At 56.6% G+C, this 55,902-nt stretch carries 57 protein-coding genes (2 of these 57 running past the window's edge); 31 read left to right on the top strand and 26 right to left on the bottom strand.

The features are described from left to right. The 8 genes from metG to sanA form a co-directional block, all read left to right on the top strand. Window positions 1-163, top strand: the 3' end of a protein-coding gene (gene metG / locus ACOWVD_RS18940; RefSeq protein ID WP_004938929.1) for a methionine--tRNA ligase. Its footprint begins 1,865 nt before the window's first position; the window shows 163 of its 2,028 coding nt (coding positions 1,866-2,028); its start codon lies beyond the left edge, outside the window; its stop codon occupies window positions 161-163. Window positions 164-387: 224 nt separating this feature from the next. Next, the gene (locus tag ACOWVD_RS18935; protein ID WP_075685111.1) at window positions 388-1,455 is read left to right on the top strand and encodes a sugar ABC transporter substrate-binding protein; all 1,068 of its coding nucleotides are present in this window, start codon (window positions 388-390) and stop codon (window positions 1,453-1,455) included. A gap of 131 nt (window positions 1,456-1,586) precedes the next feature. After that, window positions 1,587-2,801 (top strand): MFS transporter, encoded by a 1,215-nt coding sequence (locus tag ACOWVD_RS18930; RefSeq protein WP_004938935.1) that lies wholly within the window; start codon window positions 1,587-1,589, stop codon window positions 2,799-2,801. Window positions 2,802-2,939: 138 nt separating this feature from the next. Further along, the gene (locus ACOWVD_RS18925) at window positions 2,940-3,347 is read left to right on the top strand and encodes a CidA/LrgA family protein (RefSeq protein WP_004938939.1); all 408 of its coding nucleotides are present in this window, start codon (window positions 2,940-2,942) and stop codon (window positions 3,345-3,347) included. Continuing rightward, entirely contained in the window at window positions 3,344-4,039 is a 696-nt protein-coding gene (locus ACOWVD_RS18920) for a CidB/LrgB family autolysis modulator (RefSeq protein WP_004938941.1), read from the top strand. The genes ACOWVD_RS18925 and ACOWVD_RS18920 overlap by 4 nt, the downstream gene beginning before the upstream one ends. 137 nt (window positions 4,040-4,176) lie before the next feature. Then, window positions 4,177-5,061, top strand: coding sequence for a cytidine deaminase (gene cdd, locus ACOWVD_RS18915; protein WP_044031601.1), 885 nt, complete (start codon window positions 4,177-4,179; stop codon window positions 5,059-5,061). Between the two features lie 221 nt (window positions 5,062-5,282). Next, a complete protein-coding gene (locus tag ACOWVD_RS18910) occupies window positions 5,283-6,980 on the top strand; it encodes an NAD-dependent malic enzyme (protein ID WP_004938945.1) in 1,698 nt (565 codons plus the stop codon). A 169-nt stretch (window positions 6,981-7,149) separates the two neighbouring features. Beyond that, the gene (gene sanA, locus ACOWVD_RS18905) at window positions 7,150-7,893 is read left to right on the top strand and encodes an outer membrane permeability protein SanA (RefSeq protein ID WP_004938948.1); all 744 of its coding nucleotides are present in this window, start codon (window positions 7,150-7,152) and stop codon (window positions 7,891-7,893) included. Window positions 7,894-7,959: 66 nt separating this feature from the next. Here sanA and mglC read toward each other — a convergent pair whose 3' ends face one another. From mglC to ACOWVD_RS18870, 7 genes are all read right to left on the bottom strand, one after another. After that, the gene (mglC, locus tag ACOWVD_RS18900; RefSeq protein WP_004938953.1) at window positions 7,960-8,970 is read right to left on the bottom strand and encodes a galactose/methyl galactoside ABC transporter permease MglC; all 1,011 of its coding nucleotides are present in this window, start codon (window positions 8,968-8,970) and stop codon (window positions 7,960-7,962) included. Window positions 8,971-8,981: 11 nt separating this feature from the next. Further along, window positions 8,982-10,490, bottom strand: a complete 1,509-nt coding sequence (gene mglA, locus ACOWVD_RS18895) for a galactose/methyl galactoside ABC transporter ATP-binding protein MglA (RefSeq protein ID WP_004938959.1) — start codon at window positions 10,488-10,490, stop codon at window positions 8,982-8,984. Window positions 10,491-10,589: 99 nt separating this feature from the next. After that, a complete protein-coding gene (gene mglB, locus ACOWVD_RS18890; protein ID WP_004938962.1) occupies window positions 10,590-11,582 on the bottom strand; it encodes a galactose/glucose ABC transporter substrate-binding protein MglB in 993 nt (330 codons plus the stop codon). A 264-nt stretch (window positions 11,583-11,846) separates the two neighbouring features. Then, complete coding sequence (gene galS / locus ACOWVD_RS18885) at window positions 11,847-12,884, bottom strand: HTH-type transcriptional regulator GalS (RefSeq protein WP_004938964.1); 1,038 nt, start codon at window positions 12,882-12,884, stop codon at window positions 11,847-11,849. A gap of 127 nt (window positions 12,885-13,011) precedes the next feature. After that, window positions 13,012-14,184 (bottom strand): DUF418 domain-containing protein YeiB, encoded by a 1,173-nt coding sequence (yeiB, locus tag ACOWVD_RS18880; RefSeq protein WP_049241284.1) that lies wholly within the window; start codon window positions 14,182-14,184, stop codon window positions 13,012-13,014. Window positions 14,185-14,263: 79 nt separating this feature from the next. After that, on the bottom strand, window positions 14,264-14,929 hold the full coding sequence (folE, locus tag ACOWVD_RS18875) for a GTP cyclohydrolase I FolE (protein ID WP_004938969.1): 666 nt from the start codon (window positions 14,927-14,929) through the stop codon (window positions 14,264-14,266). A 244-nt stretch (window positions 14,930-15,173) separates the two neighbouring features. After that, window positions 15,174-16,331 (bottom strand): YbfB/YjiJ family MFS transporter, encoded by a 1,158-nt coding sequence (locus ACOWVD_RS18870; protein WP_031299819.1) that lies wholly within the window; start codon window positions 16,329-16,331, stop codon window positions 15,174-15,176. Window positions 16,332-16,436: 105 nt separating this feature from the next. On the opposite strand from ACOWVD_RS18870, the gene ptrR reads away from it, so the two are divergent. The 3 genes from ptrR to fghA are packed head-to-tail and all read left to right on the top strand — an operon-like array spanning window position 16,437 to window position 19,368. Beyond that, window positions 16,437-17,357 carry a putrescine utilization regulator PtrR gene (gene ptrR, locus ACOWVD_RS18865; protein ID WP_004938975.1) on the top strand — a complete coding sequence of 307 codons (921 nt, stop codon included), beginning with the start codon at window positions 16,437-16,439 and terminating at the stop codon, window positions 17,355-17,357. A gap of 29 nt (window positions 17,358-17,386) precedes the next feature. Then, window positions 17,387-18,511, top strand: coding sequence for an S-(hydroxymethyl)glutathione dehydrogenase/class III alcohol dehydrogenase (locus ACOWVD_RS18860; protein WP_015377215.1), 1,125 nt, complete (start codon window positions 17,387-17,389; stop codon window positions 18,509-18,511). Between the two features lie 14 nt (window positions 18,512-18,525). Then, complete coding sequence (gene fghA, locus ACOWVD_RS18855) at window positions 18,526-19,368, top strand: S-formylglutathione hydrolase (RefSeq protein WP_015377214.1); 843 nt, start codon at window positions 18,526-18,528, stop codon at window positions 19,366-19,368. 36 nt (window positions 19,369-19,404) lie between these two features. Here the strand turns inward: fghA and ACOWVD_RS18850 are convergent, their stop codons facing one another. The 8 genes from ACOWVD_RS18850 to ACOWVD_RS18815 form a co-directional block, all read right to left on the bottom strand. Then, complete coding sequence (locus ACOWVD_RS18850) at window positions 19,405-19,713, bottom strand: CcdB family protein (protein ID WP_073528876.1); 309 nt, start codon at window positions 19,711-19,713, stop codon at window positions 19,405-19,407. A 2-nt stretch (window positions 19,714-19,715) separates the two neighbouring features. Beyond that, a complete protein-coding gene (locus ACOWVD_RS18845; protein ID WP_049278845.1) occupies window positions 19,716-19,958 on the bottom strand; it encodes a type II toxin-antitoxin system CcdA family antitoxin in 243 nt (80 codons plus the stop codon). Window positions 19,959-20,039: 81 nt separating this feature from the next. After that, entirely contained in the window at window positions 20,040-20,948 is a 909-nt protein-coding gene (gene gsiD, locus ACOWVD_RS18840) for a glutathione ABC transporter permease GsiD (RefSeq protein ID WP_019454428.1), read from the bottom strand. Between the two features lie 9 nt (window positions 20,949-20,957). After that, on the bottom strand, window positions 20,958-21,878 hold the full coding sequence (gene gsiC / locus ACOWVD_RS18835) for a glutathione ABC transporter permease GsiC (protein ID WP_049241281.1): 921 nt from the start codon (window positions 21,876-21,878) through the stop codon (window positions 20,958-20,960). Window positions 21,879-21,930: 52 nt separating this feature from the next. After that, on the bottom strand, window positions 21,931-23,466 hold the full coding sequence (gene gsiB / locus ACOWVD_RS18830) for a glutathione ABC transporter substrate-binding protein GsiB (protein WP_421105735.1): 1,536 nt from the start codon (window positions 23,464-23,466) through the stop codon (window positions 21,931-21,933). 23 nt (window positions 23,467-23,489) lie between these two features. Further along, on the bottom strand, window positions 23,490-25,364 hold the full coding sequence (locus ACOWVD_RS18825) for a dipeptide ABC transporter ATP-binding protein (RefSeq protein ID WP_049241277.1): 1,875 nt from the start codon (window positions 25,362-25,364) through the stop codon (window positions 23,490-23,492). A 19-nt stretch (window positions 25,365-25,383) separates the two neighbouring features. Then, the gene (locus ACOWVD_RS18820) at window positions 25,384-26,340 is read right to left on the bottom strand and encodes an isoaspartyl peptidase/L-asparaginase family protein (protein WP_015377209.1); all 957 of its coding nucleotides are present in this window, start codon (window positions 26,338-26,340) and stop codon (window positions 25,384-25,386) included. 358 nt (window positions 26,341-26,698) lie between these two features. Then, entirely contained in the window at window positions 26,699-27,235 is a 537-nt protein-coding gene (locus ACOWVD_RS18815) for a DUF924 family protein (RefSeq protein ID WP_421105741.1), read from the bottom strand. Between the two features lie 157 nt (window positions 27,236-27,392). Between ACOWVD_RS18815 and moeA the strand changes: the two genes are divergently transcribed. Both moeA and moeB read left to right on the top strand, forming a co-directional pair. Then, window positions 27,393-28,631 carry a molybdopterin molybdotransferase MoeA gene (gene moeA / locus ACOWVD_RS18810; RefSeq protein WP_421105734.1) on the top strand — a complete coding sequence of 413 codons (1,239 nt, stop codon included), beginning with the start codon at window positions 27,393-27,395 and terminating at the stop codon, window positions 28,629-28,631. Between the two features lie 2 nt (window positions 28,632-28,633). Then, entirely contained in the window at window positions 28,634-29,389 is a 756-nt protein-coding gene (moeB, locus tag ACOWVD_RS18805; RefSeq protein ID WP_053091212.1) for a molybdopterin-synthase adenylyltransferase MoeB, read from the top strand. A gap of 51 nt (window positions 29,390-29,440) precedes the next feature. Here the strand turns inward: moeB and ACOWVD_RS18800 are convergent, their stop codons facing one another. Then, window positions 29,441-31,033, bottom strand: a complete 1,593-nt coding sequence (locus ACOWVD_RS18800; RefSeq protein WP_421105733.1) for an ABC-F family ATPase — start codon at window positions 31,031-31,033, stop codon at window positions 29,441-29,443. A 38-nt stretch (window positions 31,034-31,071) separates the two neighbouring features. On the opposite strand from ACOWVD_RS18800, the gene ACOWVD_RS18795 reads away from it, so the two are divergent. Both ACOWVD_RS18795 and ACOWVD_RS18790 read left to right on the top strand, forming a co-directional pair. Beyond that, window positions 31,072-32,583 carry a recombinase family protein gene (locus ACOWVD_RS18795; protein WP_421105732.1) on the top strand — a complete coding sequence of 504 codons (1,512 nt, stop codon included), beginning with the start codon at window positions 31,072-31,074 and terminating at the stop codon, window positions 32,581-32,583. A 62-nt stretch (window positions 32,584-32,645) separates the two neighbouring features. After that, the gene (locus ACOWVD_RS18790) at window positions 32,646-33,287 is read left to right on the top strand and encodes a recombinase family protein (RefSeq protein ID WP_060429783.1); all 642 of its coding nucleotides are present in this window, start codon (window positions 32,646-32,648) and stop codon (window positions 33,285-33,287) included. Between the two features lie 359 nt (window positions 33,288-33,646). On the opposite strand, the gene ACOWVD_RS18785 is transcribed toward ACOWVD_RS18790, so the two are convergent. The 3 genes from ACOWVD_RS18785 to ACOWVD_RS18775 form a co-directional block, all read right to left on the bottom strand. Continuing rightward, a complete protein-coding gene (locus tag ACOWVD_RS18785; RefSeq protein ID WP_421105731.1) occupies window positions 33,647-34,366 on the bottom strand; it encodes a lysozyme inhibitor LprI family protein in 720 nt (239 codons plus the stop codon). Between the two features lie 58 nt (window positions 34,367-34,424). Beyond that, a complete protein-coding gene (locus ACOWVD_RS18780; protein WP_421105730.1) occupies window positions 34,425-34,661 on the bottom strand; it encodes a hypothetical protein in 237 nt (78 codons plus the stop codon). A gap of 74 nt (window positions 34,662-34,735) precedes the next feature. Then, the gene (locus ACOWVD_RS18775) at window positions 34,736-35,224 is read right to left on the bottom strand and encodes a hypothetical protein (RefSeq protein ID WP_421105729.1); all 489 of its coding nucleotides are present in this window, start codon (window positions 35,222-35,224) and stop codon (window positions 34,736-34,738) included. A gap of 153 nt (window positions 35,225-35,377) precedes the next feature. On the opposite strand from ACOWVD_RS18775, the gene ACOWVD_RS18770 reads away from it, so the two are divergent. The 4 genes from ACOWVD_RS18770 (at window position 35,378) to ACOWVD_RS18755 (ending at window position 39,215) form a co-directional block, all read left to right on the top strand. After that, window positions 35,378-35,605 (top strand): helix-turn-helix domain-containing protein, encoded by a 228-nt coding sequence (locus ACOWVD_RS18770; RefSeq protein ID WP_421105728.1) that lies wholly within the window; start codon window positions 35,378-35,380, stop codon window positions 35,603-35,605. 108 nt (window positions 35,606-35,713) lie between these two features. Beyond that, the gene (locus ACOWVD_RS18765; RefSeq protein ID WP_421105727.1) at window positions 35,714-36,823 is read left to right on the top strand and encodes a hypothetical protein; all 1,110 of its coding nucleotides are present in this window, start codon (window positions 35,714-35,716) and stop codon (window positions 36,821-36,823) included. Further along, window positions 36,820-37,293 (top strand): three component ABC system middle component, encoded by a 474-nt coding sequence (locus tag ACOWVD_RS18760; protein WP_421105726.1) that lies wholly within the window; start codon window positions 36,820-36,822, stop codon window positions 37,291-37,293. Before ACOWVD_RS18765 ends, ACOWVD_RS18760 begins: the two co-directional genes overlap by 4 nt. Next, window positions 37,293-39,215: a DUF3732 domain-containing protein gene (locus tag ACOWVD_RS18755; RefSeq protein WP_421105725.1), complete on the top strand. Its 1,923-nt coding sequence runs from the start codon at window positions 37,293-37,295 to the stop codon at window positions 39,213-39,215. Before ACOWVD_RS18760 ends, ACOWVD_RS18755 begins: the two co-directional genes overlap by 1 nt. Before the next feature lie 251 nt (window positions 39,216-39,466). On the opposite strand, the gene ACOWVD_RS18750 is transcribed toward ACOWVD_RS18755, so the two are convergent. Then, window positions 39,467-41,008, bottom strand: a complete 1,542-nt coding sequence (locus ACOWVD_RS18750; protein WP_421105724.1) for a reverse transcriptase domain-containing protein — start codon at window positions 41,006-41,008, stop codon at window positions 39,467-39,469. A 458-nt stretch (window positions 41,009-41,466) separates the two neighbouring features. Further along, a complete protein-coding gene (locus ACOWVD_RS18745) occupies window positions 41,467-41,694 on the bottom strand; it encodes a tautomerase family protein (protein ID WP_015377198.1) in 228 nt (75 codons plus the stop codon). 63 nt (window positions 41,695-41,757) lie between these two features. Here ACOWVD_RS18745 and ACOWVD_RS18740 point away from each other — a divergent pair, with 63 nt between their 5' ends. Then, the gene (locus ACOWVD_RS18740; protein ID WP_049241272.1) at window positions 41,758-42,225 is read left to right on the top strand and encodes a winged helix-turn-helix transcriptional regulator; all 468 of its coding nucleotides are present in this window, start codon (window positions 41,758-41,760) and stop codon (window positions 42,223-42,225) included. Window positions 42,226-42,283: 58 nt separating this feature from the next. Then, window positions 42,284-42,715, top strand: a complete 432-nt coding sequence (locus ACOWVD_RS18735) for a hypothetical protein (RefSeq protein WP_164095323.1) — start codon at window positions 42,284-42,286, stop codon at window positions 42,713-42,715. Here ACOWVD_RS18735 and cynR read toward each other — a convergent pair. Then, window positions 42,639-43,589, bottom strand: coding sequence for a transcriptional regulator CynR (gene cynR, locus ACOWVD_RS18730; RefSeq protein ID WP_164095322.1), 951 nt, complete (start codon window positions 43,587-43,589; stop codon window positions 42,639-42,641). The two genes, ACOWVD_RS18735 and cynR, sit on opposite strands and share 77 nt — an antisense overlap. 111 nt (window positions 43,590-43,700) lie before the next feature. On the opposite strand from cynR, the gene ACOWVD_RS18725 reads away from it, so the two are divergent. The 4 genes from ACOWVD_RS18725 (at window position 43,701) to ACOWVD_RS18710 (ending at window position 45,904) form a co-directional block, all read left to right on the top strand. Further along, window positions 43,701-44,354 carry a carbonic anhydrase gene (locus ACOWVD_RS18725; RefSeq protein WP_004939026.1) on the top strand — a complete coding sequence of 218 codons (654 nt, stop codon included), beginning with the start codon at window positions 43,701-43,703 and terminating at the stop codon, window positions 44,352-44,354. Window positions 44,355-44,373: 19 nt separating this feature from the next. Beyond that, window positions 44,374-44,844 (top strand): cyanase, encoded by a 471-nt coding sequence (gene cynS / locus ACOWVD_RS18720; RefSeq protein WP_004939029.1) that lies wholly within the window; start codon window positions 44,374-44,376, stop codon window positions 44,842-44,844. 233 nt (window positions 44,845-45,077) lie between these two features. Continuing rightward, window positions 45,078-45,335: a YjhX family toxin gene (locus ACOWVD_RS18715; protein ID WP_004939031.1), complete on the top strand. Its 258-nt coding sequence runs from the start codon at window positions 45,078-45,080 to the stop codon at window positions 45,333-45,335. 62 nt (window positions 45,336-45,397) lie between these two features. Beyond that, on the top strand, window positions 45,398-45,904 hold the full coding sequence (locus ACOWVD_RS18710) for a GNAT family N-acetyltransferase (RefSeq protein WP_164095321.1): 507 nt from the start codon (window positions 45,398-45,400) through the stop codon (window positions 45,902-45,904). 323 nt (window positions 45,905-46,227) lie between these two features. On the opposite strand, the gene ACOWVD_RS18705 is transcribed toward ACOWVD_RS18710, so the two are convergent. Then, window positions 46,228-47,124 (bottom strand): LysR family transcriptional regulator, encoded by an 897-nt coding sequence (locus ACOWVD_RS18705; RefSeq protein WP_306377287.1) that lies wholly within the window; start codon window positions 47,122-47,124, stop codon window positions 46,228-46,230. Between the two features lie 132 nt (window positions 47,125-47,256). Here ACOWVD_RS18705 and ACOWVD_RS18700 point away from each other — a divergent pair, with 132 nt between their 5' ends. Further along, window positions 47,257-47,988 (top strand): isochorismatase family protein, encoded by a 732-nt coding sequence (locus tag ACOWVD_RS18700; RefSeq protein ID WP_015377190.1) that lies wholly within the window; start codon window positions 47,257-47,259, stop codon window positions 47,986-47,988. A 32-nt stretch (window positions 47,989-48,020) separates the two neighbouring features. On the opposite strand, the gene ACOWVD_RS18695 is transcribed toward ACOWVD_RS18700, so the two are convergent. After that, on the bottom strand, window positions 48,021-48,368 hold the full coding sequence (locus ACOWVD_RS18695) for an antibiotic biosynthesis monooxygenase family protein (protein ID WP_197763637.1): 348 nt from the start codon (window positions 48,366-48,368) through the stop codon (window positions 48,021-48,023). Between the two features lie 175 nt (window positions 48,369-48,543). Here ACOWVD_RS18695 and ACOWVD_RS18690 point away from each other — a divergent pair, with 175 nt between their 5' ends. The 5 genes from ACOWVD_RS18690 (at window position 48,544) to ACOWVD_RS18670 (ending at window position 54,273) form a co-directional block, all read left to right on the top strand. Then, a complete protein-coding gene (locus ACOWVD_RS18690; protein ID WP_033633731.1) occupies window positions 48,544-49,227 on the top strand; it encodes an ArsR/SmtB family transcription factor in 684 nt (227 codons plus the stop codon). Window positions 49,228-49,301: 74 nt separating this feature from the next. Continuing rightward, window positions 49,302-50,009, top strand: coding sequence for a glutathione S-transferase N-terminal domain-containing protein (locus ACOWVD_RS18685; protein WP_004939065.1), 708 nt, complete (start codon window positions 49,302-49,304; stop codon window positions 50,007-50,009). Between the two features lie 131 nt (window positions 50,010-50,140). Beyond that, complete coding sequence (phoA, locus tag ACOWVD_RS18680; protein ID WP_049241263.1) at window positions 50,141-51,568, top strand: alkaline phosphatase; 1,428 nt, start codon at window positions 50,141-50,143, stop codon at window positions 51,566-51,568. A gap of 460 nt (window positions 51,569-52,028) precedes the next feature. Beyond that, window positions 52,029-53,609, top strand: coding sequence for a malate dehydrogenase (quinone) (gene mqo / locus ACOWVD_RS18675; RefSeq protein WP_049241261.1), 1,581 nt, complete (start codon window positions 52,029-52,031; stop codon window positions 53,607-53,609). A 205-nt stretch (window positions 53,610-53,814) separates the two neighbouring features. Further along, window positions 53,815-54,273, top strand: a complete 459-nt coding sequence (locus ACOWVD_RS18670) for a helix-turn-helix domain-containing protein (protein ID WP_049241259.1) — start codon at window positions 53,815-53,817, stop codon at window positions 54,271-54,273. Between the two features lie 75 nt (window positions 54,274-54,348). On the opposite strand, the gene ACOWVD_RS18665 is transcribed toward ACOWVD_RS18670, so the two are convergent. Both ACOWVD_RS18665 and ACOWVD_RS18660 read right to left on the bottom strand, forming a co-directional pair. Further along, window positions 54,349-55,416, bottom strand: a complete 1,068-nt coding sequence (locus ACOWVD_RS18665) for a fimbrial protein (RefSeq protein ID WP_370531143.1) — start codon at window positions 55,414-55,416, stop codon at window positions 54,349-54,351. A 14-nt stretch (window positions 55,417-55,430) separates the two neighbouring features. Further along, on the bottom strand, window positions 55,431-55,902 hold the 3' end of the coding sequence (locus ACOWVD_RS18660) for a fimbria/pilus outer membrane usher protein (RefSeq protein WP_049241256.1). Its footprint extends 2,123 nt past the window's final position; the window shows 472 of its 2,595 coding nt (coding positions 2,124-2,595); the start codon falls outside the window, past its right edge; its stop codon occupies window positions 55,431-55,433.

Genomic DNA, 55,902 nt, shown 5'->3' with positions numbered 1-55,902 from the left:
AGCGCTGGAAGGCCGTCTGACCATCATGGTCGCCAACCTGGCGCCGCGTAAAATGCGCTTCGGCGTGTCAGAAGGCATGGTGATGGCGGCGGGCCCCGGCGGGAAAGAGATCTTCCTGCTGAGCCCGGACAGCGGCGCGCAGCCTGGCATGCAGGTCAAGTAATCGCGCAGATGCGTGGCATAGGGAGGGTCGAGCTTGCTCGGCCCTTTTTTTATGCCCCAATCCCCACGTTATAAGCATGAAGAAAAAGTCATAACCGCCCTGATTCCCCTGCCCGCCGCATCCGGCTATGATGCTCCGAAACCCAAAATAGACGTCCAGACAGAAAGACTGCTATAACAGACCTTCACCGGGATCGTTTCCCTGCTTTTTTGGAGCCTATAATAATGAAAAACCTCAAGACTTCGCTGCTCGCCCTCAGTCTGCTGACTGCCCTGCCGCTGCAGGCGGCGGAAAACGCCGCCGTGCCGGCCGCCATCGCTCAACATCAGGGGCCGGTGCGCATCGCGGTGATCCGCAACCTCGGATCCGACGACAACACCACGCAATTTTTGGCGGGCGCCATTCAGGAAGGACGCAAGCTGGGCTTCAAGGTGGACACCTTCCTCAGCAACGGCGACGACGCGCGTTTTCAGGACTTCGTCAACCAGGCTATCAGCCAGAAATATGACGGCATCATTCTCTCGCAGGGACGAGCCCCCTATTCCACCGACCTGGTCAAGCGCATCGCGGCGGCCGGCATCGCCGTCGCGGCTTTCGATACCGACGTCAGCGGCCGCGTTCCCGGCGTCACCGTCTCGCAGCAGGACGACGCTTCGCTGGCCAACGCCTCGTTCGGCCAGTTGGTGAAGGATTTCAACGGCCAGGCCAACATCATCAAACTCTGGGTGGCAGGCTTCCCGCCGATGGAGCGCCGCCAGGCCGCTTACCAGCAGTTGCTGAAACAGCATCCGGGCATTCATGAGCTGGAATCGATTGGCGCGGTTTCATCCGACGTGCAGGGAGATACCGCCAATAAAGTGGGTGCGGTGCTGGCGAAATACCCGAAAGGCAAGATTGACGCCATCTGGGGCACCTGGGACGCTTTCACCCAGGGCGCTTACAAGGCGTTGAAAGAGAACGGCCGCACCGAAATCAAACTGTACAGCATCGATATCTCCAACCAGGATTTGCAGCTGATGCGCGAGGCCGGCAGCCCATGGCAGGTCAGCGTGGCGGTGGATCCGAAGCTGATCGGCGCGGTCAACCTGCGTCTGGTGGCCAACAAGATCGCCGGGGAAAGCACGCCGGACAGCTATCAGTTCAAAGCAGCGGTCATTCCGCAGGCGCTGCTGCTGGCGCAGCCGGGGCCGGTCAACGTCGCCGGGCTGGCGAAGATCATCCCCGGCTGGGGCACCAGCAGCGATTTCGTTCAGCCATGGTTCGCCACGCTGCAGGCCGAACACGGTAAATAATGCTGTTTTTGACGAGGCTGCCGACGCAGCCTCTGTTTTTAAACTAATTATCGGCTTTCCCCTTCCGTCCCCGCCAAAATGCGCTATGTTATCTGCATCGCCCAATAACTGTATGCATAAACAGGCCTCAAATGAAGGGATTCCCCTCTCTGATCAACGTACTGCTGGCCAGTTCGCTGGTGTTGACCATCGGCCGCGGCGTTACGCTGCCGTTCATCACCATCTACCTCACCGAACATTTCCATCTGCTGCCGAAGAGCGTGGGCGTGATCCTGGGCGTCAGCCTGACCCTCGGCATCCTTGCCAGCCTGTACGGCGGCTATCTGGTGGACAAATTCAGCAAAAACCGCCTGATCCTGCTGTCGATTTTATTGTTCGCGCTGAGTTTCTTCGCCATTCCCTGGATCCCGCGCCCCGGCGGCGTGATCGTGGTGCTGGCGATCCTGCATACCTGTTATTCGGTGTTAAGCATCACCATAAAGGCCTGCTTCGCCGACTGGCTGCCGGTCGAGCAGCGCATCAAGGCTTTCTCAATCAACTACACGCTGGTCAACGTCGGCTGGGCGATCGGCTCTGCGCTCGGCGTTCTGGTGGCCGGGCTTAGCCCGCTGCTGCCGTTTTACCTGTCGGGGGGATTGGCGCTGGCGACGGTGACGGCGCTAAGCCTGCGCTTGCGCGGCCGGGAACAGCGCCCGACAACAACCGCCGCCGCACCGGCGGCACTCCCCAACTTCCGTCAGACGCTGACCATCTTGCGAAACGATCGGCGGCTTATCTACTTCACCCTCGGCAGCACCCTGGGCGCCGTGGTGTTCGGTCAGTTCACCGGCTATCTGTCGCAGTATCTGATCACCGTCTCCAGCGCCGAGTTCGCCTACAAAATCATTGGGTTGGTGATGATCGTCAACGCCGGCATCGTCATCGCCCTGCAATACCTGCTCAGCCGCGGCATGCGCCAGGAAAACATGCTGCGCTGGCTGGTGCTGGGCACGCTATTTTTCATCGTCGGACTGCTCGGTTTCATGGCGGCCGGCCAGGCGGTCTGGCTGTGGCTGGCGGCGATGGCGGTGTTTACCTTAGGCGAGATCATCGTTATCCCGGTGGAATACATGTTCATCGACTTTATTGCGCCGCCGCACCTGAAAGGCAGTTACTATGGAGTACAAAACCTCAGCGCGCTGGGCGGCGCCATCAACCCGGTGCTGTGCGGGGTGCTGCTCAGCTATGCCGCGCCGCCGTTGATGTTCGTGATGCTGATCGTCGCCGCCCTGCTCAGCCTGCTGTTTTTCTTCCTCGGCCACCGGCTGGCGGAACACACGGCGGCAGCCGCCGAAGACGTACGCTGATCCCGCAGGCAGCGGCCTATACGGGCTGTCAACCCGCCGCTCGGGCATAGCACCCATAGCGAGAATTCATGGTGCGATCTGTGGCATGGCTCACAGTTTAATTGTATGATGAATACATCAGTTAAACGGGAAAAGACAATGGCCAACGTGCTCACACTGTGCTGGAAATACCTGAGGGCCCTACTCCTTATCTACCTGTGTCTGTTCGTCGGCAACGCGGTGGCGGCGCTGCTGCCGTTCGCCATTCCCGGCAGCATCATTGGCATGCTGCTGCTGTTCGCCCTGCTCTCTACCCAGATTATGCCGGCCAAATGGGTCAAACCCGGCTGCCATTTGCTGATCCGCTATATGGTGCTGCTGTTCGTGCCGATCGGCGTCGGGGTGATGAAATACTACGACCAGATCGTCGCGCATCTGGGCCCGCTGGTTATCTCTTGCCTCATCAGCACGCTGATGGTGTTGGTGGTGGTCGGCTATACCTCACACTATTTTCATCGCGAGCGCCGCATCGCCGGCAAGCCCGACGACACGGAGGGCAATTCATGATCCATGAAATCTGGTGGTCGTTGCCGCTGACGCTGGCGGTCTATTTCGCCGCGCGCTGGCTGGCGCGCAAGCTGAATATGCCGCTGCTCAACCCGCTGCTGGTGTCCATGGCGGTGATCATCCCGCTGCTGCTGCTCACCGGTATTCCCTATGAACGCTACTTTCAGGGCAGCAAAATCCTCAACGATCTGCTGCAGCCGGCGGTCGTCGCGCTGGCCTTCCCGCTCTATGAGCAGCTGCACCAGATCCGCGCGCGCTGGAAGTCGATTATCGCGGTGTGCTTCATCGGCAGCCTGACCGCCATGATCAGCGGCGGCGCCATCGCCCTGTGGCTGGGCGCCACGCCGGAAATCGCCGCCTCTATCCTGCCGAAATCGGTTACTACGCCGATCGCCATGGCCGTCGCGGACTCGCTCGGCGGCATTCCGGCGATCAGCGCAGTCTGCGTCATTTTCGTCGGTATCCTCGGCGCCGTGTTCGGCCATACGTTGTTCAACCTGTTGAAAATCACCACCCACTCGGCGCGCGGCCTGGCGATGGGCACGGCATCCCACGCGCTGGGCACCGCACGCTGCGCCGAGATGGACTACCAGGAAGGCGCTTTCGGCTCGCTGGCGTTGGTGATCTGCGGCATCATCACCTCGCTGCTGGCACCGTTCCTGTTCCCGGTGCTGCTGCGCCTGTTCGGCTGAACAGGGTGAAACTTGCGATACATCTCGCATTTATGTATTTCATTGCATTAATTTCATCAATTAAGAGACATTAATCACACTTTAATGTCTCTGGCCTGCCTAGAATGTTATCCCGTTAACCCGTAGAGAGACTTTCTATGCATCCGCGTTTTCACACCGCTTTCAGCGCACTGCCCGCGACACTGCAATCCGCCCTGCGGCCTTATCTGGACGCGCCAGACTTTCCGGCGATGTTCACGGCCGAGCAAGCGGCGGCGATCCGCACAGGCTGCGGGCTGGACGATGATGCGCTGGCATTCGCGCTGCTGCCGCTGGCGGCGGCCTGCTCGTTAACCCCGATATCGCACTTTCACGTCGGCGCCATCGCGCGCGGGCAAAGCGGCAACCTCTATTTCGGCGCCAATATGGAGTTCAGCGGCGCGCCGCTGCAGCAAACCGTGCATGCAGAGCAGTGCGCGGTTACCCATGCCTGGCTGCGCGGCGAGCCGGCGCTGGCCTCGGTCACCGTCAACTACACGCCGTGCGGCCATTGCCGCCAGTTTATGAATGAACTGAACAGCGGCGGCGAGCTGCAGATCCGTCTGCCGGGCCGCGCGCCGGCCACGCTGGCGGACTATCTGCCGGACGCCTTCGGCCCGAAAGATCTGGATATCGCTTCGCTGCTGATGGACAAGGTCGATCACGGCCACCGGCTGGCGCTGGACGATGCGCTGGCGCAGGCGGCGCTGGCGGCGGCCAATCAGAGCCATGCTCCGTACAGCAACGCCCACAGCGGCGTAGCGCTGGAAACGCAGGACGGCAGCCTCTACGCCGGCCGCTATGCAGAAAACGCCGCTTTCAACCCGAGCCTGCCGCCGCTGCAGGCTGCGCTGATCCTGCTGAACCTCTCCGGCGGCGATTGCCTGAACATCCGCCGCGCCGTGTTGGCCGAGCCGCAGAAGGCAATCCTCAGCCAGTGGGACGCCACCCGCGCCACCCTGGCGGCGCTGGGCTGCCAGAACGTCAGCCGCGCCGCCTTCTAAGCGCACCACGGCGGAGCCATCCGGTTCCGCCGCTAACAGCCCCGCCCGCCAAATACAATGCCCCGACGCCGCCAGAGACACTTTCTTTAGTTAAAAAATCATTTGATTGTCGATAATTACGCCAACCTGGTTCATCATCTGGCAACAAATGCTGTACATCTGCTCTTTATCTTTTAGGATCGTCGGCAATAAAGTTATCTGATACGTGAAGAGTAAAACTGATGGAACTAGAATACGAAAGCAAACGCCCGCTCTACATCCCTTACGCTGGCCCAATTCTGCTGGAATTTCCGCTGCTGAACAAAGGCAGCGCTTTCACCGAGGAAGAACGTAGCCACTTCAACCTGCACGGCCTGCTGCCGGAAGCGGTGGAGACCATCGAAGAACAGGTGGAACGCGCCTACCGTCAGTATCAGGATTTCAAGAACGATAACGATAAGCACATCTATCTGCGCAACATCCAGGACACCAACGAAACCCTGTTCTATCGCCTGCTGGACTCGCACCTGAGCGAGATGATGCCGATCATCTACACCCCGACCGTCGGCGAGGCCTGCGAACACTTCTCCGATATCTACCGCCGCGCGCGCGGGCTGTTCATCTCCTACCCGAACCGCGATCGCATCGATGACATGCTGCAAAACGCCACCAAGCAGAACGTCAAGGTGATCGTGGTCACCGACGGCGAGCGCATTCTCGGCCTGGGCGATCAGGGCATTGGCGGCATGGGGATTCCAATTGGCAAGCTGTCGCTGTACACCGCCTGCGGCGGCATCAGCCCGGCCTACACGCTGCCGGTGGTGCTGGACGTCGGCACCAACAACCCGCAGCGCCTCAACGATCCGCTGTACATGGGCTGGCGCCATCCACGCATCTCCGGCGAGGAGTACCACGCCTTCGTCGAAGAGTTTATTCAGGCGGTCAAACGCCGCTGGCCAAACGTGCTGCTGCAGTTCGAAGACTTCGCGCAGAACAACGCCACCCCGCTGCTGAACCGCTACCGCGACGAGATCTGCTGCTTCAACGATGACATTCAGGGCACCGCCGCGGTCACCCTCGGCAGCCTGATCGCCGCCAGCCGCGCCGCCGGCAGCCAGCTGCGCGATCAAACCGTCACCTTCCTCGGCGCCGGTTCCGCCGGCTGCGGCATCGCCGAGCAGATCATCGCGCAGATGAAGTCCGAAGGGTTGAGCGAAGACGAAGCGCGCGCCCGCGTGTTCATGGTCGACCGTTTCGGCCTGCTGACCGACAAACTGCCGAACCTGCTCGATTTCCAGAGCAAGCTGGTGCAGAAGAGCGACAACCTGGCCGGCTGGGAAACCGCCAGCGACGCCATCTCGCTGCTGGACGTGGTGCGCAACGCCAAGCCGACCATTCTGATCGGCGTGTCCGGCCAGCCGGGGCTGTTTACCGAAGAGCTGATCCGCGAGATGCACAAGCACTGCGAACGCCCTATCGTGATGCCGCTGTCCAACCCGACCTCGCGCGTGGAAGCCCGTCCGGAAGACATCATCAACTGGACCGACGGCGCCGCCCTGGTGGCGACCGGCAGCCCGTTCGCGCCGGTAAGCTACAAAGAGCAGCTGTACCCGATCGCCCAGTGCAATAACTCCTACATCTTCCCGGGGATCGGTCTGGGCGTGCTGGCCTCCGGCGCCACTCGCGTCACCGACGCCATGCTGATGGCCGCCAGCCGCGCACTGGCGGACTGTTCGCCGCTGGCTACCGACGGCCACGGCGCGCTGCTGCCGAATATCGACGATATTCAGGGCGTGTCGAAGTGCATCGCCATGGAAGTGGGTAAAGCCGCCCAGCTGCAGGGCGTGGCGATCGTCACCTCCGAAGATGCGCTGTCGAAAGCCATCGAGCACAACTTCTGGCGGCCGCAGTACCGCAGCTACAAGCGCACCTCGTTCTGAATGGTGAGCTGAAATGACCCAGCCCGGCTCCGCCGGGCTTTTTTGTGCGGCAAAACCGCCGAAAAATGCGGCGGCGCGCGTGCTTCAGGCGGTTCGCGTCTTGCGTCGGTCGGTCAGGTAAAGTAGCCTTGATCCATCTTTTTCAGCCCGGCGCGCGTAAGGCAACAACATGTGGAAACGCCTGATCATCAGCCTGTTCATCATCATTGCGGTGTTGATGGGTTCGGCTATTGCGCTCGATCGCTGGATCAGTTGGAAAACCGCGCCTTACGTCTACGACGAACTGCAGGAATTGCCGCATCGCCAGGTCGGCGTGGTGCTCGGCACCGCCAAGTATTACCGCACCGGCGTGATCAACCAGTATTACCGTTACCGCATTCAGGGAGCGATCAACGCCTATAACAGCGGCAAGGTGAAATACCTGCTGCTGAGCGGCGACAACGCCCAGCAAAGCTATAACGAACCGATGACCATGCGGCGCGATCTGATCGCCGCCGGCGTGGCGCCGAGCGATATCGTGCTGGACTACGCCGGCTTCCGCACCCTGGATTCCATCGTGCGCACCCGCAAGGTGTTCGACACCAACGATTTCATCATCATCACCCAGCGCTTCCACTGCGAGCGCGCGCTGTTCATCGCCCTGCACATGGGCATTCAGGCGCAGTGTTACGCGGTGCCGTCGCCGAAGGACATGATGACGGTGCGCGCCCGAGAGATCTTCGCCCGCCTGGGCGCGCTGACCGATCTGTACATCCTCAAGCGTGAACCGCGCTTCCTCGGCCCGCTGATCCCGATCTCCGCCATGCACACCGTGCCGGAAGACGCCCAGGGCTATCCCGCCGTCTCGCCGGAACAGTTGGTTGAGCTGGAGCACAAGCTGAAAGAAGAGAAGCAGAAAGCCAAACAGCCCTGACGGGTAATGCCCCAAAAAGAAAGGCCGGCATATTTTGCCGGCCTTGTCGTCTGTGCTGCGGTAGCTCTACTTCTTCTTGGCGTATTTCAACGAGTCCAGCGCCACGGCGAAGATGATGATGCTGCCCTTGATGATGTACTGCCAGTACGGGTTGATGCCGATATAGGTCAGGCCGTAGTTGATGACGGTAAAGATGATCACCCCTGTCACCACGCCCCACACCGTACCCACGCCGCCGGCGAAGGATACGCCCCCCACCACGCAGGCGGCGATGGCGTCCAGCTCATACATAAAGCCAAGGTTATTGGTGGCGCTGCCGATACGCCCCGCTTCCAGCAGGCCGCCGAAGGCGTAGAACACGCCGGACAGCGCATAGATCATGATCAGGTTCAGCGGCACGTTGACGCCGGAGACCTTGGCCGCTTCCGGGTTGCCGCCGATGGCGAAGATGTTCTTGCCGAAGCGGGTCTTGGTCCACAGGATCCAGACGAAAATGATGGCAATCAGCGCGTAGAAGGTAATATACGACAGCTTAAAATCGCCGAAGCGCAAGAAGCCTTGGGCAAAGGTGGAAAACTTCGGATCAAAGCCCGCGACCGGCGACGCGCCGACCGAATCGTAATACAGCGAGTTGATGCCGTAGACGATGATCATGGTGCCCAAGGTGGTGATGAACGGCGTCACGTTGAGATAGGCGATAATCAGGCCGTTAACCAGGCCGATCACCGCGCCGACCGCACATACCAGCAAGATGACCAGGGGAATCGACCAGGTTTCCATGTGCGGGAACACCTTGTTGACGTTATCCATCGATTGCAGCAGCGTGGCCGCCACCACCGCCGCCAACCCCACCTGCCGCCCGGCGGACAGGTCGGTGCCCTGGGTAACGATCAGCCCCGCCACGCCCAGCGCGATGATGATGCGCACCGAAGACTGCGTCAGGATATTGCTCAGGTTCATCAGGCTGAGGAAAGTCGGGTCCTGAATAATGATGATGGCCAACAGCACCAGCAACACCACGTAAATGCCGCCTTCCTTGAAATAGGTAAATAAGGTTTTTTTATTTAGCGCGTTCATAATTCGAATCCTTAAAGGTGCAGGGAGGCGAGACGTAAGATTTCATTCTGCGAGGTCTGCTTGGTATTAACGATGCCCGCAACCTGGCCGTTGCTCATCACCAAAATGCGGTCGGTGATCCCCAAAAGCTCCGGCATTTCGGACGAGACGATAATGATCCCCTTGCCCTTTTTCGCCAGCTCGGTCATCAGCTGATAGATCTCGAACTTGGCGCCCACGTCAATGCCGCGCGTCGGTTCATCCAGCATCAGGATCTCCGGCTGCGTCAGCAGCCAGCGGCCGATGATCACCTTCTGTTGGTTGCCGCCGGACAGCGAGCCGATATGGGTGTGATGCCCCGGCGTTTTCACCCGCATGGCGTCGATCACCCACTGGGTGTCGCTCTTCATCCGCGCGTTATCCAGCAGACCGAGCTTGTTTTTATAATTGCGGATATTGGAGATCAGCGAGTTGAAACCCACGTCGAGGTAGGCGTAAATCCCGGTGGATCGCCGCTCTTCGGTCACCAGCGCAAAGCCGTGGTTGATCGCTTCGTTGGCGCTGTGGTTGTCGATCGCCTTGCCGTGCAGCTTGATGGTGCCCGCCACCTTCTCGCGAATGCCGAACAGCGTCTCGACGATATCGGTGCGCTTGGCGCCCACCAGCCCGGCGATGCCGAGGATCTCGCCCTGATGCAGATCGAAGGACACATCGCGGATCGAAGGCTGGCGCAGCGATGTCAGGTTCTTCACCTCGAGGATCACCTCACCCGGCGTGTTCTGCCTGTCGGGGAAACGCTGGCTCAGCGAGCGGCCGACCATCATGGCGATGATCTTGTCCATATCCAGCCCTTCCAGCGGCTGGGTGGCGATCCACTGGCCGTCGCGCAGCACCGTTATCTCGTCGCACAGCTGGAAGATCTCTTCCATCTTGTGCGAGATATAGACGATGCCACAGCCGCGCTCTTTCAGCTTGCGGATGATGGTGAACAGGTGATTGACCTCTTTCTCCGTCAACGAAGAGGTCGGTTCATCCATGATGACGATTTTGGCGTCATAGGAAAACGCCTTGGCAATCTCGATCATCTGCATCTGCGACACCGACAGGTTGCCCACCTTTTCGCGCGGGTTGATGTCAATATCCAGCTCGTCGAAGATCGCCTGAGTGTCTTTGAACATCTTGTCCTGATCGACGAACAGGCCTTTGGTCGGGTAGCGCCCCAGCCACATGTTGTCCATCACGGTGCGTTGCAGCACCAGGTTCAGCTCCTGATGCACCATCGAAACGCCGTGTTCCAGCGCTTCCTTCGAGCTCTTGAAATCGATTTCCCGGCCCTGAAATACAATGCTGCCGCTGTCTTTTTTGTAAATGCCGAACAGGCATTTCAACAACGTCGATTTCCCCGCGCCGTTCTCCCCCATCAGGGCGTGAATCGAGTGCGGACGGACGCGTAAATTGACATTGTCCAAGGCTTTGACGCCGGGAAATGACTTACAGATATCCGTCATTTCCAGCAAAAATTCGCGTGAGCTATCGGCCATAAATACACCTGGCTTAACGATCTTGCAGTCGTAAACATCCCCGCCGGCGGTATCCCTGGTGTTGGCGCCGCAGGCGGGGTCTTAGCGGGATCTCAATTCTTATTTAACAAACTGAGACAGGTTGTCTTTATCTACGCCGACGTAAGGAATACGCACGACTTTATTTTCGATTTTATATTGGGTGCCTTCGGTGGCCGGCTTGCCCGCCGCCAGGTTTTTCGCCAGCTCGAAGGTGGCCTTCGCCTGGTTGTCGGCGTCGTTCAGCACCGTGCCCGCCATCGCGCCGGATTTCACCAGCGCCAGCGCTTCAGGCAACGCATCGACGCCGAACACCGGAATACTGGTCTTGTTGTGCGCTTTCAGCGCTTCCACCGCCCCCATCGCCATGGCGTCGTTGTTGGCGATCACCACTTCGATCTTGTTGGCGTTCGGGCCGGAGAGCCAGGCATCCATCTTGTCTTTCGCCTGCGCGGTATCCCACATCGCGGTATCCATCTGCAGCTGCTGGGTCTTGATGCCTTTTTCGTTCAGCGTTTTCACCACGTAAGTGGTGCGCGCTTCGGCATCCGGGTGGCCCGGCTCGCCCTTCAGCAGCACGAACTGGATCTGGCCGTCTTTATTCAGATCCCAGGCCGGGTTGGCTTGCCAGTGTTTGGCGATCAGTTCACCCTGGATCACGCCGGATTCTTTGGAGTCGGTGCCGACGTAATATGCCTTGTCATAGCTGTCCAGCGCCTTGCGGGAAGGTTCTTTGTTGTAGAACACCACCGGGATATCGTTTGCGCGCGCCTTATCGATAACCACCGGCGCAGCGGCCGGGTCGACCAGGTTGATCGCCAGCGCTTTCACGCCCTTGGCCAGCAGCACGTCGATCTGATCGTTCTGCTTGGACTGGTCGTTCTGCGAGTCATTCATCAACAGGGTAACGTCCGGTGAAGCCTTGGCGTCTTTCTCGATCGCCTTACGCACCACCGACATGAAGTTGTCGTCGTATTTATAAATTGTGACGCCAATACGGGTATCAGCATGGGCTGCGGCGCCAAACATCATGGCAGCGGCCATGGCGGCCAGGGTGAAAACCTTCTTATTCATTGTCAGTCTCCGGTTCTGTGTAGGGTATTACTCGTCTTTGAGCCAATGGTCACCGGCAGTGCGTACACCCCAGGCCTGGCGATTTCCACTCAACACCTGTCGTCCGTGGATCTTGTTATTTCCGAGAAATGCTGTGTCAGCGCGAGATAAAGGTTGCAGCGGCAAGGGCCTTTGCGCCGGAAAACGCCTAGAGCATAGACGGCGCGATGTTAATATTCTGTGAATTTTCTCACAGATTGAAAACGGTTACACAAGATTAAATCGTCAGAGAGTGACCGTCGCCTCACTTTGCCAGGGGGCGACAGAATGGCGCCGCACCAGCGTCGGCATGAACAGATGAGCGGCCTGCGGCTCCGCCAGGCCTGCTGCGCCCTGCAATGCCAGCTCGGTCGCCAGCGTGGCCATCGAAACGATCGGGTAACGCACCGTGGTGAGTTTGGGGCTGGTGTAGCGCGCGATGGGAATGTCGTCGAAGCCGATCAGCGAGAAATGCTGCGGCACCGTGATACCGTTTTCTTTCAACACCGCCATAGCGCCGGCGGCCATGGCGTCGTTGTAGGCGAACACCGCGCTCAGCTGTAAGTTGCGCCCCAGCAGCTCGACCATCGCCGCCTCGCCGCCCTGCAGATCCGGCGAACCGTAGGCACGCCAGTTGTCGGGCGTGGCCAGCCCGGCGGCGGCCATCGCCTGCGCATAGCCCTGCTGACGCAGCGGTCCGTCTTCGATCGGGTGATTGGAGCCCAGATAGCCGATGCGCCGGTGGCCCTGCGAGAGCAAAAGACGCATCGCCATTTCTGCGCCGCAGACGTTATCCAGCCCGACGCAGCGCGGCTCATAGCCGGGGATAATCCGGTTGATCAGCACCATGCCCGGCACCTGCTCCAGAAAACCGATCAGCTCGGCGTCGCTCAGGGCTTTGGCGTGAACAATCAGGGCGTTACAGCGCTGGCGGATCAGCACTTCGATCGCGTGGCGCTCTTTGTCCGCCTGATGATAGCTGTTGCCGATCAGCAGATACTTGTGGTGTTTCTGCGCCACCGTGTCTACCGCTTTCACCAGCGCGCCGAAGAACGGATCGGAGACGTCCATCACCACCACGCCCAACGTATCGCTGCTTTGGGTCGCCAACGCCTGCGCGTTGGCATTGGGGCGATAGCCCAGATCCGCCACCGCCTGCAGCACCTGCTCGCGCGTCTCTTTGCTGGTCAGCGCGCTGTGGTTCAGCACGCGGGAGACGGTCGCCACGGAGACCCCGGCGCGTTTCGCCACGTCGCGAATGGTGATCGGATGAACTGGAGGCATGCGAGATCCTGAAATCGGGGTAGTGGCCGGTGGCGCTATCCTACCCCGATTGGCCCGCTGCTCTGCGTGAATTACGTCACAGGAAAGAAAACGTTTACATACATTTTTTTAACCTGCCGACGGGCGCTCACTTCAGCGCTTTGGATTCCGCTTCGCCGGCGGCCATCTGCGTCAATTTGCGCCACAGCCATTCCATCGGCCCCTGTTCGAAGTAACGCAGCCACAGTGCGGAAAAGACCAGGTTGACCAACCAGACCAGCGGCACAAACACCAACAGCTGCAGCCGGTCAAACTGCTCATAGAGGCCAAAGCGATAAAACAGCGTGGTGCAGATCAGCGTTTGCAGCAGGTAGTTGCTTAACGCCATACGCCCCACCTGGCTCAGCCAGCGGGCGATGCGCAGGCGCGACAGCGCGGGCCAGAAACCGTAACACAGCGCCAGATAGCCCATCGCCTGCAGCGGCGCGCCCAGCTCGCGCGGCACCTGCAGCAGGAAACCGCTCCAGCGATAGTCCCAGTGCACCTGCCATTGCAGCGCCACCGCCGGCAGTTGGATCAGCACCGAAAGCGGCAGCAGCCACGCCGCCTGCCGCAGGTAATAGCCGGAGGAATAACTGCCGCGCAGCCAGCCGCTGCGCATCAGCCCGGCGCCGAACAGCATCAGCCCCGCCAGCTCCCAGCCATACTGCGCACCGATGGCCAGCAGGCTGGACGAGAGCAGATCGGCGCGGCTGCGCCAGGCTTCGAAACCGCCCTGCAGCTTCCAGAACTTCTCGTACTGCAACTCCGCCACGCCCGGCTGCCAGAAGCTGCCCGGCTCACCGTGCGAGACAAAACCGAGCAGCAGCAGCACCGCCACGCCAATCAAGTACAGCACGATGCCGGTTTTCAGCAGCTGGTAGGTGTCTTTGGCCTCGCGGATCATGCGCCAGCACACCAGGCCGATCAGCCCGTAGGCCAGCAGAATGTCACCGTCCCACAGGAAGATGGCGTGCGCGAGGCCGAACAACACCAGCCACGACAGCCGCGCGCGGATCCAGCTTTTGCCGCGCCGCAGCAGCATTTGCAGCCCGGCGCCGAACAGCAGCGCGAACATCGCCAGGAACTTGGCCTGGGCGAAGAGATCGAGCAGCGCCCAGGTCCAGGCATCGCGCGATGACGGCATCCCCAGATAGGCCGGATTGAGGTAGGCGGCCTTCGGCAAGCCGAAGGCGCTGATGTTCAGCAATAAAATGCCGAGGATGGCGATGCCGCGCACGCAGTCCAGCGTGGCAATGCGCGGCAGAGGATGACTGTTCATTTTTTATCGCTGTCTTCCGCTCATGAAAAAGGCGCCCGCAGGCGCCTGTTGTCGTCTTGCGGGTCGCCCCGCAACGCCATCACCCCTGGTGATGACGCACCGCACGCAGGAACTCCTGGCGGGTATTCTGGCTGGACTTGAACAGCCCCCCCAGCGAGGTAGTGGTGGTGGCGCTGGTCGCGTCGCGGATACCGCGCGCCTTGACACAATAATGGACCGCATCGATCGATACCGCCACGTTATTGGTGCCGAGCAGGGTCTGCAGCGCCACCAGGATCTGCTGGGTCAGGCGCTCTTGCACCTGCGGACGCTGGGAGAAGAACTGCACGATGCGGTTGATCTTCGACAGGCCGATCACCGAGTCTTTCGGGATATAGGCCACGGTAGCCTTGCCGTCGATGGTCACGAAGTGGTGTTCACAGGTGCTGGTCAGCGTGATATCGCGCACCGTCACCATCTCATCCACCTTCATCTTGTTCTCGATGACGGTGATTTTCGGGAAGTTGGCGTAGTCCAGCCCGGAGAAGATCTCGTCGACATACATTTTGGCGATGCGATGCGGCGTTTCCGCCAGGCTGTCATCGGACAGATCGAGATTCAGCAGCTGCATGATTTCGGTCATGTGCTCTTTGATGCGACGCTTGCGCGTTTCGCGATCCAGCACTTCCCCGCGCAGCGGTGTCTCCAGACCACGCTCTTCCAGTGCCGCATGCACCAGCGCGGCTTCTTTACTTAATGATGTCATGTATTTGTTCTCCTGCGGACGGAACCCGCCGGCGGCCTGATAGGGCGTGCGGCCGGCGAATTGCTTGCTCTCGTGACGGCAGAGTTTTCGTGGTGGATAACGTGAACCCGGTCAAGATTTTGCCCCCACTGTAGATGAGAGCGCGGCGATTATCCAGCGATAGTGTTTCATCCGCAGGTGAAATATTCGCATTTAGCACAATCAGGCCGGCTGCGGGTTTCCATGCGTTTTGTATGGATTTTAATCACCGAGTCGCCGTTTTTTGCGCCAACCGCCGCGCCGGGGTATTCACCACCAGCCCTCCGGCCGCCAACAGCGCCGCCACCGCCACATACAGCGCCGGCTCCAGCCGATGGGTCAAGGCGGTCGACAGCGCCGACAGCATCGGCCCGACCAGTTGGCCGATCGCATAACCGGTGGTCAGCAATCCGGCCATGTAACGCGCATGACGCGGCGCCAGCTCACGCCCGTGCTGAAGAGCAAGCTGCACCACGCAGAGGAAACCGCCGCCGGTCAGCAACGCCCCGAGCGCCAGGCCGGCCACGCCCGGCACCACTTCGGCGCTCAGTACGCCGAGCGCCTGTATCCACAGCGTGATCGCCAGCCGGGTCTGGGTGGTCAGCCGATGGCGGGTCAGAATGCCGATGACAATCCCCAGCACCGCCGCACCGCCGAACACCGGCCAGACGAACTGCGCGAACAGGCTGGCGGGAAAGCGCGCCGCCGCCATCTGCGACAAGAAGGTCGCCGGCAGGATGTAGCCGAAGCCGGCCAGGCTGTAGCTCCACACCAGGCGTTTGAGCGCCGGCGTCAGCAGCAGCGGCTCCGGGGTCACGTCCGGGCGATGCAGCTCGCCGCTGCGCGGCAGAAAGGCGCTAATCCCTCCGACCAACACCAGCGCCAGCCCGCCATACACCAACCAGGCCTGCGCCGCCGTCAGCCCCAGCGCGTTGATGCCCACCGCCAGCATGCCGCTGAGAAAGATGCCGGCGCCCGGCCCGGCGAACACCGCTGCGCTCAGCGCCGGCCGGCCGTAGTGCGCCAACCGCTCGTTGGTCCAGGCCGCGACCAGCACCATCGCCCAGCCGCTGGCCCAGCCGATGACGAAGCGCAGCGCGCCGTGCGTCCATTCATCCTGCGCCAGCGCCGACAGTAGCGTCAGCGCCATCGCGCCCCATACGCCAAGCCACAGGCGCCGCTCGACGTGGCGCGTAGCGCGCATCGCGTCGTAGGCGCCGCACAGGTAGCCCAAATAGTTGATCGCCGCCACCAGCCCGGCACCGGTCAGGCTGAACTGATGTTCCGCGATCATCAGCGGCACCTGAGGGGTGAAAGCGAAGCGGCCAATGCCCATCGCCACGATCAGCGCGGCAAACCCGCTCAAGGCAATACGTAAAGCCATATCGGCATCCAAAAAGTTAAAAGAAAGTTGCCAGTATCATGCCGCAGTATTAAACTCACAAAAACTGAATAATACTAATCAAGTTCATCACGAAACGAGAACATTATGGATCTGACCCAGCTTCGCATGTTCTGCTGCGTAGCGGAAACCGGCTCGGTCGCCCGCGCCGCCGAGCAGCTGCACCGCGTGCCGTCGAATCTGACCACCCGGCTGCGCCAGCTCGAGCAGGAGCTGGGCGCCGATCTGTTTATCCGCGAAAAACAGCGCCTGCGCCTGTCGCCGATGGGCCATAACTTTCTGTGCTACGCCAACCGCATCCTGGCGCTGAGCGACGAGGCGATGAGCATCACCCACGCCGGCGAACCGGCGGGCAACTTCGCCCTCGGCTCGATGGAGAGCACCGCCGCCACCCGCCTGCCCTCGCTGTTGGCGGCTTATCACCAGCGCTTCTCGCAGGTTTCGCTGTCGCTGACCACCGGCACCTCCGGCGAAATCGCCGATCGGGTGCGTGCCGGCACGCTGGCGGCGGCGCTGGTCGACGGCCCGGTGCCTTATGACGAGTTGAACGGCTGTATCGCCTATCCTGAACATATGGTGGTGATCTCCTGTCTCGATCACGCGCCGATCCACAGCGCCAAAGACGCCAACGGCGAGACGCTGTTCGCCTTTCGCGCCAGCTGCTCCTACCGCCTGCGGCTGGAGGCCTGGTTCAAGCGCGAAGGCGCGCGGCCGGGGCAGATCATGGAGATCCAGTCCTATCACGCCATGCTGGCCTGCGTCGCCAGCGGCGCCGGGCTGGCGATGATCCCGCATTCGGTGCTCAGCCTGCTGCCGGGCCATGAGCGGGTTCGGGTTCACACCCTGCCGCCGGACGTGGCCGACACCGCCACCTGGCTGCTGTGGCGCCGCGACGCGTTCGGACCGAACGTGCGCGCGCTGAAAGAATTGATTATTGAACAGACGGAAACCGCCGCTGTTGATGAAAGCACCCCCAACGATTTATCAGACGTTAGCGATATCGCCTGATTTAAAAGAAAACCACTGAGGAGACTATGATGGAGATGATCAAAACCCGCGCCGCCGTTGCCTGGGGCCCGAACCAGCCGCTGAAGATCGAAGAAGTCGATCTGATGCCACCGCAAAAAGGCGAAGTGCTGGTGCGGATCGTCGCTACCGGCGTCTGCCATACCGACGCCTACACCCTGTCCGGCAAAGATCCGGAAGGCGTGTTCCCGGCGATCCTCGGCCATGAGGGCGGCGGCGTGGTGGAAGCGGTCGGTGAAGGCGTCACCAGCGTGGCGGTCGGCGACCACGTGATCCCGCTCTACACCCCGGAGTGCGGCGAGTGCAAATTCTGTAAATCCGGCAAGACCAACCTGTGCCAGGCGATCCGCGCCACTCAGGGCAAAGGCCTGATGCCGGACGGCACCACCCGCTTCTTCAAGGACGGCAAACCGATCTTCCACTACATGGGCACCTCCACCTTCTCCGAATACACCGTGGTGCCGGAAATTTCACTGGCGAAAATCAACAAGGAAGCGCCGTTGGAGGAAGTGTGCCTGCTGGGCTGCGGCGTCACTACCGGCATGGGCGCGGTGATCAACACCGCCAAAGTGCAACCGGGCGACACCGTGGCGATCTTCGGCCTGGGCGGCATCGGCCTGTCGGCGATCATCGGCGCGCAGATGGCCGGCGCGGGCCGCATCATCGGCATCGACATCAACACCAGCAAGTTCGATCTGGCGCGCAAGCTGGGTGCCACCGATCTGATCAACCCGAAAGACTATGACAAGCCGATTCAGGAAGTGATCGTCGAGCTGACCGACGGCGGCGTCGATTTCTCCTTCGAGTGCATCGGCAACGTCAACGTGATGCGTTCCGCGCTGGAGTGCTGCCACAAGGGCTGGGGCGAATCGGTGATCATCGGCGTCGCAGGCGCCGGCGAAGAGATCTCGACCCGTCCGTTCCAACTGGTCACCGGCCGCGTCTGGCGTGGTTCGGCATTCGGCGGCGTCAAGGGCCGTTCGCAGCTGCCGGGCATCGTCGAGCGCTATCTGGACGGCGAATTCGCGCTGAACGACTTTATCACCCACACCATGGGGCTGGAGCAGATCAACGAAGCGTTCGATTTGATGCACGAAGGCAAATCGATCCGTTCCGTCATCCACTTCGACCAATAAGCCAGGAGGCAGAGATGACGTTGTCATTGGAACTTCTCGAAGAGCACCGCATGTTCGGCGGCTGGCAACAGCGTTATCGCCACGCGGCGCAGAGCCTGAATTGCAACATGACATTCAGCATCTACCTGCCGCCGCCGCGCGATGACAACCCGCCGCCGGTGCTGTACTGGCTGTCGGGGCTGACCTGCAACGACGAGAACTTTACGTTGAAAGCCGGCGCGCAGCGCATCGCCGCCGAGCTGGGCCTGGTGCTGGTGATGCCGGACACCAGCCCGCGCGGCGACGAAGTGCCGAACGACGAAGGCTACGATCTGGGCCAGGGCGCCGGGTTCTACCTGAACGCCACCCAGGCGCCGTGGGATCGTCACTTCCGCATGTACGACTACATCAGCGCCGAACTGCCGGCGCTGATCGAACAGCACTTCAGCGTCAGCGATCGTCAGTCAATCTTCGGCCACTCGATGGGCGGCCACGGCGCGCTGATGATGGCGTTTCGCAATCCGCAGCGCTTCCGCTCGGTATCGGCCTTCGCGCCGATCGTCAATCCGTGCCAGGTGCCGTGGGGCCGCAAAGCCTTCACCGCCTATCTGGGCAGCGACGAAAGCCAGTGGCTGCAGTACGACAGCTGCCATCTGCTGGCCAGCGGCGCGGAGAAAATGCCGGTCCTTATCGATCAGGGCGACGACGACCAGTTCCTGGCCGATCAGCTGCAGCCGGCGCGGCTGGCCGAACTGGCGCGCCAGCGCGACTGGCCGCTGACGCTGCGCATTCAGCCGGGGTACGATCACAGTTACTTCACCATCGCCACCTTCGTGGAAGATCACCTGCGCTTCCACGCCGAGCACCTGTTCCGCTGATAAAAAAATCCGGGCGGTTAAACCGCCCGGATTTCTTCAAAAGCCATCAATCAGAAAATCGATGGCAGCTTTAATTTGATTCCTGTGCTCATTGGCATTACCAACGGCCTTCCCGATCTGTGAAATACGTACGGCAGCCATCTCATGGGTCATAACGAGAAACTTTTCGCCGTTTACCTCAATCTCCGGGCACAGGCGTGCAGAAATTTTAACTCTGACGTTATCCAAAGCATAAAGAGGGATCATTAACCGGGTCGAGAGGGCATCAATAAGATCGCTTTGAACGTCCAGTAAGTAGGGATAGGCTGATGCCGGATACGTATTGTCATATACGGTAAACTGCATATTCAAAATGTCCGATATTCATCAGACAACAAACCATTTTCTTCAGTGATGCGATTAAGTTCTTCTAACGCCTCGCGATTTTGCTCGCGCCACTGTTGAATCTCAATATCCCTGACACGGACGCTCAATGCGTCTGTCAATACGGATGACACATTAACGCCCAGGGATTTTGCACGCTGGAAAAGATCGCGATCGATGGTTACGTTGACTGTCTTTTTCGTCACATTGTTATTTGCCATATCCATTCCTCATCCCTGTAACATACACGGGTCAAATTTTCATCAATTATACTCGTAAAACAGGGGTATGCCAATTCAGCGATACCCTCACCCCTTCAGCTTCGGATCCAGCGCGTCGCGCAATCCGTCCCCCAACAGGTTGAACGCCAGCACGGTGATGAATATCGCCAGGCTGGGGAAGATCGCCACGTGCGGCGCGATCACCATATCGGCGCGTGCCTCATTGAGCATCGCCCCCCACTCCGGCGTCGGTGGCTGGGCGCCCAGCCCCAAAAACGACAGGCTGGCGGCGGTGATGATCGAGGTGCCGATGCGCAGGGTGAAATAGACTACGATCGACGACAACGTGCCCGGCAGAATGTGCCGCAGAATGATGGTCCAGTCCGAGGCGCCGATGCTGCGCGCCGACTCGATATAGGTCAGGTGCTTCAGCACCAGCGTGTTGCCGCGCACCAGGCGGGCAAAGGCCGGAATGCTGAAGATCGCCACCGCGACGATCACGTTGGCCATGCCGCTGCCCATGATCGCCACCACGCCGATCGCCAGCAGGATGCCGGGAAACGCGAACAGCACGTCGCAGACGCGCATGGTGAGGCGATCCCACCAGCCCTCATAGTAACCGGCCAGCAGCCCCAGCAAGGTGCCGATCGCCCCGCCCGCCAGCACCGAGAACACCCCGGCCGCCAGCGAAATGCGCGTGCCCATCAGGATGCGGCTGAAGATATCGCGCCCGAGGGAATCCACCCCCAGCCAGTGCATCAGCGAAGGCCCTTCGTTCAGCCGGTCGTAATCGAAATAGTTTTCCGCATCGAACGGCGCCAGATAAGGCGCCAGCAGCGCCGCCGCGATCAGCAGCAGCACCAACAGACCGGCGACCAGCGCCGCCCGCTGGCGGCGAAAACGCCGCCAAAACTCACCCCACGGCGTGCGTACCGCGTTGGGGTCAATAAGCGGCATCGCCTTCAGTGCCGCGTTGCGCCGCCAATGCTTAATCATGCCGCATCCTCATTGGTAACGAATCGCCGGGTTGATCGCCGCGTACAGCATATCCACCAGCAGGTTGATCAGGATGAACTCCAGCGAGAACAGCAGCACCTCAGCCTGGATCACCGGGTAATCGCGCATTTCCACCGAGTCCACCAGCAAGCGCCCCAGCCCCGGCCAGTTGAACACCTTCTCCACCACGATCGAACCGCCGAGCAGGAAGCCGAACTGCAGCCCCATCATGGTCACCACCGGGATCATCGCATTGCGCAGGCCGTGTTTCATCACCACCACGCTTTCTCTCACGCCCTTGGCGCGCGCGGTGCGCATGTAGTCTTCCTGCAGCACCTCGACGAACGAAGCGCGGGTGAAGCGCGCCATCACCGCCGCCACCGCCGCCCCCAGGGTTACCGAAGGCAGAATGTAGTGCCGCCAGCTGTCGGCGCCCACCGTCGGCAGCCACCCCAGCTCGACCGAGAACACCTGCATCAGCAGCATGCCGAGCGCAAAGGCCGGGAACGAGATCCCCGATACCGCCAGCGTCATGCCGAGACGATCCGGCCAACGGTTACGCCACACCGCCGACACCACGCCGATCGCCAGACCGAACGCCACCGCCCACAGCATGCTGGCGACGGTCAGCCAGAAGGTCGGCAGAAAGCGCGAGGCGATCTCTTCGCTCACCGGGCGTTTGGACACCATCGAGATGCCGAAGTCGCCCCGCAGCGCGTTGACGAAAAAGTGCGCGAACTGCTGCGGCAGCGGCTTATCCAGCCCCAAATCCTTGCGCACCAGCTGCACCACCGCCTCGTCGGCCTCCGGCCCCGCCGCCAGCCGCGCCGGATCGCCCGGCAGCAGGTGGACGAACAGGAACACCAGCACCGCCACGATCAGCAGCGTCGGGATCAGGCCCAGCAGTCGTTTCAGAAAATAATTGAGCATCTCATTCCTTCCCCCGCCCGCCGCCGTCTGGCCGCAGGCGGGGATGGGTGCCTTATTTCAGATCGGCGTTATCAAAGTTGAACGAGGTATCCGGCATCACGTAGAAACCGCTCAGCTGTTTGCTGTTGGCCGACAACAGACGTTCGGTCGCCAGGAAGATCCAGGGCGCGTCGGCCCAGATACGATCCTGCGCGTCCTGATACAGTTTCTGCTTCTCGGCGCGATCGGTGGTCGCCAGCGCGTCGGTCAGATCCTTGTCCACCTGCGGATTGCTGTAGAACGCGGTGTTGAACTGCTTCGGCGGCGCCGCCTGAGTGGAGAACAGCGGCGACAGCGCCCAGTCCGCTTCCCCGGTCGAGGCCGACCAGCCGGTGTAGAACAGCCGCACGCCGGTGTCTTTCACCCCGACGCTCTCCACCTGCGCCGCGCGCTGCCCGGCATCCATCGCCGTCACCGTCACTTTCACCCCCACCTGCGCCAGCTGCTGTTGGGTGAACTGCAGCACTTTCTGCGCGGTGCTGTGGTTGTGGGAAGACCACAGCGTGGTGGTGAAGCCGTTCGGGTAGCCGGCCTCTTTCAGCAGCTCGCGCGCCTTGGCCGGATCGTACGGCCACGGCTTATAGCGGGCGGCGAAATCGATCGCCGGCGGCACCGGCCCTTCCGCCGGCACCGCGTAACCGGCGAACGCCACCTTGATCAGCGCGTCCTTGTTGATGGCGTAGTTCAGCGCCTGGCGCACCTTCAGGTTGTCGAACGGCTTTTGGGTGACGTTCATGCTGATGTAACGCTGCAGGATCGACGGCGCGGCCACCACGTCCAGCTTGGCGTTGCCTTCCAGCACCTTGGCCTGCTCGTAAGGGATCGGGAAGGCGAAGGTCGCCTCGCCGGTCTGCAGCATCGCCGCGCGGGTGTTGTTATCCACCACCGGGCGCCAGGTGATGCTGTCGAGCTTCGGCAGCCCCGGCTGCCAGTAGCCGTCGAACTTCTTCACCTTGACGAAATCGGTCTGGTTCCAGGTCACGAACTGATACGGCCCGGTGCCGACCGGGTGGAAACCGATCTCCTTGCCGTATTGCTTCAGCGCCGCCGGCGAGATGATCGCCGCCGCCGGGTGCGCCAGATTGTTGACGAACGCCGAGAACGGCGCCTTCAGCACGATCTTCACCGTATTGGCGTCCACCGCTTCGGTTTTGTCGATCATCTTGAACAGGTTGTAGCGCTTGAGGTGGCTGTCCGGGTTGCTGGCGCGATCGAGGTTGACCTTCACCGCCTCGGCGTTGAACGCGGTGCCGTCGTGGAACTTAATGCCCTGGCGCAGTTTGACGGTGTAGGTCAGGCCGTCTTTGCTGACCTCATAGCTGTCCGCAAGCACGTTCACCAGCTTCATGTCCTTATCAAAGCCGAACAGCCCCTGATAGAAAGACTTGGCCACCGCCTGCGACAGCGTGTCGTTGGCGTCGTAAGGATCGAGGGTGGTGAAGTTGGAGGCCACGGCGATCACCGCGTCCTTCACCGCCCAGACCGGGCCGGTTCCCGCCGCCAGCAGTACGGCGGCCAACAGCGCATTGCGTTTGAATGTGTGCTTCATGTCGCTTGTCTCTCCTGAGGTCTTTAAAAAGCACCGGCGATCGGGTGGCGGGCGACAAAGTGCCCGGCGCCAACCTGCACCAGCGGTGCGGTAACGGGTTCATCGCCCAGCGCGCGCACCGGGCTGGGGATCTCATCGGCCGGCAGCGGCTGCCGTTTGTGGGCGTGAGCGGGATCGGCCACCGGCACCGCCGCCATCAGCTTGCGGGTGTAGGGATGCTGCGGATTGTCGAACACCGCCTGCCGCGGGCCGATCTCGACGATCTGCCCGAGGTACATCACCGCCACCCGGTGGCTGATGCGCTCCACCACCGCCATGTCGTGCGAAATGAACAAGAAAGCGATGCCGAATTCGCGCTGCAGATCGAGCAACAGATTGACGATCTGCGCCTGAATCGACACGTCCAGCGCCGAGACCGCCTCATCGGCGATCACCACTTTCGGGTTCAGCGCCAGCGCGCGCGCGATGCAGATGCGCTGGCGCTGGCCGCCGGAAAATTCGTGCGGGTAGCGGCGCGCATGTTCCGGCGACAGGCCGACGCGTTCCAATAGCCAGGCCACCCGCCGTTCCGCCTCACGGCCGCGCATCACGTTGTGCACCAGCAGCGGCTCCATGATGGAGAAACCGACCGTCAGGCGCGGATCGAGCGAGGCGTAAGGATCTTGAAAAATGAACTGAATATCGCGCCGCAGGTGCTGCAGCGCCGATCCCTTCAACCGATCGATTCGCCGCCCGGCGAAGGTGATGGTGCCGCTTTGGCTGTCCACCAGCTTCAGCAAAGAGCGCCCGGTGGTGGACTTGCCGCAGCCGGACTCGCCCACCAGCCCCAGCGTCTCGCCGGGGTAAAGATCGAAACTGACGTTTTCCACCGCGTGCACCCGGCGAGTGACCCGATTGAACAGCCCGCCGCGCAGATCAAAACGCGTGACCAGATGATCCACCCGCAGGATCGGCGCGGCGCCTGGCGGCACGGTATCCTGCGGCTCTTCATCCCCCTCGCCACCCGGCAGCGGAAACTTCGCCGGCAGCGGCCGATCGGCCATCGCCCCCAGCTTCGGCACCGCCGCCAACAGCGCCCGGGTATAGGCCTGCTGCGGCGTGGCAAACAGCTCGCGCACCCGATTTTGTTCCACCTGCTCACCGCGGCGCATCACCAGCACCCGGTCAGCGATCTCCGCCACCACGCCCATGTCGTGAGTGATGAAGATCACCCCCATCTGCATCTCCTGTTGCAGCACGCGGATCAGCTGCAGGATCTGCGCCTGAATGGTGACGTCGAGGGCGGTGGTGGGTTCATCGGCGATCAACAGCGCCGGCTTGCAGGAGAGCGCCATGGCGATCATCACCCGCTGGCGCATGCCGCCGGAAAGCTGGTGCGGGTAGCGCCCCAGCACCTCTTTAGCCTCCGGAATACGCACCAGATCGAGCATGCGCAGCGCCTCCTGGCGCGCGCTGCGGTGATCCATGCCCTGATGCAAACGCAGCGATTCGGCGATCTGCTCGCCGACCGGAAACACCGGGTTGAGCGAGGTCATCGGTTCCTGGAAGATCATCGCCATGTCGGCGCCGCGCACCGTTCTCAGCGTGCTCTGCGAGGCTCGCGCCAGATCGAGCAGCGCGCCGTCGCGCCGGCGCAGCGTCATGGCGCCGCCGACGATGCGCCCGCCGCCCTGCTCCACCAGCCGCATCAGCCCCAGTGAAGTCACCGATTTGCCGGAGCCGGACTCACCGACGATCGCCAGCGTTTCGCCGCGATCGAGCTCGAACGACAGGTTGCGCACCGCTTCCACGGCACCTTCCGATTGAGGAAAACTGATGCTCAGATCGCGCACCGACAGCACACGCTGCGGCGGCAATGACAACCCATCGCCAACGGGCTGGAATGAAACGTCGGTCATACACCCTCCCGGTGAACGCTTAGCGATAAATCCCGACGGACGGCGCATCGCCGACATAGCCAAAACCGCGGTACATCCCCTCGCTGTTGAACGGCAGCGCGATATTGCCGTGGCGATCGACGGCGATCATGCCGCCGCTGCCGCCCAGCGCCGGCAGCTTCTCCATCACCACCCGATCGCTGGCCTCTTGCAGGCTGAGGCCGCCGTATTCGATCAGGGCGGAGACGTCATAGGCCGCCACGCCGCGCATGAAGATTTCGCCGGTGCCGGTGCTGGAAACCGCCACCGTGGCGTTGTTGGCATAGCAACCGGCGCCGATGATCGGCGTGTCGCCTACCCGCCCGGCCTGCTTGTTGGTCATGCCACCGGTGGAAGTGGCGGCGGCGAGGTTGCCCAGCGCATCCAGTGCCACCGCGCCGACGGTGCCGAATTTGCGATCGGGATCGAGCGGATCGCCGGCCTGCGCCGCGCCGTCGTGATCAAGCAAGACCCGCCCCTGCTCCGCCTGGGCGCGGTGCAACTGATCAAAGCGTTCCTGGGTAAAGAAGAAGTCGGGAGTAACCATTTCCAGGCCGTGGGCGGCGGCAAACTTCTCGGCGCCTTCGGCGGCAAACAGCACGTGCTCACTGTTTTCCAGCACCGCGCGCGCCGCCAGCACCGGGTTGCGGATATGGCTGACGCCGGCGACAGCGCCGGCGTCGCAGGTGCGGCCGTCCATCACGCAGGCGTCCAGTTCGTGGGTGCCCTGATGGGTAAACACCGAGCCTTTGCCGGCGTTGAACAGCGGGCATTCCTCCAGCAGCCGCACCGCTTCGGTCACCGCGTCCAGCGCGCTGCCGCCCTGCGCCAGTACCGCCTGCCCGGCGGCCACGATCTCGGACAGCGCCTGGATATACTGCCGTTCTTTTTCCGCACTCAGCGCCGCCCGGGTAATTGCGCCCGCGCCGCCATGAATGGCAATCACTGGTTTGCTCATTTGCCTGACACCCTGTGTTAATCCCGCCGTTGCGCAGCGAATAAGCTGAGCGCGGTATCATTATTATTCAGTCTTTTTCGACTCTATTTAGTCCTACAGTGGAAGTACAGCATAACGTCCACGTCCCGCTTTTAGCGTAGCGCGCTTAGACCATTTCGCACCTTGAAATAGCTTATTGGAATAAAAACAGCAGGTTATAAAAAGCGGCAAACCGCTGACAGTGCGGCTGGGATTATTGGTAATTTCGCGAGAGGAAATAGCGGCATGGCGTAATGAAATAAACGTTCGCGCTGAGTCACGCTTATTGTGGCGCCCGGCCTGCTGTTTTTCCCCCGGCCGGGCGCAGATGATCCGACGATTAAAAACCCGAGCCGGGCTGCCGTAAAAAGGCCTCTTCTTCCGGCGTGCTGATGCGCCCCAATATTGCGTTGCGATGCGGGTAGCGGCCGAAACGATCGATGATCGCCTTATGCCGTAGCTCGAACTCCAGCTGGTCGCCGTTATTAAGCTCGGTATATAACACCAGCGCCTGCTGGTGGATCAGCGGCGATTCCGAATGCATGAACGGCAGATAAAGGAAGCCGCGCTGCTCACGGCTCAGCCGTTCGCACTCGCCGCTGCGGATCGCCTCCTGCGCCAGGACCAGCGCCATGCCGTCGCAGGCGAACGACTGCGGCGTGCCGCGAAACAGGTTGCGGCTGAATTGATCGAGCACGATCACCTCCGCCAGGCGCCCTTCGATGCTATCGCGCCAGTGCGCCAGTTCCCCCGCCGCCGCCGCCCGCCAGATTTCGCCGAAGCGGCTATGCAGCAGACGATCGAAATCATCGTCCTTTTTGAACCACATCACCGGGTCGATCTCGTCGAACCAGAACTCGATAACCTGTTTATGCATCATGATCCTCCTGTGTTTTACGCAGTTTATACCCGTTCGCGCTTCCGGCGCAGTGCGAAAGATGGCGGGCATAACCCGTTCTCCCCCCCAACGTTCTCTGCCATAATAGCCGCACTTTGTCGCTATCATTGCGCACCCTGATTACGGAGTTCCCCTTATGGATCATTGCCATACTTCCGATCTCATCTCCCTGGAGCAAGCGCTGGAAAAAATGCTCGGGCAGATCGCCCCGCTGCAACAAACCGAATCCGTCGCGCTGACCGCCGCCGCCGGCCGCATCACCGCCGCGCCGGTGGTCTCACCGCTTGACGTGCCGCCGTTCGCCAACTCGGCGATGGACGGTTATGCGGTACGCCTCGCCGATCTGGCGGCCAATGCGCCATTGCCGGTCGCCGGGAAAGCCTTCGCCGGCGCGCCGTTCGACGGCCAATGGCCGGCCAACAGCTGCGTGCGCATCATGACCGGCGCGCCGATCCCGGCCGGGGCGGAAGCGGTTGTCATGCAAGAGCAGGCCGAAGTGAGCGACCAGGGCGTGCGTTTTACCGCCCCGATAGAAGCCGGCCAGAATATCCGTCTGGCGGGCGAAGACATTCGCCGGGGCGCGAGCGTGTTGCCGGCCGGCGTGAAGCTGGGCGCCGCGCAGCTGCCGCTGCTGGCTTCGCTCGGGGTCGCCGAAGTGCAGGTGATGCGTAAGCTGAAGGTTGCGGTGTTCTCCACCGGCGACGAACTGCAGCCGGTCGGCCAGCCGCTGCAGGCAGGCCAGATCTACGACACCAACCGCTTCGCGGTGCGCCTGATGCTGGAGCAGATGGGCTGTGACGTGCTCGATCTCGGCATTATCCGCGACGATCGCGATGCGCTGCGCGCCGCTTTTACACAGGCGGACAGCCAGGCTGACGTGGTGATCAGCAGCGGCGGCGTCTCGGTCGGCGAGGCCGACTACACCAAACAGATGCTCGACGAACTGGGCCAGGTCAGCTTCTGGAAGCTGGCGATCAAACCCGGCAAACCGTTCGCCTTCGGCAAACTGGGCCACGCCTGGTTCTGCGGCCTGCCGGGCAACCCGGTTTCCGCCGCCCTGACCTTCTACCAGCTGGTGCAACCGCTGCTGGCGAAGCTGGCCGGCCACAGCGACTGGCGCCTGCCGCCGCGCCTGCGCGCGCGGGCGCTGACGCCGCTGAAGAAATCGCCGGGCCGCCTCGATTTTCAGCGCGGCGTGTTCAGCAGCAACGCCGCGGGCGAACTGGAGGTGAGCACCACCGGCCACCAGGGCTCGCACGTCTTCAGCTCCTACAGCCAGGGCAACTGTTTCATCGTGCTGGAGCGCGAACGCGGTTCGGTGGCGGCGGGTGAAACGGTGGAGATCGAGCCGTTCAACGCCCTGCTGAGGAGCTGAGCATGCTGCCGGAATTGACCGACGCCGAAGCGCTGCGCTACAACCGCCAGATCGTGCTGCGCGGCTTTGACTTCGATGGCCAGGAGAAGCTGAAGGCCGCCCGCGTGCTGATCGCCGGACTGGGCGGGCTGGGCTGCGCCGCCGCGCCTTATCTGGCGGCGGCCGGCGTCGGCCATCTGGTGCTGGTGGATTTCGACACCGTCTCGCTCTCCAACCTGCAGCGCCAGATCCTGCACCGCGACGATCGCATCGGCCAGAGCAAAGTCGCCTCCGCCAGGCAGGAGCTGAGCGCCATCAATCCGCATATCCGCATCGACGCCATCGACGGCCGTCTGGAAGATGACGCGGTCGCGGCAGAGATCGCCGCCTGCGATCTGGTGCTGGACTGCACCGACAACGTGGCAGCGCGCGACGCGCTGAACCGCCTGTGCCACGCACAGCGCAAGCCGCTGGTTTCCGGCGCGGCGATCCGCATGGAAGGCCAGCTCAGCGTGTTCACCTATCAGCCGGGCGAGCCCTGCTACCGCTGCCTGAGCCGGCTGTTCGGCGACAGCGCCCTCACCTGCGTCGAAGCGGGCGTGATGGCGCCGCTGGTCGGCACTATCGGCACTCTGCAGGCGATGGAGGCCATCAAGCTGCTGGCCGACTACGGTCAGCCGCTGCGCGGCAAGCTGTTGATGTTCGATGCGATGAGCATGCAGTTCCGCGAGATGACGCTGCCGAAGGATCCGCACTGCGAGGTGTGCGGCGGGGAATGACGGATAAAAAAAGGGCGGGATAATTCCCGCCCTGATGCGTTGCCGCGAGTGTTACACGATGCCCTGGCTGCGCAGATAGTCTTCGTAGTTGCCGGTAAAGTCGATCACCTTGTTCGGGGTGATTTCCAGAATCCGGGTCGCCAGCGAGCTGACGAACTCACGGTCGTGGGAGACGAAGATCAGCGTGCCTTCGTACATCTCCAGCGCCATGTTCAGCGATTCGATGGATTCCATATCCAGGTGGTTGGTCGGTTCGTCCATCACCAGAATATTCGGGCGCTGCATCATCAGCTTGCCGAACAGCATGCGGCCTTTTTCACCACCGGACAGCACCTTCACTTTCTTCTTGATGTCATCCTGGCTGAACAGCAGACGGCCCAACACGCTGCGCACCGCCTGCTCGTCGTCTTTTTCCTGCTTCCACTGGCTCATCCAGTCGAACACGCTCAGGGTGTCGTCGAACTCGTATTCGTGATCCTGCGCGTAGTAACCGATACGGGCGTTTTCTGACCACTTGACGGTGCCGCTGTCCGGCTGCGCGTCGCCCACCAGCGTTTTCAGCAGGGTGGTTTTACCGATGCCGTTGGCGCCCAGCACCGCGACCTTCTCGCCCACTTCCACCATCAGGTTCAGCTTGCTGAACAACGGGCCGTCATCGAAGCCCTTGGTGAGCGCTTCCACTTCCAGCGCATTACGGAACAGCTTCTTATCCTGTTCGAAACGGATGAACGGGTTCTGGCGGCTGGAGGCTTTCACCTCTTCCAGCTGGATCTTGTCGATCTGGCGGGCGCGGGAGGTGGCCTGCTTGGATTTGGAGGCGTTGGCGCTGAAGCGGCTGACGAACGATTGCAGCTCGCTGATCTGCGCCTTCTTCTTGGCGTTGTCCGCCAGCAGACGCTCGCGCGCCTGGGTGGCGGCGGTCATGTATTCGTCGTAGTTGCCCGGATAAACGCGCAGTTCGCCGTAGTCCAGATCCGCCATGTGGGTGCAGACCATGTTCAGGAAGTGACGGTCGTGCGAAATGATGATCATGGTGCTGTTGCGCTCGTTGAGCACGTTTTCCAGCCAGCGAATGGTGTCGATGTCCAGGTTGTTGGTCGGTTCGTCGAGCAGCAGGATTTCCGGATCGGAGAACAGCGCCTGCGCCAGCAACACGCGCAGCTTCCAGCCCGGCGCGATTTCGCTCATCGGACCGTAGTGTTGCTCCACCGGAATACCCACGCCGAGCAACAGTTCGCCGGCGCGCGCTTCGGCGCTGTAGCCGTCCATTTCGCCGTAGGCCACTTCCAGATCGGCCACTTTATAGCCGTCTTCTTCGCTCATCTCCGCCATGGCGTAGATGCGGTCGCGCTCTTCCTTCACCGCCCACAGTTCGGTGTGGCCCATGATCACGGTGTCCAGCACGCTGTACTGCTCGAAGGCGAACTGATCCTGACGCAGTTTACCCAGGCGCTCGTTCGGATCGAGGAACACGTTGCCGCCGCTCGGCGCCAGATCGCCGCCGAGGATTTTCATAAAGGTGGACTTGCCGCAGCCGTTAGCGCCGATCAGGCCGTAACGGTTGCCGCCGCCGAATTTGACAGAGATGTTTTCAAACAACGGCTTGCTGCCGAACTGCATGGTGATATTGTTACTTAATAGCAAAGGATTTACTCTTATAGAAACGTGATTTTGGACGCATTATGCCACAACGGAACAACGGGATCGCCTACAGTTATGTTCGTTTTTCAAGCAAGCGGCAAGAACTGGGTGACAGTCTGCGCAGGCAGACAGAAATGGCGGAAGAATACGCCATCAAAAATGGACTTAAACTCTCCAGCAAAAACTTCCAAGACCTTGGTATCAGCGCCTTCCGGGAAGGTAAACGCGCCTCTCTGGTTGATATGCTTGCCGCCATTGAAGAAGGCCAGATTACTGCCGGATCAACAATCATTATCGAAGCATTAGACCGGCTTTCACGTCGTGGCATCGATGCTACGCTGGAAACGGTAAAAGAGATTCTACGCAAAGACGTTCAGGTAGTCAGCCTTTCCGATGGTTTGCTGTTAACCAAAAACAGTCTGAATGACCTACAAAGTGTCATTCGCATAGCGGTAGCTGCCGATCTGGCTCATAAAGAGTCAGAACGTAAAGCGCTACGCCTGCGTGAAACCAAGGGACAACAACGCGAAGCAGCACTTAGCGGGAAACCTATCAATAAAATCCTACCTTTTTGGCTACAGCGTACCGAAGCTGGTTATGCCCTCAGCGATAAGGCAGGAGTCGCCAGGCAAATCGTTCAGCTCAAACAAGAAGGCAAAGGCAGCAATATGATAGCAAAAACGCTCAATAAGCTGGGTATTGCCGGAGTCCGAACGGCACAATGGAATCATGCCTCTATAACCAAAATGCTAAAAAATCCTGCGCTGTACGGTGCTTATCAAACGGGTGAAACAACCAAAGACAGGGAACTGATCAAGCTAGAACTGGTTGAAGCGTACTACCCTGCCCTGATCAACAAAGAAGAATGGCTTTTACTGCAATCAGACCAAAGCAAATCCAAACGAGGACGCCGTAGCGCCAATAATCCTTATAGTGGCCTATTACGTTGTGAATGCGGTGGCGCATTAGTAAAAAGACAGCACACAGTGAAAGGAAAACTATACGTTTATCATGGCTGTTTAAATGCCAAAGATGGCCGCTGTACGCAAAATATTTCAATCAAAGGATTAGATGGCGCACTAACCACTATTCTTGGCCGGTTGGAGTTCAAGAAGAAACAGACGCTGAGCCAATCCATTCATCAAGAAAGGCAACAGCTTGAAGCTCGCATTAATGATCTGAACAGCAAATTGCAAGTTCTGGATAATATCCCTTTATCTGTTATTAAAAGCATCGGGACAATGGAATCCAGACTAAAAGAGATTACCGACAAGATAGCAAAGGATGAGCGTGAGCAACGTGGTATCGAAGCCGTTAAAAGTGAGAGGCTTTCCAGCATTACGGATGGTTTAGAACTTAACCTTTTACTGAAACGCGTTTTAAAAAGCATTACTGTGTTCCGCTCAGGTAATGGCTGGGCAGTGAAAGTTCTCCACCTGTCTGGCCATAAGCAAAACTTCCTGATGGTCGATGGCGAGATCAAGTTCTTGAGCGATACCATTGCATTGCAAAATCTATTGGCTGGATTTCGCGAAGCAACGGAGAATAGTTAGAATTATCATAACGTAATGTACTCCTCCTGTAGGCTGGATATAATTCTTCGCAGGAGGAGAACATGACCATTTTTGCCTATACCCGTGTATCAAAAGCCGAGAGTGAAACCGGTACGACCGATAACCAAATCACGCTGATAGAGTCACAGCATAGAATTGACTGTGTTTTTTCAGATGTGAACATTTCTGGTTCGATACCTTTTCAAAAACGACCTGAGGCACAGAAACTTATCGAGAAACTCAGCGCCGGTGATACCATCGTCATTGCCAAGTTGGATCGTGGTTTTCGTGACACTGCTGATTGTTTGAACACCGTGAAATGGCTCCAGCAAAAGAAAATTACTCTCAAGATCCTTGATATCGCACTTGATGTATCAACACCGATTGGCGAGATGATTCTTACCATCATGGCTTCTGTCGCTACATTTGAGCGTAAACGTATCGCAGAACGTATCAAAGACGGATTTAGCAATGGTCGCCATAATGGTAAAGTTTACGGCTATAAGCTTGAGGCTGTTCGTCAAGGTATAGCTAAAAAAGCGTCTGTAAGGCACCAGGCAACCGCAGAACGCTACCTTATGATTACCAATCACCTTAAGGATAAAATCGCTCAGGGAGCCACAGAGGCTCAAATGCTCACTCATCTAACCAAGATAGGCTTACCTATCTCACGGACAACATTGCGTAGAGCATTAAATCGCTAAAGCGAACCCTATGCCATGCAAACATAACCCATTGATATATACCAATAACCGATTTAACCCTTGCGAATTTTAACTTTTTTGCGCACTTTTAAATGAATCTCAAAAAGTGTGTTATTATCTTTATAATGCCTTTCCAACTACTACATCCGCCGACATTATAATCTGATTAATAAAATTATTTTCTTTGCAGTTATTCGCTTTAAAAATATTCATGTTATAATGAATCTAGGTTCTTACCGTTACAATCAATACTACCTGCCAGCAAAGAAGATTTAAAAACATGTGGCTCGCCACTGCGTCGTAGACGCATAACTATTTCCTATAATGATTTTAATGGCCTTTTGCAAGGCCATTAAATTTTATCTATTAGCGGCAATCAATAAATCACAAACCATCCTCATATTCTGAGTATTTACCTTACTTTCAATATTATCTACAGTCGCATTCCATAACCCATTATAGATGTTTTTTCTTAGTTTGCTGAACTCACGGCTTTGATTGTTCTTTGCAGAACTCCTCCTCCATGAATTCATTACGTCTATCATCATAGCGTCAGCACATAGAATTACATAATTCGATTTATTCATCTCTCGGTATCCAGTAGAGTACTCCATGCCGTCAATAGATATAAATTCATTCTCAAAGTCTGATAACTGTAAACTATCTGAACCAACCTTTTCTTTGGCTATTGACTTACGAGGCTCTACAACCTTTGATGCACCTTCTGATTTATTTTCAGAATCATAATTGTTAGTTTTATCTACATATGTAGATAAAAACTGAATATGCTTTGCATACAGCTCACGTAATTCATCCGATGTATACGCATGGTTTCTTTTATTTCTGATCCAATCTAACTGAATCTCCTTTAATTTGTCATCCTTTTTACTGCTATACAAATTGGACATTGCAGAATCAAGATCACTTAGAACTCTATCATTGCAAATCATCTTCTCTATAGAGGTAGACGCTTTTGAACAATCGAACCCAGCCGCATTTGCATCAATAGATATAGCCAGGATAGCTAAAACACAAGTTCTCTTTATACAAAATGCAATCTTACTTTTAAATTTTCTCATTATATCTCACCTAGAAAATAGCATGCGGCCATCACACTTTAAATAACACTTTTATAAATCACGCACCGTAACTAATGTAATAGCCAAGCAATATGTTGTGTCCAATACTCAGTTTACCTATCTGAATATCCCCGAATAAAAAATACGATAAAATTGCCAATGTGAATAGAAGACCCAAAATAGCAAAGCAATCTTTCAATTGTGGGAGCAAACGGTTAGACGGCGGAGTTTTAGGTTCTTGACCTTTCCAAGGCTCCACTTGCCCTGATGCAGGCTTTTTCTCATGATTGTTCATTTTTAATCCACTTATATACGAATAGTTAACACTTTGTCTACTGAGTAACTGGTGGTACTCGGTAGACACTCCTGTCATTTAATAGAAATAGCGCCGTCTTTAACTAAGGCTCTCCATTGCATCCGAGTTATGCTTCCAGCGACGGGCTTGTAGGTTTGTTGATTGTCCCCATCTGAAACACGGAAGAAGACATCTGCACATTCAAGGAAAAGTGTTTTCAGCTCGCGGTTTCCTGCAGTTTTCAGCGTGAGTCTTGGTAACCCCTCCCCATACTCTAAGGAACCTTTCATTTCTTTCTTGCAACCAGAAATCTCCACGTTGTTCGGCGTATCCCCACTCGAAAATCTGATCAGTCTATCGTTTCGAAGAGCGCGGAATGCCATTGAGAACTGATCTGTATTGTTGTTGTAGAAGAGAACCATTTCATATGGGGTAGCTTTGTTCCAATCACTCTGGTTATACGGGGTTGTGTACTCGTCAGGGTACTTGAAAGGGTCTGCCGGTACCCATGCCAAAACTGTTGCTGGAAATACCACTAAAAGTGGCAAAATACATTTCTTCATTATCATACGCTCCTATCAATTACTAACAGCATGAATATTAACAAAAAGAGTGCTTTTCGTACAATTTATTGATGACTATGAGTCACATTAACACAAACAAAATGTGACTCATAGTCCGTGGTCTGATAAGCAACAAAACATGATGCTTGTTAGATGAAAAATGAACTTCAAATCAAATTTGGCCAACGTGTTCGAGAACTACGTAAAGAGCGTGGCTGGTCACAGGAAGAATTCGCTGATAAGTGCGGATTAGACCGCACCTATGTGAGTGGGATAGAGCGTGGGGTAAGGAATCCGACGTTAGAAGTGATTAGCGTATTGGCAATAGGTTTAAAAGTAGATATTTTTAATTTATTTATCCCTAGCAATAATAACGACTAGTTACTAAGAGACTCATGGATATAAACACAGTACAAAGACAGCTTATCTTTAGATATATTATGCACATGTTGTAACATTTCAGCATCCACTAAAACAAGGACTCAATATATGGATGGCACATCCAATAATGCAACAAAGAAACTACTTGGTTATGATTATCAAAAGCTTCTAGCATTAGAGTCCTGTTTAAATGCTAAAGAAAATGAAATAGTCTGGATTGAATGCTATGGAGATATAGCTCATACAGATAAAAGCACAGAGGTGAAACATCATTTAACTCGTGGTTCTTTAAACGACTCTCACATTGATTTTTGGAAAACATTATATAATTTAGTTAATGAGTATAAAATACTCTATGGCTTTAATAGATTTGAACTATTAACCACATCAGAAATAAACTCATCTTCTATTTTTTTTAACTGGAATAACACCTCAAAAGAAGATAAACTCAAAAGAATAACTTCAGTTAAATCTAACAAAACCATATCAAAGTACTATGAGTTTATTTTCAACCATGACCAGTCAGATCTAATCAATATATTAGAAAAGTTAACTATCATCGGTTCCCAACCAACGATAGATGAAAAATACGAAGAAATAAAATCACATCCATCATTTCTCACTATACCAGACCAACATGTAGATAGTTTTATGCATAAAATGTTAGGTTATATTTCAATGAAGGCTATTGATGATATGGACCGGTGGCATATCGAGCGAAATGAGTTTAAAAGAGAGATGGAAGGTTTTGCCAAGGCATTTATTGATAAAGACTACCCATTCCCACTAGTTACTAAAAGAGAAGTGAATGGGATTAATTTATCGAATTTTAATTTCATTGATGAATTAAGGAGAATCGAACTCGATGATATTATGGTGGATAAGGCTATAGTGGATTTTTTACGCGCAGAAAGAAGCACCCTAAAGATATTAAAACTTCATACATCTATGGCAGACAATCTTGAGGACTTTGATGATACTCTTAGTGAAAACCTTTCTCTAGTTAAGCTAAAGCACTCTACAATAATCTCTCAAAAAAAACAGAAAGAATTAGAGATAATATCAGTATCAAAGAAAATGTACTCGGAATGCTTACTATTAAATGATAAAAAAATCCTCGGGATACAGGAAATAGCAGGGTATTATCAAAAAGGGAGAATACACTCAATTGTCGATAGAAAGGAGTTTTCTTGGCTGTTTTCGGAGCATGAAAAATGAAACCAAAAGAAATCTCTGCATTGTTAAACTCTCCTTTATGGGTTGCCTTATTGTTAAAATATTTTTTATCCGGGGCACAGCAAATAAAAAAGGGCGGAATCGAGCTGGAAGTAATCTATCTTTCCATCCCATTTATATTAAACGAGTCAGTTGTGAACGAGTTGTCACACGGAAACAAAAGCTCCAACCTAAGTAAAATAACCACAAATCCTATGCTAAGGGGGGAGTTTATTGCATCGCGTGATTTAATCAATTTTTACAGACCTATAATAAAAAAAGGATTAATCATCCTAGCCTCATCTTGCAAGTTAAAAATAAGTAACAGGGTGTTTTTAGAGAACATTTCCACTAACTTTAATTCATTAACAGATTCACATGTCAAAAAGCACTGTAAAGGTGCGTATAACTTAGGTGCAATCTTAGCTAAAGAAGAGTCTGTTGAACTACTGATTAGATTCGGAGCAATATAATGAAAGCCATCATAGAATCAATAAATATTTTTAGTGAGTCAGGAGAACATCGGTTCATTGAGTTAACAAATGGCCTTAATATTATTACCGGTGATTCTAAAACAGGGAAAAGTGCTTTGTTAGAAATCGTCGATTATTGTCTATTTTCAAAGACATCTAGTATTCCCAAGGGGGTTATTACTACATTCGCATATTTTTACAGTGTGGTTTTTAAGCTAAGAGATAGCTATATAATAGTTGGTAGACATGCGCCTAAAACTAATCTAGGCTCAAAAGCATTCATAAAATTAGAGACTAATAAAGAAATAATATCACCTTTGAGTCTTGGATATTTTGACAATCAATCCCCAACAACGATAAAAGCAGCACAATCTAAATTTGAAACATATCTTGGACTCTCAGTTTTAGATATGAAGGATGAAGTAAATAGTTTCCATCATGGTAAGGCTTCAATTAGAAATGCGGTATCACTATTATTCCAACATCAGAACCTGATAGCTAATAAGCATGCCCTCTTCTATAGATTCCATGATTTTGTAAAAAGAGATAGAACAATAAAAGAACTTCCCATTTTCTTGGGGTGGGTGGAAGGAAACTACTATAGACTAATTAGAGAACGTGACGATACGTTGAAAAAAATACGAACCCAAGAAAAAATAGAGATGTACGCAAAAAACTCTCAAGAAGAAAACAAGAAAATAATAAGAAATCTTGTTGAGGAGTACCTTTCTGCTATTGATTATAAAATAGAAGATAACATCGCCTACTCTAAACTGCTAAATTTAGCTAAAAACCTTCCTCCTGTGCCTGACATTCCTCATGGTTCCCCTCAGACAGAAAAAAACTATCAAGATGAAAATAATTTACTTTCTGAGTTAAGTTCAAAGCTTATTGAGGTCAATAGAAAAATAGCAATACTAGATAATTGTTCAGATATATCCATTCATCATGCAATTGATTTGAACAAGATAAAAAGCACATTCGGTATATTTGAACCCGGAGAAACAGTAACTTGTCCTCTATGTTCTAGTGAACAACCGCAACTCACTGATGAATTAAAAGAATTAGAAATCCATCAGGGAAAGTTAATTTCAGATCTAAATAAATTACAATACTTTCAAGAAGATACATCTCAAGAGCTGGAGAGATTAATTAAGCTAAAAGATAGTATAAAAAAAGACATCAGAGTATCTAATGCAAAAATAAAGGACTACGAAAAAAACAAGATAGAGCTAAATAAATTAAATAATTTTAGAGAAAAAGCTAGTTTCATGAGAGGGAAAGTCACCTCATTAATATCCTCATTTTTCAAGAACAATGATATAATTAATTCAAGTGATAACTTGAAGACTTTAAAAGATAGATTAAAAAAACTAGAAGATGAATTATCTCAATATGACTTAGAGAAGAAATATTCATCTAGCGAAGCTCGAATATCAAAAATAATGACTCAAATTTGTAATCAGTTAGATTTTGAAGAGGAATTAAAACCAGCAGAGTTACATTTCTCGTTGAGAGACTTTAATTTTTATCACTCCCATGCTGGAGAAAAAATAAGTTTACATGAAATGGGAAGCGGTGCTAACTGGTTGGCATGTCATTTATCTCTATTCTTAGGGATACTATTCTTATTATCGATAGAGGAAAAATCTTGCATACCTACTTTTTTGTTTTTAGATCAACCAAGCCAAGTTTACTTCCCTTCTGATGCAGATCGAAAATCAGCAAAAGATACTGATATCAAACAAGTCGAGAATATATTTAACACTATAAATGCCGTTTTAGTTCACATAAAAAACAAATCTAATTTCATGCCGCAAGTTATAATCCTTGAACATGCCGATAAGCTACACTTAAAAGATATTGATTTCGAAAGCATTGTTAGAAAACGCTGGAGAGAGAACGGTGAGAAGCTAATTTAATATCACTAAAAGACATTAAAAGCATGACCATGCGCTCATTCTAATTTTTATCATAGGCAATCGGGGGTTTCTTCGCACCTAATTGCCTAATAATATTTAAAAAAACAATAAACCCAACATGGATAAATCAGAAAGTCACCATAAAACCCTTATTTTTAAACAATATTCCAAGAAAATAAATGCATCGAAAAAATTAAATTTCATGTAACTAAATCCGTGAGTTAATATAATGATAACAGGATTAATTATTGCTAATTTATACTTTTGTAATTGTAGTTCAATGATTTTGGATTCATTATGCTTTCTATTCCTGACTCTATAAGCCCTTTCTTTAATGCTTTATGTATCAATAGAAAACTAGGAATTTCCAAAAGAAATTTTCCGGCTATTTTCTTTTTCGCACATTCATGCAAAAGCTCTTTCCGGTTTTGATTAAAAGGAAACATATACGTTCTGTTATAATGATGTGAACTGAGCAATTTACTCCGTAAAGCCAAGCTACGATATATTACAGATAAAAGCCATCCATCAAGGCTTTTCAACTGCTCCACATCATCAACTAAGGGATAAAAACTCATCACGCCTTTAAAATAGATTCTTTTTGTTCGTCCTGAAAGGTAATCTTTTATGCTTTTGCTACTTAGCCCACCATACATATATCGTTTTATTTGCAAAATTGCAGAAAGAAAATTTTCATCTTTATTGTTCGAAGGTATTACCTGTCCAGCTAAAGAATGTTGTTTTAATGGCTGTATTAAATTCCTGTAGAGAATGTAAGATATTTGTTTTTTTATCTTATTTACAGATTTATCCTTTATAGAAACATTATCAACTGAAATTTCATAACCTAGGAAACTTAAGCTATTTTTTGACTCTATTTCTGATGGCAACCCTTTTTTAGTTAATAAACATATCCCATCCGATTTTGTAGGATTAATCTTAACTCCTGCTTCATTTGAAAATTCGTTAATTAGTCCAAAAGAATTACATATCTTAGAGTACTCAGTCGTCCAGACAATAGTATCATCAGCATATCGAGAAAACTTAACTCCTTCATTTTCAAATTTTTGATCCAGGTTCCAACAAGTCAAATTAGCCAAGAATAGACTAACAGAAGTGCCTTGAGGAATTCCTACCTTTCGTCCCTTTAGGAATGCATTGATTATGAATTGTTCCTCTTGGCTTATATAAAACCCATTTTTTTTAAACTGCCCTCTCAAAAACTCATGAGATATAGTTCCAAAAAAATCTGAAAAATCAAATTCAGCTAAAAATGTGCGTTCATTTTTTCTAATTCCAACAGATATGTCTTGTATGGCAAAATGCACATTCCTATCATTTCTATATGCGTAAGAAAAAGAACTAAACCTATGTTTATTTTTAGCTAATAATCTATTAAAAAATAACTTTGATATTGCTGCGTCTTGAATTTGATAAATTGATACAAGACGCTCCCCGCCTCCTGGTTTTGGTACAGACTTAATATATGGTGCATTCGGAGAATACGTTCTTGACTCTATTTTTTTTGTAATAGAACGTGCTATAGACTTATAGTTGCGTTTCACATAAAATGGATTGAACTTATTATCTTCACTCCAATAATCCGGTTTGTATATCTTTTTTTCAGGAGTATTTAAACCAAGTCTTTTCTGATTTCTAACAAATTCAATATGCACTTGATTATGGTACTTATGGTATCTGGTTATCAACTTCTTTGTTTCTTCCAGAATAGCAGCTTCGATTTGTTTTAATAGGCTCATAATCCACTCATAAAAAAAGGCCTGAGCTTTCACTCAGGCCCTCCCCACGGTACAACCCAAGTAAAAGTAAGTTATCACATGGTTGATAAAGCTTTGACACTCCATCCCCACCAGCCCGAACAAGTCGGACTGAAGACTAGCACATATATGCCAGTAGAAGGATGCACCGTTATCCCCATGAGGGAATAACGAGAGCATACTACATTTAAAATAAAAAAGGAATATAACAAGCGCGAAAGACGGAGAATGAATACACTTATAGTAAAATAATTAACAAGTTCTATATTATATTATGAATTATAAGAATTAAATTTTACATATGAAACAACACTGTGATGTTGTTAGTGCTTAACACAGCGCTCGCTCTTTATACATAGGGAATGTGATTTGGCGCGCATTATGCCACAACGGGGTACAGAGATCGCGGGAAGTTTCGGTGACATTTTGAGCGCCTGCGGCATCCTATCCTTTTCGCAGGCGGCATAGTTGAATTAACGCGGCGGGAACTTCGCGGCAATCATCGCCGCCGTCGGCTTCACACCGCCCAGGCTCCATTGTTCGGGCGCATGTTCATCGATTCTGACCCAAACCGACTGTCTGAACGCCGGATCGCCTCGCCCTTCTATCTCCACCAACAGATCGGTAATGCGGGACAGCAATTCGCTTTTTTGCCGTTCATCCAGCATGCCTTTCACCGTTTGCACATTAACAAATGGCATTATACTCTCCTTGAATATAGATAAGTCTAAAAACAAGACTTAGACTAGCGAAGGAAAATGCCCATGTCAAAATCTCCCGATCTCCCTACCGTTTCTCTTGCCCTGTGCGGGCTGGCGCAGGCCGCGGACCTGCTTGGCGATCGCTGGACGTTGCTGATCCTGCGCGAATCATTCTACGGCGTTCGCCGTTTTGAAGAGCTGCGCGAGAATATCGGCGCTTCGCGCCAGGCGTTGAGCAACCGTCTGAATGCCATGGTAGAACAAGAACTGTTGGCCAAACGCGCTTACCGGGAGCCGGGCGAGCGTGAGCGACATGAATATGTCTTGACGGACAAGGGGCGCAGCCTGGGGCCCATCCTGGTTGCGCTGATGGCATGGGGCCACCGGCATATTCTGCATGACAGCCCCCACGTTCAACTGGTGGATAAACGCAGCGGGCTGCCGGTGCAGCTGGCATTTATCGATGCGCAGGCCCGCGTGGTGCCTGAAGACGCGCTGCAAATGTCGGCCGTTGAGCTCCCCCCGGCCTGACTTACCCATTCTGGTCTACGCTTGATACCAGACTGATTTAGGACAAGGATGCTGAACCATGCCACACCTCTATAACACCGCGCTGCTGATCGGCGCCGCGCTGAGCGCCATCGCCGCCCTGCTGCATATTTGGGTGATCGCCGCCGGGCCGCGCGGCTATCGGCTGTGCGGCGCCGGCGATCGCTTCATTAAGGCGGCGGAAGCGGGTAAAAAGTTCCCGGCCGTCGTCACCGCCGGTATCGCGCTGGTGCTGTTTATTTGGGCGCTGTACGCACTGTCCGGCGCCGGGCTGATCGCGCCGCTGCCGCTGCTGCGGCCCGCGCTGTTTATCATCACCTTTATCTACCTGCTGCGCGGCGTCGCCGGCCCTTTCGTCCTGCGCGACACCGGCCGCAGCCAACGCTTCATCGTCGTCAGCTCGCTGATTTGCCTCGGCTTCGGGCTGGTGCATCTGCTGGGGATGACGCAGCGCTGGGGGGCGTTGGCGTAACGCCCTGTTGCTGCAAAACGGCGATAAACGCCTGCGCGGCGGCACTGCGGTAAGCGCCTTGGCGCTGCAGCAACACCGCCTGCCGAGCCGGCATGGCGTTGGCCAGCGCCACTTTTTTCAACTGCCGGTTCTCGCGCGCAATGGCGGCCGGCAACAGCGTGGCGAGCTGCCCCCGCCGCACGATCTCGACGATAGCGCCCAGCGCATTGGCCTCCACCGCCACCTGCGGCCGAAACCCCAACTGCGTGCAGTAGCGATCGATAAACTGACGCGTGGCGAAATCGCCGCTCAGCAAGGCCAGCGGCAGATGCCGCCATTCCGCCAGCGTCAGCGGCCGGCGCCGCGCCGCCAGGGGATGATCGGCACCGACCATCAGCTCCAGCGTCTCACTGAACAACGGCATCGCTTCCACCTCCACCGACTGCGCCATCTCAAAGGCGATGCCCAGATCCAGCCGATCCTGCGCCAACAGCGCCTCGATCCGCTCTTGCGCCATCTCCTCAATGCTCAGCGTAATCCCCGGATAGCGGCGGTAGAACGCATCGATCGTCGGCCCCACCAGATAGGCGGTGAACGTCGGCGTCATCGCCAGCCGCAGATGGCCGCGCGCCAGCGTCGCCACGTCATGGATCGCCCGCGCGCCGGCGTCCAGATCCTGCAGCGCCAGGCGCGCATAGCGCATCCAGGCCTCACCGGCGTCGGTCAGCTGCACCCTTCTGCCGCTGCGATCAAACAGCGGCGCTCCCAGCGCATCCTCCAGCTGTTTGATCTGCTGCGACAAGGTCGGTTGCGAGACGTGCAGCGCTTCGGCGGCACGGGTGAAATTGCCCTGTTCGGCCACGGCCAGAAAATAACGGATATGTCGCAGCAGCATAGCGCCCCAACTATTAGTAATACCTATAGCCATCATTATAAATGGGTCTTAGATCCTATAGCCAGAAGCGTTCATCATGCCGTCATCGCTTACCCCCCAGGGAGAAAAACAATGAAAGAGGTGATTGAGGGCTTCCTGAAGTTCCAGCGCGAAGCCTTTGTTGAACGCACGGCGCTGTTTCAGCGGCTGGCGACCCGCCAAAATCCGCGCACCCTGTTTATCTCGTGTTCCGACAGCCGCCTGGTGCCGGAGCTGGTCACCCAGCGCGAGCCGGGCGATCTGTTCGTGATCCGCAATGCCGGTAACATCGTGCCTTCTTTCGGCCCCGAACCCGGCGGGGTGACCGCCTCGGTCGAGTACGCGGTCGCCGCGCTGGGCGTGGAAGATATCGTGATCTGCGGCCATTCCGACTGCGGCGCGATGACCGCCATCGCCACCTGTCAGTGTCTGGATCACCTGCCGACGGTCGCCGGCTGGCTGCGTTACGCCGATTCCGCCAAGGCGGTCAATCAGGCTTATCCGCATGTCTCCGACGAGGCGCGGGTCGCGTCGATGGTGCGCGAGAACGTCATCGCCCAACTCAACAACATCAAAACGCACCCTTCCGTCGCCCTGGCGCTGGATCAGGGCCGCCTGACGCTGCACGGCTGGGTCTATGACATCGCCAGCGGCGCTATCGAGGCGCTGGACGGCGAAACCCGCCGCTTCGTGCCGCTCGCCACCCATCCCGAGGTGACCGCCACGCCGGCGATCGCCCGTTTTTAAGCCAACAAAAGGAGCCAACATGACACACTCTCTGCATAACGCCGCCCCGCGCGAAGCGCTCACCGACACCATCATGGCCGCCAAGATCCGCCATAACCTGACGTTCGAAGCGCTGGCCGAGGGCACCGGCCTCAGCCTGGCGTTTGTCACCGCCGCCCTGCTGGGGCAGCATGCGCTGCCGGAACCGGCAGCGCGCACCGTAGCGGCCAAGCTGGGGCTGGATGAAGAAGCGGTGCAGCTGCTGCAAACCATCCCGCTGCGCGGCAGCATTCCCGGCGGCGTGCCGACCGACCCGACCATTTATCGTTTCTATGAAATGCTGCAGGTCTACGGCTCCACGCTGAAAGCGCTGGTGCACGAGCAGTTTGGCGACGGCATCATCAGCGCCATCAACTTCAAGCTGGATATCAAGAAGGTCGCCGATCCGGACGGCGGCGAACGCGCGGTGATCACCCTGGACGGCAAATACCTGCCGACCAAGCCTTTCTGATTGGCCTTGCGCCGGCGGCCCGCGTCGCCGGCAAATTGACAGCCAACCGGCCATTGGCTACATTAACTGCGCTTAAACGCCGTCCTGGCGTTTTTCACTGCCCGAGGCCTGTATGTTGGAGATTGTAACCACCCGATAGTCGCTTCCTTGCCGCATGGCGAGGGACTCTGACGTATCCGACGCGCGTTTGCGCGGGGATGCGCGTATCTGGGGTTATTACAGGATCTCCCAACATGAACATTTCCAAAGCGGAACAACGCGTGCTGCACGTGTTGGCCAAAGGCGGTTATATCGCCTTCACCCGCAACGACGCCGGTCGCGTCACCCACGTCGAATGCTACACCCGCGAAGGGCTCGGCCTGGCCGACTGCTCGCTGGCCGTTTTTACCAAGCTCAAAACCAAACGCCTGATCCTCTCTCGCCAGGGGCGCCCTTATCGCGTCACCTTCGCCGGGCTCAAGGCCGTGCGTGCGCAGCTGGATAACCGTTAATCATCGATACCGGCCGGGCAGGCAGCCCGGTCGGCTCAGCCTTATTGAATCAGGATACAACCATGAACATCACGTTACGCCACGAAACGCCGGCCGACGTCGGCGCCATCACCTCCCTGACCGCCGCCGCGTTCCTGCACGCCGAACACAGCAGCCACACCGAGCAGTTTATCGTCAATGCGCTGCGCGCGGCGGGAGCCCTCACCCTGTCGCTGGTCGCCGAGCACAATGGCACACCGCTCGGGCACGCGTCCGTCTCACCGGTCGCACTCAGCAACGGCGCCGTCGGTTGGTTCGGGCTGGCGCCGGTATCGGTGCTGCCGGCCTGTCAGAACCAGGGGATCGGCAGCCGGCTTATTCGCCGGCTGCTGGCCGAGCTGCAGGAACGCGGCGCCGCAGGCTGCGTGGTGCTGGGCGAGCCGAACTATTACGGCCGTTTCGGCTTCCAGGCGCAGGACGCGCTGACCCTGCCGGGCGTGCCGCAAGACTACTTCCGCGCCATCGCCTTCCAGGGCGCGCTGCCGTGCTCGGAGGTCACCTTCCACAACGCGTTTAACGCCGAAGCCTAACCCTGTTGCCGGCGCCGTCATGGCGCCGGTTTTCAGTCCCGTTCGCCATAACGCAAGACGGCCATCCCTTCTTCTTCCGCCGGGAAAAAAGTACTGTGCCAGGCGCTCAAACTCCGTTTCGCTCAGTGCAAACGGGTTGCAGGATGGGTTTGCATAACGTTCTCCGGTCGTTGCCGGAGGGGGATAAAAAAACCCGCCTGCAGGCGGGTTTTTATTGGCGACATACGCGCTACCCCACCCTCTGGAGAAGGGTGATAATAATTTGCGCGAATGGGCGGTAGGATTTTTTCATAGCTAATGAATATGACAACCGTGCAGCGTTGTCAATTCGCCGTCATCAATCCCTGTTCTCGCACAAACTCGGTGAATAAACTCACTTTCTGCTGCACATGCCGGCGCGTCGGGTAAACCGCGAAGACCTGATGCACGTCGGCAATCTGTTCAGGGAACAGCCGCACCAGCCTGCCGGCGGCGATCTCGGGATCCGCCACGAACGACGGCAGCGAACCGATGCCCAATCCCGCCACCAACATATCCCGCAGCATCAGGCTGTTGTTGGCGATCAACCGGGGAGTGAACGCCACGCTCAGGCTCTCCTCGCCGGCGGTGAACTGCCACTGCCCCGGCCTTTCCGCCAGGGAATAGGCCAGACAGCTGTGTCGCTGTAATTCATTCGGCGTTTGCGGCATGCCGTGCTGCGCCAAATAGCCGGGCGCGGCGCAAATTCGCTGGTGCACTTCACCCAGCACCCGGGCGCTGAGGGAAGAGTCCGGCAGCCGTCGGCGAATGCGCAAGGAAATATCGAAACCAGCCGCCACTACGTCCAATACCCTGTCGTCCAGCGTCAGTTCCACCTGCAACTGCGGGTAACGTTGCATAAACAGCGGCAACAGCGGCGACAGCACCGTCAGGCCGAATGAGAGCGGCGCATTGACCCGCAGCGTGCCGGAGACCTGCTGCGCGCTGGCGGCAACCGTCTGTTCCAGCGCGTCGAACTCGCCGAGCAACCGACAGGCTTCCTGGTAATAGATCTGCCCGGCTTCGGTCAGGCTCATGCTGCGGGTGGTGCGCACGAGCAACAGCGTCCCCAGCCGGCTTTCCAACTGCTTAATCTGCTTGCTCAACGCCGCCGGCGTGATCGCCAGATCCTCCGCCGCCTTATAGAAACTGTTGCGCTCAACCACGCGGCGAAAGGCGCGCATCGTCAGTAGCACGTCCATATTATGTCCTGATAGTTAATTATAAATTCAATAAAGCACAGATTATTAACCTAAACAACCTAAGTAGACTTTATCCAACCGCTTCCCTGAGTGGTAAGTGAATTTAATCTACTGATAATCGTGGAGTTAATAATGAAAAAGACCCTGTTCGCCCTGATGCTCGGCCTGAGCGCCGCCACCGCCCCCGTCGCCGCGCTGGCGCAATCCCCCGCCGCCGATAGCCGCCAGGCGGGTTATGTGCAGCCGCTGACCGCCGACAACAGCCTGTTGCTGTTGGTCGATCTGCAGGACATGTTCGGCATGACCATTTCCTCTATCGATCAAACTAATCTGGTGAATAACGCCGCCGGCATCGCCAAGGCCGCCAAGGTGTTCAACGTGCCGACCATTCTGGCCTCGGCCAACGCCAAAAGCTTCGCCGGGCCGGTATTCCAGCAGGTGACGCAGGCACGCCCGGACCTGCAGGTGTACGACCGCACCGCCATCAACGTCTGGCAGGATCGGCGCGTGGTGGATCTGATCAAACAATCCGGCCGCAAGAAAATCATCATCGGCGGGCTGTGGACCGCCAGTTGCGTGATGTTGCCGGCGCTGTCCGCCCTGGGCGAGGGGTATGAGGTTTATATCCTGTCGGACGTCACCGGCGACATTACGCCAGACAGCCAAAACAACGCCATGCAGCGTCTGGTTCAGGCAGGCGCCACGCCCATCAACTGGGTAGCGTTGATGCTGGAATGGCAGCAGGACTGGAGCCGTAAAGCCACGGCGGGGGGCGTATTGCAGATCGCTCGCGACCACGGCGCCGCCTGGGGGATGGGCGCCAGCTACGCCGGGGCGATGAAGGTGGGCAGCGAGGCGAAATAGCGGGTGAAAGCCCGCCGGCGGCGGGCTTTTTCTCAGGTACGGTGATAACAACGGCTATCCTGCGGCGCCTGGTCACGACTTTCCAGCCCGTAGTCCCGCACCACCTCCGCCACCCGCAGCCGATACTGCGTCAGCACCTCTCCACGGCCGCGCGCCTGCGCCGCCCGGTGCTGTTCGAGATTGCGCCACTGCTGCACCGCCGCCTCGTCGCGCCAGAAGGAGAGCGACAGCAGGCATGCAGGATCGGCCAGGCTTTGAAAGCGCTCGATGGAAATGAATCCGTCGATCTGCGCCAGCAGCGGCTTCAGCTCCGCCGCCAACGTCAGGTAGGTATCGCGCTGCCCGTCGGCAGCCTGCAGTTCAAACATCACGGCAATCATCCTCGTCTCCTCTCAACGGTAAAATTCCGGCACGCGCGCATTGAGTGAACGGCGCCACTGCACCGATTTCAGCGCCCGCTCATCAATATCCAGCGGACACGGGCGCACAGCACCAGAATGCGATAGCCACAGGCTAGCGATGGACGCGCCGTCATACTTCGTCTAACCTCGAAGTATGCATAACATCGAGATAGAAGATCGTTTAGCGGCGCTGAGCGCCGCCATCGCCGACCGCACCCGGGCGCGCATGCTGTGCCTGTTGATGGACGGGCGCGCCTACACCGCCACCGAGCTCAGCGCGGCGGTCGAGGTCGCCCCGTCTACCGCCAGCGCACACCTGGCGAAGCTGCTGGAGCAGCGGCTGATTGCCTGCGTCAAACAGGGGCGCTATCGCTATTTTCGGCTGGCCGGGCAACCGGTGGCCGCAGCGCTGGAGGGTCTGATGGCGCTGGCGGGCGTGCCGCGCCCGTCGGTGAAAAGCAGCACGCCCACCTCGCTGCAATATGCCCGCACCTGTTACGACCATATGGCGGGCGAGGTGGCGGTGAAGCTGCACGATCGGCTGCATGCGCTGAACTGGCTGACCGGCGAAGAAGACTACCGGTTAAGCGACGTCGGTCAGGCCGCGCTGGCGCGGCTGGGCGTCGATTGCTCCCCCGCTCCCACCCGCCGCCGCTTCGCCTGCGGCTGCCTGGACTGGAGCGAACGCCGCTCTCACCTCGGTGGCGCGCTGGGCGCCGCGCTGTTAGCCGCCTTTATCCAACGCGGCTGGATCGTCCGCCGGCTCGACAGCCGCGAACTGCAGCTGCCCCCCGCAGGTAAAAAAGCGCTGGCCGCACATTTTGACCTCACGGTGTAACCCGGCGGCGGGGTAGTTTTACTGCAATACTCAAGGGGTACGCTTAAGCGACCCCGCCAACCCGAGGAGTTTCCATGCTCGATTCCACCCAATTCCCGATCGTCAAACGCTGGCCGGCTCAGCACCCGGAACGGCTGCAGCTCTACTCTCTGCCGACGCCGAACGGCGTCAAAGTGTCCATCATGCTGGAAGAGATCGGCCTGCCTTATGAAGCGCACCTGATCGACATCGGCAACAACGAGACCTGGACGCCGGAATTCCTGGCGCTGAACCCGAACGGCAAGATCCCGGCGATCATCGATCCCGACGGCCCCGGCGGCCGGCCGCTGCCGCTGTTCGAATCCGGCGCCATTCTGCTCTACCTGGCGGAAAAGAGCGGGCGTTTCTTGCCGCAGGATCCGGCGCAGCGTTACGAAACCATTCAGTGGGTGTTCTTCCAGATGGCCGCCGTCGGCCCAATGTTCGGCCAGCTCGGTTTCTTCCACAAATTCGCCGGACGCGAATATGAAGACAAGCGACCGCTGGAGCGTTACAAAAACGAATCGAAACGCCTGCTCGGCGTATTGGAAACGCGCCTTGAAGGCCGCGACTGGATCATGGGCGCGGACTACACCATCGCCGATATCTCGCTGCTGGGCTGGGTGCGTAACCTGATCGGCTTCTATGAGGCGCGCGAGCTGGTGGCGTTCGACAGTTTCCCGCGCGTCGCGCAGTGGCTGGAGCGCGGTTTGGCGCGGCCGGCGGTGCAGCGCGGGCTGGCTATCCCGGCGCGCGCGGCCTGATTGTCAAACGGGGTGGCCGCCGGGCCATCCCGTCTTTCATTGTCATAAAATTGTCATCCCTCTGCTCTACTCTCCTTTCGTAACAATTTGATGTTATTTACATTGTTGTATTACGACAAGGAGCTTACCCCATGCAACCTGCTGTATCCCTGATCGCCGGCGCCGTGCTGTCCGCCCTGCTCTGTTCCTCCGCCATCGCGGCGGAAACCTCGGCCAATGCCGATGGCCTGACCGAACGCGCCGCGCGCGGCAACCTCGCCGAACCGGGCGGCGCCCGTCGTCTGGCCGGCGATCAGACCGCCGCGCTGAAGGCGTCGCTGTCGGACAAAACGGCGAAAAACGTGATCCTGCTGATCGGCGACGGAATGGGGGATTCCGAGATCACCGCCGCGCGCAACTACGCTGAAGGCGCAGGCGGTTACTTCAAGGGCATCGACGCCCTGCCGCTGACCGGGCAATACACCCACTACTCGCTGGACAAGAAAACCCACAAGCCGGATTACGTGACCGATTCCGCCGCCTCCGCCACCGCCTGGACCACCGGGGTGAAAACCTATAACGGCGCGCTCGGCGTGGACGTGAACGGCAAAGATCAGCCGACGCTGCTGGAGATCGCCAAGGCGGCCGGCAAGGCCACCGGCAACGTCTCCACCGCCGAGTTGCAAGACGCTACGCCGGCGGCGCAGGTGTCGCACGTCACCTCGCGCAAATGCTACGGCCCGGAGGAAACCAGCGAGAAATGCGCCGCTAACGCGCTGGAAAACGGCGGCCGCGGCTCCATCACCGAGCAGTTGCTGAAAACCCGCGCCGACGTCACGCTGGGCGGCGGCGCGAAGTCCTTCAACCAGCTGGCGAAAAGCGGCGAATGGCAAGGAAAATCGCTGAAAGATCAGGCGGCGGCGCAGGGTTACCAGTGGGTGAGCAACGCGGATGAGCTGCAGGCCGTTACGCTGGCCAACCAGCAAAAACCGCTGCTGGGTCTGTTCGCCGACGGCAACATGCCGGTGCGCTGGCTGGGGCCGAAAGCCAGCTATCACGGCAACCTCGACAAGCCGGCGGTAACCTGCGAAAACAACCCGGCGCGCACCGCGGCCACGCCAACGCTGGCGGCGATGACCGAAAAAGCGATCGCACTGTTGAAAGATAACCCGAACGGCTTCTTCCTGCAGGTAGAGGGCGCGTCGATCGATAAGCAGGATCACGCCGCTAACCCGTGCGGGCAGATTGGTGAAACCGTCGATCTGGACGAAGCGGTGCAAAAAGCGCTGGCCTTCGCCCGCGCCGACGGCAACACGCTGGTGATCGTCACCGCCGACCATGCGCACTCCAGCCAGATCGTCGCCGCCGACGCCAAAGCGCCGGGCCTGACCCAGATGCTGACCACCAAAGACGGCGCGCCGATGACCCTCAGCTACGGCAACTCGGAAGAAGAGTCGCAGGGGCACACCGGCACCCAATTGCGCGTCGCGGCCTACGGTCCGCACGCCGCCAACGTGGTGGGATTGACCGATCAGACCGATCTGTTCTTCACCATGCGCGATGCGATGGGCATCAAGTAACCTCCTTCTGCACGATGGCCGCCCGCAACGGCGGCCATTTATTATTGGTTACCGATAGGCATTTGCAATTTAACCGCAATTATTGTGTGATAACGAAATAACGTTTAATTGCGCGACAATTACCCCACGGAAATAACGCGGTTATACGACCTTTCTTCCCTCTTTGTTTATTACTGCGACAGCAACCGGCCTATTTTTGCTTATATTCATTTTTTTTAGTTACAAAAGTAGTTTTTAACATTCTCGCAAACAATAATACCCCGCCAGTAACGTGAACCGATCAATTTGCATCCGGACGGCCTGCAATAGTTCACTTTTCGTTAAAAACCCTATTAACAAAAAGGCATTATTGCTGCCTATCGGCTCACGCCGGGCGGTCGGCTTCATTATTTCCAGGGTAACTCCCGCTAAATTCTTTCACCTGCAATGAGTAGAATTTACACACAAGAGATTTAATTCAATGAGAAAATTACTCGTCCTGATTTTCAGTCTCAGCCTGTTTGGCGTTACGCAACAGGCGGCGGCTGAAGAGAAGAATAAAACCGTCGACGTGGTGTTGATCGGCGGCGGCATCATGAGCGCCACCTTGGGTACCTATCTGCATGAGCTGGAGCCGACCTGGACCATCGACATGTACGAGCGCATGAACGGCGTGGCGGAAGAGAGCTCCAACGGCTGGAACAACGCCGGTACCGGCCACTCCGCCTTCAGCGAAATGAACTACACGCCGGAAAAAGCCGATGGCACCATCGACATCAGCAAGGCGGTGAAGGTCAACGAGTCTTTCGAAATCTCCCGTCAGTTCTGGTCTTATCAGGTGAAAAACAATGTCCTGAAAGATCCGAAATCCTTCATTAACAGCGTGCCGCACATGAGCTTCGTGTGGGGCGACGACAACGTCAACTTCCTGCGTAAACGCTACGCGGCGCTGCAGCACAGCACCCTGTTCCGCGGCATGGAATACTCCGAAGACCCTGCGCAAATCAAACAGTGGGCGCCACTGGTGATGAACGGCCGCGATCCGGCGCAGAAAATCGCCGCGACCCGCATGCCGTTGGGTACCGACGTTAACTTCGGCGTGATCACCCACCAGCTGGTTGACGCACTGAGCGCCAGCGACAAGTTCAAGCTGAACCTGAGCCACGAAGTGCGCGACATCAAGCGCAACGCCGACCAGACCTGGAGCGTAACCGTTGCCGATCTGAACCGCGACGGTAAAGAAACCACCGTTAACGCCAAGTTCGTGTTCATCGGCGCAGGCGGCGCGTCCCTGACCCTGCTGCAGAAATCCGGCATCCCTGAGGCCGACGGTTACGGCGGCTTCCCGGTCGGCGGCCAGTTCCTGGTCACGACCAACCCGGAGATCGCCAACCAGCACCTGGCCAAAGTGTATGGCCTGGCCAGCGTAGGTTCGCCGCCGATGTCCGTGCCGCACCTGGATACCCGCATGCTGGACGGCAAGCGCGTGCTGCTGTTCGGGCCGTTCGCCACCTTCTCCAGCAAGTTCCTGAAGAACGGTTCGCTGTTTGATCTGCTGCACTCGCTGAGCACCTCGAACCTGATGCCGATGACCCACGTCGGTCTGGATAACTTCGATCTGGTGAAATACCTGGTCGGCCAGCTGATGATGAACGACGACGATCGCTTCGCCGCATTGAAAGAGTACTTCCCGGACGCCAAGCAGGCAGACTGGAAGCTGTGGACCGCAGGCCAGCGCGTACAGATCATCAAGAAAGACGCGGATAAAGGCGGCGTGCTGCAGTTCGGCACCGAAGTCGTCAGCTCTGAAGACGGCAGCATCGCCGCTCTGCTGGGCGCTTCGCCGGGCGCTTCCACCGCTGCGCCAATCATGCTGCACCTGATGGAAACCGTGTTCAAAGACAAAGTGGCGACGCCGGAATGGCAGAGCAAGCTGAAAGAAATCATCCCGTCCTACGGCCACAAGCTGAACGGCGATATCGAGATGACCAACAAGATCCGCGGTTACACCAGCAGCGTGCTGGGTCTGAACTACATTGAAGTGAAACCGGAAACTAACTGATTTTCCGTCACTTCCTACTGAAAAGGCCGCTTTATGCGGCCTTTCTTTTATTCCCCTGCCGTTCAAAGAGCATTTTTGGCCACCTTTTTATCCCCGGCTTACCCTTGCGTAACGGCGTAGTCACGCCTATTATCAAAGCATATTCTTGGATAATTAAGCTAAGTCACTGTGACCTGAATGTCGTTTTTGCGGGAGAACTAAAACCATGGATCGCGTCAATATCATTCACGATTTACTAGACTGGATTGAAACTCATCTGGATCAACCGCTGCTGCTGGATAACGTCGCCGCCAAGTCGGGCTACTCCAAATGGCACCTGCAGCGCATGTTCCGCAGCACCACCGGCCACGCGCTCGGCAGCTATATCCGCGAGCGGCGCCTGTCGCAGGCGGCGCAGGCGCTGCGCTCCACTCCACGACCGATCCTGGATATCGCCCTGCAATACCATTTCGACTCTCAGCCTTCGTTCTCGCGTGCCTTCAAGAAACAGTTCGGCAAAACCCCGGCGGTGTATCGCCGCACCACCCGCTGGGACGTCGCAGAATGGCCGGCGCAGCCGATAGAAATGCAGGCCGAACCGCGCCATGATGCCCCCATGCTGCCCCGCTGGTACGCCGGCAAGCCGCCGGAAGGCGTTTGCACCAGCTGGATGGGGCTGCGTTAATCAGCGCGGTATAAGGCACAAAAAAGGGTTCAGTTCGCGAGAACTGAACCCTTTCTCTATTGACGAGACACCGAATTATTTGAAGGTGACGTCGACGTTAGCGGTGGCATTGAATACCCCGGTCTTCGGCGTATTGGTCAGCCATTTCAGGTTGGCGATAAAGGTCTCTTTTACTTCGTTCTGCTTATCCTGCAGCAGACCGCCAAAATCCACGTTGGTTTGCAGTGGGATCGCTTTTTTGTTGGTGTCGCGCTGCTGAGTCAGGAAGATAGCCACGCCCGGTTTGGTGGTTGGCAGGATCTGCGTGTTGTCTGACGGATCGGCGTTGGTACTGCTGAAACTGGCCTGCAACGACTGACCGGCACATTCGCCGCCGCTCAGGCTGGCCTTGATGTCGAACGGCACCTGCTTGGCGATAGTGCCGGCTTTGGCGCTGGAAGTCGTCAGCACGCCGAAATCGACGCTGGCGCCATTGTTGGCCAACACGGTGATCTGCGGGTTGCACTGGATCACGCGGATCTTGTCCAGCCCTTTGATATAGGCGTTAAAGTTACTGTCTTTGGTGGCGTTCAAACCGCCGACCCCGTCAATCTGGAACAGCGATGCACGCCCCAAAGGTGCAAAGTTGCCGGCCGGCGGTTTCACCCCGGTGGCTTTGATGTATACCGAATAGGAGGCAGTCACCGCCTGCGGCGCCGCCGGGTTTCTGCCGTTAGTCCGGATGGTACCCGGCCCCAGATTGGGGCCGGTCGGCGTTTTGCCGCTTTGCAGCAGGTTAACCGAGTCATAGTCGACGCCGTTGATCGACACCCCAATTGACAATGACTTATCCAGCGCGCCGAACGAGTTCTGCGGGTTCCAGTAGATATAAGCGTTTTCCCCTTTCGGGTTGCGATCGGTATCCCAACAGGTAAAGGTCGAAGTAAAGTTCTGCGAACGCCAGATCAAGTTGCCGGCGACAAAGTCGCTGGCGGCCAGCACGATCGGGCGACCAACGTCGATATCCTGCGTTACGCTGCCGGTCGGATTTTTTGAACCGGTCGAGTTGCCGAAGCGGCACTGCATCGCCGCCGCCTGTTGCGCCATCGCCAACCCCGCCAGCCCCACCACTGACAGAAGTGTGTTACGTGCTAATTTGCTCAAGTTCATGGTGTACCTTACAGTTTTTGGCATTGCAGAGTCAGTTCCTGATATCCCATGGCCACTTGTTTGTCGCCCACGTTCGCCGGGATCGGCAGTACGCATTGCTGGTCGGCTTTCGGGCCCCATTTGATCGTCAGTTTTTCACCCGCTTGCACACCGGAGACATAGGTCGCGCCATTCAGGCCCACGGTACCACTGTTGCGGCCGGACTCGTTGAACACGCCGGCGCCGATGGCCGGATAACCGTCATCCCCCAGACGAGCGTGAATCAGCAGGCTGACCCCCTTGAAGGTATCGAAGCTCACCTTCACCACCGATTTCTCGGTCGGTACCACTTGTTTGCTGGCCACAGGCACATCCAGACCCGGCCCGAAGTCTTCGGTCCGCAGCGCTACATAGTTGTAACGGTAAGCGGTGGCCGACGGCACCACGGCGTAACCGAAGCGATCAATGGTCACGCCCGGCTGGTTTTCCAAACGAACGCCT

The organism is Serratia sp. SA088 (assembly GCF_049065515.1).
In the GTDB taxonomy this organism is placed as follows: Bacteria; Pseudomonadota; Gammaproteobacteria; order Enterobacterales; family Enterobacteriaceae; genus Serratia; species Serratia nematodiphila.
The sequence above is the reverse complement of the archived record's forward strand: the minus strand, read 5'-3'. Positions and strand labels throughout refer to the sequence as shown.

What these genes read in the sequence shown, in the direction of transcription:
- ACOWVD_RS18935 (WP_075685111.1), top strand. Translation starts at nt 388, where the DNA reads ATGAAAAACCTCAAGACTTCGCTGCTCGCCCTCAGTCTGCTGACTGCC.
- ACOWVD_RS18930 (WP_004938935.1), top strand. Translation starts at nt 1,587, where the DNA reads ATGAAGGGATTCCCCTCTCTGATCAACGTACTGCTGGCCAGTTCGCTG.
- ACOWVD_RS18925 (WP_004938939.1), top strand. Translation starts at nt 2,940, where the DNA reads ATGGCCAACGTGCTCACACTGTGCTGGAAATACCTGAGGGCCCTACTC.
- ACOWVD_RS18920 (WP_004938941.1), top strand. Translation starts at nt 3,344, where the DNA reads ATGATCCATGAAATCTGGTGGTCGTTGCCGCTGACGCTGGCGGTCTAT.
- cdd (WP_044031601.1), top strand. Translation starts at nt 4,177, where the DNA reads ATGCATCCGCGTTTTCACACCGCTTTCAGCGCACTGCCCGCGACACTG.
- ACOWVD_RS18910 (WP_004938945.1), top strand. Translation starts at nt 5,283, where the DNA reads ATGGAACTAGAATACGAAAGCAAACGCCCGCTCTACATCCCTTACGCT.
- sanA (WP_004938948.1), top strand. Translation starts at nt 7,150, where the DNA reads ATGTGGAAACGCCTGATCATCAGCCTGTTCATCATCATTGCGGTGTTG.
- mglC (WP_004938953.1), bottom strand. Translation starts at nt 8,970, where the DNA reads ATGAACGCGCTAAATAAAAAAACCTTATTTACCTATTTCAAGGAAGGC.
- mglA (WP_004938959.1), bottom strand. Translation starts at nt 10,490, where the DNA reads ATGGCCGATAGCTCACGCGAATTTTTGCTGGAAATGACGGATATCTGT.
- mglB (WP_004938962.1), bottom strand. Translation starts at nt 11,582, where the DNA reads ATGAATAAGAAGGTTTTCACCCTGGCCGCCATGGCCGCTGCCATGATG.
- galS (WP_004938964.1), bottom strand. Translation starts at nt 12,884, where the DNA reads ATGCCTCCAGTTCATCCGATCACCATTCGCGACGTGGCGAAACGCGCC.
- yeiB (WP_049241284.1), bottom strand. Translation starts at nt 14,184, where the DNA reads ATGAACAGTCATCCTCTGCCGCGCATTGCCACGCTGGACTGCGTGCGC.
- folE (WP_004938969.1), bottom strand. Translation starts at nt 14,929, where the DNA reads ATGACATCATTAAGTAAAGAAGCCGCGCTGGTGCATGCGGCACTGGAA.
- ACOWVD_RS18870 (WP_031299819.1), bottom strand. Translation starts at nt 16,331, where the DNA reads ATGGCTTTACGTATTGCCTTGAGCGGGTTTGCCGCGCTGATCGTGGCG.
- ptrR (WP_004938975.1), top strand. Translation starts at nt 16,437, where the DNA reads ATGGATCTGACCCAGCTTCGCATGTTCTGCTGCGTAGCGGAAACCGGC.
- ACOWVD_RS18860 (WP_015377215.1), top strand. Translation starts at nt 17,387, where the DNA reads ATGGAGATGATCAAAACCCGCGCCGCCGTTGCCTGGGGCCCGAACCAG.
- fghA (WP_015377214.1), top strand. Translation starts at nt 18,526, where the DNA reads ATGACGTTGTCATTGGAACTTCTCGAAGAGCACCGCATGTTCGGCGGC.
- ACOWVD_RS18850 (WP_073528876.1), bottom strand. Translation starts at nt 19,713, where the DNA reads ATGCAGTTTACCGTATATGACAATACGTATCCGGCATCAGCCTATCCC.
- ACOWVD_RS18845 (WP_049278845.1), bottom strand. Translation starts at nt 19,958, where the DNA reads ATGGATATGGCAAATAACAATGTGACGAAAAAGACAGTCAACGTAACC.
- gsiD (WP_019454428.1), bottom strand. Translation starts at nt 20,948, where the DNA reads ATGATTAAGCATTGGCGGCGCAACGCGGCACTGAAGGCGATGCCGCTT.
- gsiC (WP_049241281.1), bottom strand. Translation starts at nt 21,878, where the DNA reads ATGCTCAATTATTTTCTGAAACGACTGCTGGGCCTGATCCCGACGCTG.
- gsiB (WP_421105735.1), bottom strand. Translation starts at nt 23,466, where the DNA reads ATGAAGCACACATTCAAACGCAATGCGCTGTTGGCCGCCGTACTGCTG.
- ACOWVD_RS18825 (WP_049241277.1), bottom strand. Translation starts at nt 25,364, where the DNA reads ATGACCGACGTTTCATTCCAGCCCGTTGGCGATGGGTTGTCATTGCCG.
- ACOWVD_RS18820 (WP_015377209.1), bottom strand. Translation starts at nt 26,340, where the DNA reads ATGAGCAAACCAGTGATTGCCATTCATGGCGGCGCGGGCGCAATTACC.
- ACOWVD_RS18815 (WP_421105741.1), bottom strand. Translation starts at nt 27,235, where the DNA reads ATGCATAAACAGGTTATCGAGTTCTGGTTCGACGAGATCGACCCGGTG.
- moeA (WP_421105734.1), top strand. Translation starts at nt 27,393, where the DNA reads ATGGATCATTGCCATACTTCCGATCTCATCTCCCTGGAGCAAGCGCTG.
- moeB (WP_053091212.1), top strand. Translation starts at nt 28,634, where the DNA reads ATGCTGCCGGAATTGACCGACGCCGAAGCGCTGCGCTACAACCGCCAG.
- ACOWVD_RS18795 (WP_421105732.1), top strand. Translation starts at nt 31,072, where the DNA reads ATGCCACAACGGAACAACGGGATCGCCTACAGTTATGTTCGTTTTTCA.
- ACOWVD_RS18790 (WP_060429783.1), top strand. Translation starts at nt 32,646, where the DNA reads ATGACCATTTTTGCCTATACCCGTGTATCAAAAGCCGAGAGTGAAACC.
- ACOWVD_RS18785 (WP_421105731.1), bottom strand. Translation starts at nt 34,366, where the DNA reads ATGAGAAAATTTAAAAGTAAGATTGCATTTTGTATAAAGAGAACTTGT.
- ACOWVD_RS18780 (WP_421105730.1), bottom strand. Translation starts at nt 34,661, where the DNA reads ATGAACAATCATGAGAAAAAGCCTGCATCAGGGCAAGTGGAGCCTTGG.
- ACOWVD_RS18775 (WP_421105729.1), bottom strand. Translation starts at nt 35,224, where the DNA reads ATGAAGAAATGTATTTTGCCACTTTTAGTGGTATTTCCAGCAACAGTT.
- ACOWVD_RS18770 (WP_421105728.1), top strand. Translation starts at nt 35,378, where the DNA reads ATGAAAAATGAACTTCAAATCAAATTTGGCCAACGTGTTCGAGAACTA.
- ACOWVD_RS18765 (WP_421105727.1), top strand. Translation starts at nt 35,714, where the DNA reads ATGGATGGCACATCCAATAATGCAACAAAGAAACTACTTGGTTATGAT.
- ACOWVD_RS18760 (WP_421105726.1), top strand. Translation starts at nt 36,820, where the DNA reads ATGAAACCAAAAGAAATCTCTGCATTGTTAAACTCTCCTTTATGGGTT.
- ACOWVD_RS18755 (WP_421105725.1), top strand. Translation starts at nt 37,293, where the DNA reads ATGAAAGCCATCATAGAATCAATAAATATTTTTAGTGAGTCAGGAGAA.
- ACOWVD_RS18745 (WP_015377198.1), bottom strand. Translation starts at nt 41,694, where the DNA reads ATGCCATTTGTTAATGTGCAAACGGTGAAAGGCATGCTGGATGAACGG.
- ACOWVD_RS18740 (WP_049241272.1), top strand. Translation starts at nt 41,758, where the DNA reads ATGTCAAAATCTCCCGATCTCCCTACCGTTTCTCTTGCCCTGTGCGGG.
- ACOWVD_RS18735 (WP_164095323.1), top strand. Translation starts at nt 42,284, where the DNA reads ATGCCACACCTCTATAACACCGCGCTGCTGATCGGCGCCGCGCTGAGC.
- cynR (WP_164095322.1), bottom strand. Translation starts at nt 43,589, where the DNA reads ATGCTGCTGCGACATATCCGTTATTTTCTGGCCGTGGCCGAACAGGGC.
- ACOWVD_RS18725 (WP_004939026.1), top strand. Translation starts at nt 43,701, where the DNA reads ATGAAAGAGGTGATTGAGGGCTTCCTGAAGTTCCAGCGCGAAGCCTTT.
- cynS (WP_004939029.1), top strand. Translation starts at nt 44,374, where the DNA reads ATGACACACTCTCTGCATAACGCCGCCCCGCGCGAAGCGCTCACCGAC.
- ACOWVD_RS18715 (WP_004939031.1), top strand. Translation starts at nt 45,078, where the DNA reads ATGAACATTTCCAAAGCGGAACAACGCGTGCTGCACGTGTTGGCCAAA.
- ACOWVD_RS18710 (WP_164095321.1), top strand. Translation starts at nt 45,398, where the DNA reads ATGAACATCACGTTACGCCACGAAACGCCGGCCGACGTCGGCGCCATC.
- ACOWVD_RS18705 (WP_306377287.1), bottom strand. Translation starts at nt 47,124, where the DNA reads ATGGACGTGCTACTGACGATGCGCGCCTTTCGCCGCGTGGTTGAGCGC.
- ACOWVD_RS18700 (WP_015377190.1), top strand. Translation starts at nt 47,257, where the DNA reads ATGAAAAAGACCCTGTTCGCCCTGATGCTCGGCCTGAGCGCCGCCACC.
- ACOWVD_RS18695 (WP_197763637.1), bottom strand. Translation starts at nt 48,368, where the DNA reads ATGATTGCCGTGATGTTTGAACTGCAGGCTGCCGACGGGCAGCGCGAT.
- ACOWVD_RS18690 (WP_033633731.1), top strand. Translation starts at nt 48,544, where the DNA reads ATGCATAACATCGAGATAGAAGATCGTTTAGCGGCGCTGAGCGCCGCC.
- ACOWVD_RS18685 (WP_004939065.1), top strand. Translation starts at nt 49,302, where the DNA reads ATGCTCGATTCCACCCAATTCCCGATCGTCAAACGCTGGCCGGCTCAG.
- phoA (WP_049241263.1), top strand. Translation starts at nt 50,141, where the DNA reads ATGCAACCTGCTGTATCCCTGATCGCCGGCGCCGTGCTGTCCGCCCTG.
- mqo (WP_049241261.1), top strand. Translation starts at nt 52,029, where the DNA reads ATGAGAAAATTACTCGTCCTGATTTTCAGTCTCAGCCTGTTTGGCGTT.
- ACOWVD_RS18670 (WP_049241259.1), top strand. Translation starts at nt 53,815, where the DNA reads ATGGATCGCGTCAATATCATTCACGATTTACTAGACTGGATTGAAACT.